This is a genomic window from Actinobacillus porcinus (genome assembly GCF_901764995.1).
GTDB classification, from domain to species: Bacteria; Pseudomonadota; Gammaproteobacteria; order Enterobacterales; family Pasteurellaceae; genus Exercitatus; species Exercitatus porcinus.
In genome coordinates this window covers 1-57,671 of the sequence record NZ_CABFKI010000009.1, presented here as the reverse complement: position 1 = coordinate 57,671, position 57,671 = coordinate 1, and the positions used below count along the sequence as shown (strand labels likewise).

Here is a 57,671-nt window from a genome sequence, read left to right as displayed (position 1 = left end):
TTATGTGCAAATTAGCTACGAAAAACTGCTAAAAACGGCAGAACAATGGCAAATTTCCGATGCAAAAGCCTATGCTGACGCGATGATTGAGAAAGAATGTTATGACGCTTTTCAATCCTTGGAATATGAAGTGAACACCCTACACACTGCCAATGGTCAAACACCCTTTGTGACATTTGGTTTTGGGTTGGGATTGAGTTGGCAAGCGCGGTTAATTCAGCGTTCTATTTTGAAAAATCGTCTTTGTGGTTTAGGTAAAAATCATAAAACACCGGTGTTCCCAAAACTTGTGTTTACTATTAAAAAAGGCGTCAACCAATCCCCGACAGATCCGAATTATGATATTAAAAAATTAGCCTTAGAATGTGCGTCAAAACGAATGTATCCTGATATTTTGAATTATGACCAAGTGGTTAAAGTGACAGGGTCGTTTAAAGCCCCCATGGGCTGTCGTAGTTTCTTAGGAAAATACGAAGAAAATGGGCAGGAAATTCATGATGGGCGCAACAATTTAGGGGTGGTAAGTTTGAATTTACCGCGCATTGCCTTAGAAGCGCATCAAGATGAACAACGTTTCTTTGAAATCTTGGATCAACGCTTACAGATAGCGAAGAAAGCCTTAATGACACGAATTGCCCGCCTTGAAAATACCAAAGCGCGCGTTGCACCAATTCTTTATATGGAAGGGGCTTGTGGTGTGCGTTTGAAAGCCGATGATTATGTGGCGGATATTTTCAAAAACGGACGTGCGTCCATTTCTTTAGGCTATATCGGCATCCATGAAACCATTAACGCCCTTTATCATCAAGGTCATGTGTTTGATAGCGAGATTTTGCGTGAAAAAGCCCTAAAAATTGTGGAACGCTTAAGCCAAGCGACAAAAGCTTGGGCGGCGGAAACAGGCTACGCGTTTAGCCTTTACTCTACCCCAAGCGAAAATCTTTGCGACCGCTTCTGTCGTTTGGATACGAAACAATTTGGCGTGATTGATGGCGTGACAGATAAAGGCTACTACACCAACAGTTATCATTTGGATGTAGAGAAAAAAGTCAATCCATACGATAAATTGGACTTTGAAATGCCTTATCCTGCGTTGGCAAGCGGTGGTTTTATTTGCTATGGCGAATACCCGAATGTGCAACATAATTTAAAAGCCTTAGAAGATGTTTGGGATTATGCCTATGACCGCGTGCCTTATTACGGTACAAATACGCCGATTGACGAATGTTATGAATGTGGCTTTACAGGGGAATTTGAATGTACCAGCAAAGGCTTCACTTGCCCGAAATGCGGCAATCACGATAGCGAAAAAGTATCGGTCACACGCCGAGTTTGCGGTTATCTCGGCAGCCCTGATGCGCGACCGTTTAACCCCGGTAAACAGGAAGAAGTAAAACGCAGAGTGAAGCATATGTGAGGTGTTATGTTACTTTCTTGCTCGTGCAAGAAAGTAACCAAAGAACACGCCCCGATTTGCCTTGTTTTCTAAAAATAACTAATTCAGATATTAAAAATTATAACCGCGCTTTTAATTAAGTGCTCGATAAAAATGGGGTCCCCGTCTTTGGCGCCCTTTTTTACCATTGATTTTTAGCTAAATTCCGTCTGTTTGAGCGAAGCGAGTTTAGGAATTTAGCGTGAAGAAAATCAATGGTAAAAAAGGAAAAAGCGACAAAATCGGGGCGTGTTTCTTTTGCCTACTTTTCTTTACACGAGTAAAGAAAAGTAGGTTTACGATATAACTTAACAAACACTATGAACTACCTCCAATACTACCCGGTCGACATTATCAACGGCGAAGGCACACGTTGTACACTTTTTGTCAGCGGCTGTACCCACGGCTGTAAAGGTTGCTATAACCAAAAAAGCTGGTCATTTTCCGCCGGTGTGAAATTTGATGCTGCAATGGAAGCACAAATTATCAAAGATTTAAAGGATACGCGGATTAAACGTCAAGGTTTAACCCTTTCAGGCGGTGATCCCATGCATCCTAACAATATTGAAACCTTATTGCCTTTGGTGCAACGTGTTAAACGCGAGTGTCCTGATAAAGATATTTGGGTTTGGACAGGCTATAAAATTGATGAATTGAATGCGTTGCAACAGCAAATGTTGCCTTATATTGATGTGATTATTGATGGTAAATTTGAGCAAGAAAAAGCCGATCCGGCCTTAATTTGGCGCGGGTCGGCAAATCAGAAAGTTTATCGAGTAACCAACAATGGTCAATCTATTGCTTTTACACCAATGTTTTAACCAAATAAATCAATGGAATTGTGCCAAATGGTTTCTTGAATTTGTTCAGGACTTTCAGTTCGTAATTCGCATAACGCTTGGAATACATTGGTAATTCGTTCTGGGCGGTTTGGTTGTCCTTGAAAACCAAAAACTGGCATATCCGGGCTGTCGGTTTCAAGCAATAAAGCATCTAAGGGAAGTTTGCTTATCGCTTGTCTTGTTTTATTGGCACGTTCGTAGGTAATTGTGCCACCCACACCGATTTTATAACCTAAATCCACAAAGCGTTTGGCTTGGTCATAACTGCCGGCAAAGCCATGTACCACGCCTTTTTGGGCTACGTCAATGCGCTTTAAAAAAGTAAAAAGTTGGTCGTGGGTTTTGCGGCTATGTAAATTCACCGGCAACTGATATTGTTTTGCCAAATATAATTGCGCTTCAAAAAATTGGCATTGTTTTTTCCAAACTAGCTCTGCTGTTAATTCAGGTATGGCGCGCTCTAAGCCAATTTCTGCTACTGCGGTTAAATTTACGTGACGTTGTGACAGATATTGTTCCAATACATCCAAATCCGTCAATATATGCTCTTTGATATAAAGAGGATGTAAGCCTAATCCATAGCGTAAATGTTCAGGAAAAAGCGCGGTGAGATTTTTTATCGTTTCAAAATCTCGTTGCAATACTGCCACAACAAGCATTTTTTCTACGCCTGCGGAAAGTGCATTTTGCACTAAATTTTCCAAGGGTTCTTGGGTAAATTGATGAAGATAGTCTAAATGGGTATGTGTATCAAAAAATGCCATCGTTTATCTTAGTAAGTCTTGTGTGGAAATAGGCTGAAATTTCTTGTGGTTCGACAGGCTCACCAACCATGGTTCAACAGGCTTACCAACCCTAATTTCAGCACTACGCAGTGGCGACAAAATATTGAAATTAATGGGACTTGTGGGTATTTTTCTCTTTGCGCGCTTTGTAAACTTTCCAGCCAACAAATGCCGCAACTAAGCCGATGATGACATAAATGCCTGACTGCCCTGTTTTGATTTGTTCTGCTAACCATTCACGGTTATTAGCACCATGCTCGCCCAAATAAACCCAAATTGGCACGGAAATAATGGCTGCGAAGAAATCCAATACCAAGAAGCGGATATAACTTACACGGCGCGTAATACCTGAAACCATATAAATTGGCGCACGTAAACCGGGTAAAAAACGTGCTACAAATAATACGCGGTTGCCATATTTATCAAATTTCTCGCGCACCATACGTAAGCGTTGTAAAGTAAGAATTTTACGCATTGGACGGAAACGTAGAATTTTTACGCCATAAATTCGCCCTAACCAATACATTGTGCTATCACCGGCTAAAACACCAAGCATAGACACAGCAAGCATAATATGCACATTGATACTTTCAGGATAAAGCCCAGCAATAATCCCCCCTGAAACGAGCGTAATATCTTCAGGGATAGGAACACCAAAACCACAAATAATAAGCACAAAAAGCACAGCCCAATAGCCGTAATCAGTAAAAAAACTAACTAATAAATCCATAACAACCTCTGAAATGAAATTGTCGCCTATTTTGCCTTTTATCGCCTTAAATTACCAGTTTAAATTTGCATTTAATGTGATAATTCATTATAATCCGCGTCTCTCGATATGTTATCGAGCGAATTATGGGAAATTGCTGGGTCGCCTGCAATTTCTGTCTATCTTAATCTTACTTAAAGAGAAAATTAACATGGCATTTAAATTTAACGCTGAAGTTCGTACAGCGCAAGGTAAGGGTGCGAGCCGCCGCCTGCGTCACAATGGTCAAATCCCTGCTATCGTTTACGGTGGTAAAGAAGCACCGGTTTCAATCGTGTTAAGCCACGATGAATTAAACAACGCACAAGTTCACGATTCTTTCTATTCAGACGTGATCACATTGGTTATCGAAGGCAAAGAAGTTGCAGTTAAAGTTCAAGCAATGCAACGTCACCCATTCAAACCAAAATTAGTTCATATCGACTTTAAACGTGCGTAATCCCTGATTTATAAGGGTTTACAGCCAATAAACGTTCCGAAATTATTATTAAAATTTTGATTATTTAAGTCTTATTTATCAATATTTTAAAAAATAGTTTCGGAACGTTTTTTTAGTATGTAAAAGGGTCAAGTAAACAAAGAAAAAAGACCTCTCATAGAAACTTTTCCCATCATCACACCTGAATCATTCCCATTTCTCTCATATAGTTATAAATAAGCCCAATAATAATATCTTGGAATGATTTGCCGATGTTGTCTTTTGACATTTACACTGGGGTTAAGATTTTATTGAAAGTTGTCATAATGGACTCCTTGTTTTGTCGTTGAAAACAAAAAACACAACAATTATGTTGCAAATACAACAAAAAAGTTGTATTATGATTTCGCTGTTTTGATAAGGAGGTCTTATGAAATACAGCGAGTTCCTGAGATACTTGTTAGCGCAGGGGTGTAAAATTGAACCACATAAGCGCGGAAGTCATCGAAAGGTAACACTAAACGGTAAGCAATCTGTTTTTCCTTATCATGGGAGTAGAGAAATTGGTACCGGTTTAGTGAATAAGATCAAAAAAGACTTAGATCTTAAATAATATTAAGTCCCTCGAAAGAGGGGCTTTTCTAGGAGATTAAATATGTTACGTTATCCTGTTGAGATTGTCCCTGATGATAATGGGACGTTTCTCGTTACTTGTCCTGATATTCCTGAAATGGCAAGTGTTGGCGATGATATTGATGAAGCACTTCTTGAGGCACAAGATGGCTTAGAAGCTGCATTGGAATTTTATTTTGATGATAGACGTGAAATTCCTATGCCAAGCCAACCCAAAGAAGGGCAACATACGGTCGATCTTTCTGTTTTGCAATCAATGAAAATTTTCTTGCTTAATGAAATGATTAAGCAAGGCGTGCGTAAAGCAGAGATGGCAAGACGGTTGGATGTTCATATGCCACAGGTCGATCGGTTATTAGACTTTAATCACTCTACTAAAGTTGAATTTGTTGAGAAAGCCTTTAGCAAGCTGAATAAGCATTTTTACATTTACCCCGCTTAAGACAAAACCGCCACATGGGCGGTTTTTCTATAGCTTAATCCAACGCCAATTTCAGCGGTTTGCCTAGGGCGATAAGAACCTTTTCAATGGCGTCAATTTTCGATCCGTAGCGTGGGTTTAAAATGCGTCCGATTTCAACCGCACTTAATCCGGCTAATTCGCCAAGGGCTTTTTTGGTTAAGCCCTGTTTGACACGCTCGTTATTGAGCAATACTTTTGCTTCAAGTTGGCTCGACATTGCAACTAGTCGTTCCCCTACTTTTGGTTCAGTGGGTTCGGGAAAATATTTGTCTTCGTCAAAATAATCTTTGACGTTACAAATCAGCAAGTCTTCAAGCATTTCATCAAGCTCAGTCAAATCTTCGCCTTGTGTTACGCCTGTGAGTTTTTCTTCATCTGCAAAGGTTGCCCAATACGGGCGGTTTATTAATGGTAAAGTGGGAGGATTTCTCACTCAACACTTGTCCGTCTTTATTCTTGGCGTAAATCACAACGGTATATTCGCCATTGGGTAAATCTTCCAAGGCAAGATTTGAGTTGCTTAATCCGCGGCGATATTCATAGAGTTTGCCGTCTTTCAAGATGCGCACATCAAAACTGACTTCGCCGTCCCCTGAACCAATATCGGCGGTGACATACAATTTGCCGTCATAACCGACTTGAGTATCAATGTCTTGAATTTGTGGGGGGCGTAAAGTCGTTCTATTGCTTGGTACAAAGTGCGCACTTTTATCTACGATAGCCTCTTTTTGCGGTTCGTGTTGGAGTGCGGTAACGGTAAATGTACCGTCATCATTCTCTGTCAGCGTCATGGCTTTATATAAGCCCGAAGTGATTCGCTCTGTGGTTAATGCCCAAACGGTATAGGGTTCAATGTCGGTTGGCGTGCTTGCTAATATGGCAACGTCGCCTTTAACTTCGGTAATTCGGATTGTGCTTTCTTGGGCGGAATTATTGATATAGGTCAAGAAACTGTTGCCAGAAAGTTCAATTTTGCGATCAAGAGTGATTTTATTGCCATTAACAGCCAAGACACGACCGCCAATATTTGTTCCGGCATAATCGTTGTCGTTAACGCGAATAATATCACCCGGTAAGTGCATTAATCCTTCGCGTCCAACAGTAAATGTAATGGTTTCTTTTTCTAATTTTTCCGTCTCGATAAGCCAACGTCCTGTGCGATAGGCTTGTCCGCGCGATGTACAACCAAATGCAGTGACTTCCGTGAGGTTTAGCCCGTTTTTCGCAATGGATTCATCATCCGATACATATTCTACGGCTTTTTGATATTGCCCACGCTAATACGCAAGGTGACATCTGTCGGATTCGTATCCCCTTGGTCATTTTGGCTATAAAGCATTTTAACGCCGACATTGAAGCGTAAACATGACAAAAGAACAAATCCAAGAAAAACTCAACGAGTTTGACACAAAAGAAAAAGAGCTTGAACAAGCCCTAGAGAAGCTACGCGAAATGCGTAGAGAGTTTATCAATCACCACAATTTAAACAAGGAACCACAATGAACACCACAGAATTATTAGCGCAACGCGAAAGCACCCACGGCAATTTTCACCAAGGCGCGTTAATTTTTAACGACATCACAAAACACATCCAAAACGCACCGCACTTAGACAGCTCGCACAAATACGCGCTCACAATGATTGCCACTAAAATTACCCGAATTTTACAAGGCAATCCGCACGAAGTTGACCACTGGCAAGATATTTGCGGTTACGCCACCTTGGGCGGTCGTCTCAATCTCACTGCAGATGAACCCACCGCTACCCCATTAAATGACATGATAGAGGTGCCTGTTGTGCATATTCACAAAGGTTAAATTATGGCAAGTTCAAAGAAACCGCGCAAAAAGCGGAACAACAACGCGGCTATGGTGAAATACAGCGACAGACTCGCCAAAGGCTCAATGATTATCAGCGTTCCTTATCTTGGCGATGACGGCTCTTTAATCATTCATAACTACCGCAAAGCCAGACCACGCAGTATATCACACCGCGATTTCACACTGCTCTACGATGTCAGCCGTACGTGGTCTTTTGTTTTTGGCGTGTATTTTCGGATTTGAGCGGTAATATCAGTGGATAATTGCGCTCGATTTTCAAGGGCCTTTTGTGCAGTGTAGTTACTGAAAACAACTTCTAAGGCTTGACGGCTACGAGGCTCAATTAACTGAGACGCCATATTTTCTGTGGTGCGGAAGTTTTTATACACGGCAATCGGATCGGTTAATTTATAAGAAATCGTTAATGCCGTTGTGACTGTTTGTGTATCTCGCGTGTAAACACGTTAATGAAATCAACCAGCTCATCTGCGGTTATTTCTCATTGCATCAAGCCAGGCTTGGGCATCTTCTTTTGTGTTAAAGTAACAACCTTTTGAGATAAAGGTTTCATCATATATATCTGTGAGTGTACTTTGCGGAGTGTCTAATTGTGAATCAATAGACCATTTTTGACCAGTTGGTTCTTTTATAGGACAAGGTAAAGTAACTGTTATCATGTTTGACACTGGTTCAGGTTTTTTCCACATACCAATTATGTCTATAGGAGTTTCATCATTGATTGTTGAAGTTCGTCCATCTTCTGTCCAATATATGAATTTGAGAGATCCTTTTTCTAAGCCAATTAATGGTAAATCTGGAATATAATTAAAATCCAAATTTTTAGGTAATTTTGAAAGTACACAGGCTTTTGAACCATTTCTTAACATCACTGGCTCGCCAGCTAATGCTTTTTCAAGGTTAAAAGGTTTTGGTTGGTTTTCCCATAGACCTACAACGTCAATTTCATGTTCAGTGTCTTTAATATTGCGAAAATCTTCAGACAATTGATGTATTCTCGCAATTTCATCTGCGTCATTAAAATAAATAAATACATATGGGTAGTTTTCATAATCAGATAACCCTACATATTTACATTTAACACCGTCACGGCTAATTCCATAAGCTCCATTTAGGATTTCTTTTTTGTCTTCTTCTGAAATCATTTTCTCACTCCTTTTTTCTTTTTGGTTGAACGTACTTTTCTTAAATTGAGAATGTCATCTTTTTGATTTTTGATGATGATTTGCAACCCATCAATGCGTTTGTCTTTCTCTTTGAGTTCAAAATGTAAATCATCGATTTGAACTTGCGCTTCTGCCAGTCGATATTCTAACGCGGCGATTTGCCTTGTGGCTTGTTCAAGTTGGGGGTTGTGTGGCGTTTTTTTTAAAAGCGCGGTTAAAGATTTGAACATTTATGCCTCCTTGGGTCTCCAATTTCTTGCCTGTTCAATGGTTTCTTTGTCTTCTCTGCGTTTGGCGTAGATTTCTTCCAATTTGAGATAATTAACCAGTTTGTCTTGTTGCGTGGTGATTAAATCTACGAACGCGTTGAGTAGTTTTTTCGCGCGGATTTCGCCTATGCCTTTGAAATCGAGCAACCGCTGAAAGCCAAGTTCACGAACCTGTTGCCAGTTGGTTAAGCCGTTTTGGCGTAATATTGCCCACGTTTGTTTGTCCCCTTGAATTTCAAGTTGCGCTAACTCTTGGCGCGCATTTTCTCGGATGATGTTTTCTTCGTAATGTGTGACCAATTTTTCAGCGGTCTTAAATGGCTTGAGCATTTCATAAATGATTTCATCGGTGACATCGTTGATTTCGTTTGGTATGGCAATCATAAAAGGCGATAGAATGTGATCGCGGTTCACTTTCTTTTCTGCCGCTTTTAGGCTGTCCGCACAAAAGGTTTCGTGCTGTGAGAGCGCGATTTGGTTTGTGGTGGCCATGAAATCATAACTGAGATAGGTTTCGCCATTGGGCTTACGGCAAAACGAATGACACAGCACTATATTCGCAAAGATAGGCTGTTAAAACCCACTGATGAAATCACCTAATATCCCCGTTTAAAATAAGTGAGTTTCGGAAAAATAATGCCTGTTTCGGAACATCTCTAAAAATAAACACTTTAATCTTTTGATTTTTAACGATTATTTTCTTGAGAACAAGTTTGTTTTACTTTGACTTCAAACGTGCGTAATGAATTAATTTAACGCAAGCTATGGTACGAAGCCCTTTTGTATGTACAAAAGGGTTTTTTCTTGAAGCAAAATCCCCCCCAACTCAAGCATCTTGCCAATTTTTTTTGAAATTTAATGTTCATCAATCACAAACTCAAACCAATCGATCACATCTTTTTCGTGGATTCCGTTAACAATAGGAATATGTGCCAATTTAACAGAATCAGGATTGCCTGAGATTAAGGGATGCCAATCAAATAATGGTTTGCCTTCATAAAGCAAACGATAGGCGCAGGTTTGAGGTAACCAACCAAATTGTGGCAAATTTTTCTTGGTTAGCTTTGTGCATTCAGTGTCTAATTTAAAACGGTTTAAATAATCACCGCACTTTCCTGTGTTTAAATCTAATAAATCGCAAGCAATTCGAGTGTAATAAAGCTTTTCTCGCCGTCCGCGTCCTTCTATAAATTTACGATAACAACATTTACCGCAGCCGTCACAAAGTGCTTCCCATTCATCATCCGTCATCTCACTGAGTGATTTAGTTTCCCAAAATTTTGTCATAGTTAAAGTTGTGTAAAATTAAAAAGAAATGCGGTCAAATTTGACCGCACTTAGTATGGATTTAGACTACAAATTTAGCGATTAACGCCAAAACTACCGCTGGCTTTATCGTATTTTAAGCCTGAATGAGAGCCGTCTGAACCGTTAAAATAAATATCTTTTGGTTGTGAACAAGCGGCGACAAAAGCAGCCGTAATGGCAATCAAGACGAGTTTTTTCATTAATTAAAATCCTTCTTTTAAACTTACAGTTAAGTTAAAAACTAAATGTTCCGGGTGGCTATCTTTGCTGTCTGCGCAATAATAACCTTCACGTTCAAATTGGTAAGCCTGTTCTGCTTTTGCATTGCCAAGGCTTTTTTCCACAACCCCATGTTTGACCACTAAGGAATGCGGGTTAATTGCCGCGATAATGTCTTCTTCCGCACCAGGATTTGCCATATCAAATAAACGTCCGTATTGACGGAATTCCGCGGGGTGGTTATCTGTTGCAGAAACCCATTGAATCACGCCTTTTACTTTGCGTCCATCTGCCGGATTTTTGCCTAAGGTTCCAGGATCGTAAGTACAATACACGCAAATCACTTTACCATCGGCATCTTTTTCCACGCGCTCAGCTTTAATCACATAAGCATTACGCAAACGCACTTCTTTGCCTAATACTAAGCGTTTGTATTGTTTATTGGCTTCTTCGCGGAAGTCTGCTTCGTCAATGTAAAGTTCTTTGGTGAACGGCAATTGACGCGTGCCTAATTCTTCACGATTCGGGTGGTTAGGTGCGGTCAAAATTTCGCTATTTTCTAAGTTCTCAATCACAATTTTTAATGGATTGATGACTGCCATTGCACGTGGCGCATTTACGTTTAAATCGTCACGAATACAACTTTCTAACGCCGAATATTCCACCACGTTATCTTGTTTAGTGACCCCAATACGGCGGCAAAACTCGCGCAAAGACGCCGGCGTATAACCACGGCGGCGTAGACCTGAAATGGTTGGCATACGTGGGTCATTCCAACCATCCACTACCCCCTCTTCAACCAGTTTCAATAATTTACGTTTAGAGGTTAATGTGCCTTCTAAATTTAAACGTGAGAATTCATATTGATGCGGCAATGGACGTTCAATGGAAATATGCTCTAATACCCAGTCGTATAAACGGCGGTTATCTTGGAATTCTAATGTACACAATGAATGAGTAATGCGCTCAAGAGCATCGGAAATACAATGGGTAAAATCGTACATTGGGTAAATGCACCATTTGTCACCGGTTTGATGGTGGCTGGCAAATTTAACGCGATAAAGTACAGGATCGCGCATCACCATAAATGGCGATGCCATATCGATTTTGGCGCGTAAACAAGCTTTTCCTTCTTCAAATTCGCCGTTTTTCATTTTTTCAAATAACGCCAAATTTTCTTCTACACTGCGATCGCGATAAGGGCTGTTTTTACCTGCTTCCGTTAAAGTACCGCGATATTCACGCATTTCTTCAGGGGAAAGTTCATCCACATAGGCTAACCCTTTGTTAATTAATTCAATCGCATAGCCATAAAGTTGGTCGAAATAGTCTGAAGCATAACGCACTTCCCCATTCCATTTAAACCCTAACCATTCCACATCTTGCTTGATAGAGTCAACATATTCTACGTCTTCTTTAACCGGGTTCGTATCGTCAAAACGCAGGTTGCATAAACCTTGATAATCTTTTGCAATACCAAAGTTTAAGCAGATTGATTTAGCGTGCCCAATATGCAAATAGCCGTTGGGTTCAGGCGGGAAACGTGTGTACACATTATTGTGTTTGCCACTGGCAAGATCTTCGTCAATGATTTGACGAATAAAATTCGTTGGGCGATGTTCTTCGCCATTTACGTCAATATGTTCAGTTGTCATAAGTTTTTTTGTATTTTGTTGATAAAATTCGCTGTATTTTACAGGTTTTATTGCAAGATTTAAAGTGCGGTTGTTTTTGATGAATTTTATTTCCCCAATGGCATTCCCTAAAACCTTTTTCGCCATGAAAATATCATCGCACGGTTGTATGTGCTGGTTCGAATGGTTAGAATTCACGGCATTTTGATATGAACCATGATTTAAATATGGGGTCATACATTTCAATCTTAATAAATTCTTAATATTCTCGCTTTATCATGGCGACAAATTATCTTATCGGGAAAAATCATGAAAAAGAAAACTATTACGATACTGTTATTAGCCACGATGGTTGCCGGTGGTAGCTATTTTTTTATGTCTCAAGGCGAACAAACACCGACTTTTTTAACTGAAAACGTGACGCGTGCCGATGTGGAAAAAACGGTCGTGGCATCAGGCTCTATTCAAAGCTCAAATGAAGTGGATGTTGGTGCTCAGGTTTCAGGCAAAATCACCAAACTCTATGTTAAATTAGGTCAATCAGTGAAAAAAGGCGATATGATTGCGGATATTGATTCCACCACACAAATCAACGCACTCAATAAAGCCAAGGCGGCTTTAGCCAGTTATCAAGCACAATTAAAAGCCAAACAAACCGCTTACAACGTAGCGCAATCTAGTTATTCCCGTTTATCTAAGCTTTACAAATTACAATCTACGTCTTTAGACGAGCTGAACAGCGCAAAAAATACCCTTGATGCGGCGAAAGCAGAAATTGATGCCTTGCAAGAATCCATTAAACAGGCTGAAATTGAGGTGAATACCGCTGAAACCAATGTGGGTTATACCAAAATTACTTCGCCTATTGACGGCACAGTGATTTCAACGCCGATTTCTGAAGGGCAAACGGTGAATGCCAATCAAACCACCCCTACTATTGTGACGGTAGCTAACTTACAAAAAATGCTGATTAAACCTGAAATTTCAGAAGGTGACATTACTAAAGTCAAAGCCGGTCAAGAAGTGGAATTTACCATTTTATCGGATAATCAGACCAAATATCATGCTGTGATTGATAGTGTGGATCCTGCAACCACAACAGATACTGATGCCACATCAACCGGTTCAAGTAGTTCATCATCTTCATCATCGACTTCCGCCGTCTATTATTATGCCAATATGGAAGTAGATAACCCTGACGGTGTGTTGCGTATTGGAATGACAACGGAAAATACGATTAAAATCGCTGCTGCCAAAGGGGTGTTAACGGTGTCCAATATGGCGATACAAAAAAAGGGCAATAAGTATATTGTTCATGTACTTAATGCCCAAAATCAATCGGAAGAACGCGAAGTGGAAATTGGGGTGCAAAACGACTTCCAAACTGAAATCAAATCGGGCTTAGCCGAAGGGGAAAAAGTTATTGTGTCGCAAGTGGCGGCAGGCGAGAAAGTCGGCACCACAGGGCGTGGCCCGCGCATGTTCTAAAGTGCGGTTAAAAAACGGTAAATTTTCATGAATATTATTGAAATCAAAAACTTAAATCGTTATTTCGGCGAAGGCGAAAACCGTGTTCATATTTTAAAGGATATTTCTCTTCATATTGAAAAAGGCGATTTTGTGGCCATTATTGGACAATCGGGTTCAGGTAAATCCACGCTGATGAATATTATCGGTTGCTTGGACACGGCAACCAGCGGATCCTATAAAATTGATGGCAAAGAAACGGTGGAATTATCCGCCGATCAACTCTCGGATTTACGTAGCCAAAAATTTGGGTTTATTTTCCAGCGTTATAATCTGCTCTCTTCTTTGACGGCACAAGAAAATGTGGCGTTGCCTGCGATTTATGCAGGAACATCTCAGGCGAAGCGGCTTGCCCATGCTCAAGAGTTGCTCAAAAAATTAGGGCTTGAAGGCAAAGAACAAAATAAACCCAACCAGCTTTCAGGGGGACAACAACAGCGTGTCAGTATCGCGCGCGCGTTAATGAATGGCGGTGAAATTATTCTTGCCGATGAACCCACGGGGGCATTAGACAGTGCAAGCGGGCAAAATGTGATGGAAATTTTGCGCCAACTTCACCACGAAGGGCACACCATTATTATGGTAACTCACGACCGCGATATCGCGGCACAAGCCAACCGTGTCATTGAAATTAAAGATGGTGAGATTATTGGCGATAGCCACAAAGCAGCGGTGAAAAGTGCGGTTAAAAATGAAAAAGTTTCAACGCCCTGCTTTGGTTTGAGTAAAGATCAGTTGGTGGAAGCCTTTCGTATGTCTGTGGGCGCGATTCTTGCCCATAAAATGCGCTCGCTACTTACCATGCTCGGGATTATTATTGGGATTACGTCTGTGGTTTCCGTGGTAGCGTTAGGTAATGGTTCTCAACAAAAAATCCTGTCGAATATTAATGGCTTAGGTACTAACACCATGACGATTTTTAATGGGACGGGATTTGGTGATCGCCGTGCAGAACAAATGCAAAATTTAACGGTAAATGACGCCAATGCGTTGACAAAACAAAGTTATGTGCAAAATGTTACGCCCAATAGTTCCTCAAGCGGTTTGCTGATTTACGGCAATCAATCTTTTACATCGACTAATCTCAAAGGGGTTGGAGAACAATATTTTGATGTGGAAGGGATGAAGCTGAAATCAGGGCGTTTGATTACCGCGCAAGAAGTGGCAGAAAATGCACCTGTGGCATTATTAGATGAAAGTGCGAAAAAGGCCATTTTTCCGAATGAAGATCCCATTGGTAAAGTCGTTATTTTTGCCAAAAGACCTTTCCGAATTATTGGTGTTGTGACAGATAGACAAATGGGGGCGGCGAGCAGTTCTTTAAATATTTATGCGCCTTATACTACAGTAATGAATAAAGTGACAGGGGGCGTAAAAATTGGTTCGATAACCGTCAAAATTAAGGATAATATCAACACTACGGTGGCAGAAAAAAGCTTAACGGAATTTTTGACCTTGCGCCACGGCAAAAAAGATTTCTTTATTATGAACAGCGACACCATTAAACAGACCATTGAAAGCACTACGGGCACAATGAAGCTGTTAATTTCGTCTATTGCCTTTATTTCGCTCATTGTTGGGGGAATTGGTGTGATGAATATTATGCTCGTTTCCGTCACTGAACGCACAAAAGAAATTGGGGTTCGTATGGCAATTGGCGCACGCCGTAGCAATATTTTGCAACAATTCCTTATTGAAGCGGTATTAATTTGTATCATCGGCGGCGTTTCGGGCATTTTACTGTCCTTAATTATTGGCACTTTATTTAATGCCTTTATTACGGATTTTATGATGTCATTCTCGGCCTTTTCCATTGTGGCAGCGGTATTGTTCTCTACCCTAATTGGTGTGGTATTTGGTTATATGCCCGCGAAAAAAGCCGCCCAACTTGATCCTATTACTGCCTTAGCAAGGGAATAAGTAGCATTATTTTATTTTTTTGATAGAATATGCCGAAATAAAAATGAACGAACGTTCAGTAACAAATTAACCCCCAAAGTGCGGTTAAAAAAACACAATTTTTTGACCGCGCTTTTTCATCATTTAAAGGAAACTTTTATGTTAAAACTGAGCAAAATCGCCTTAGCTATGGCGTTTTCAACAGCGTTAGTGGGCTGTGCCAATATCAGCGACAGCTACCAAGCCAGCCAAGATGACTATAAACAATACGCAGAAATCACCAATCAATATAACGTGAAAGAAAATTGGTGGTCGTTATACAATGATCCGCAATTAAATCGCGTAGTTGAACAAGCTTTACTCAATAACAAAGATTTAGCCAAAGCCGCGATTTCTGTGAACTCAGCGCTCTATCAAGCCAATTTATTAGGGGCAGATTTAGTACCAAGTTTTAATGGCTCAACCGGTTCATCTGCAAGCCGTGCAACAGATACCCATGCCAACTCAACTATCAAACATGAAGGGTCATTAAGCGTAAGCTATACTCTTGATTTATGGCGCCGTTTAGCTGATGCCGCCAATGCGGGGGAATGGACTTATAAAGCCACCCAACAAGATTTGGAAGCAACACGTCTTTCTTTAATTAATTCGGTGGTATCAACCTATTATCAAATTGCCTATTTAAATGACGCCATTGCAGCGACCAACGATACAATTGATTACTACAGCCGTATTAATACGATTATGCAAAACCGTTTAAATGTCGGTGTGGGTGATCGTGCAAGCACGGATCAAGCGACACAAGCAGTATTAATGGCGCGTAATAATTTAATCTCATACGAAACGCAACGTAAAACGGCGGAACAGACTTTACGTAATTTATTAAATTTAAAACCAAACGACCCATTAAATATCACTTTCCCACATATTCTTAATGTGAAAAATACCGGCGTGAATTTAAATGTACCGGTGGCAACCATTGCCAACCGTCCTGATGTCAAAGGCAATTTGTTCCGTTTAAGTAGCGCTTTCAACGATGCCAAAGCAATGCAAAAAGCGTGGTTCCCTACGATTTCACTCGGGGCGTCTATGTCATCAAGTAATAATAAAGTGAGCAATGCTTTTGAAAACCCAACCGCAAAGGGGACATTGGGCATTAGCTTGCCGTTCTTAGATTGGAACCATGTAAAATGGAATGTGAAAATTTCGGAAGCGGCGTATGAAACAGCACGTCTCAATTACGAAAAAGGTATTACCACTGCCCTAAATGAAGTGGATACCAATTATTTTGCCTATAGCCAATCTTTGCAAAATTACCGTAATTTAGCGCAAAAATATGATTACGATAAGCGTATTACCCAATACTACAAAAATCGTTATGATGCGGGTGTATCTGAATTACGCGAATGGCTAAACGCGGCGAATACTGAAAAAACATCACAGGTCGCCATTTTGAATGCGAAATATAGCGTTATTCAAAATGAAAATGCTATTTATAGTGCAATGGGTGGTTACTATTCGGCAAAACCTTAAGATTTTGACCGCACTTTAAAGACGAAAAAGGCAACGATTAAGTTGCCTCAGACCGCTGACAAACCTCTAGACATCTCGCTAGAGGTTTGATCTAATAGGCATATCAAAAAAAGGAAATGCCTATGCTTAAAAATCCCCCTTCTCCCCAATATGAACTCGAGATGATAAGTCTTGAGCAACTTGTTCCTAAAGACCATCTTGTTCGCAAAGTTGCCAAAGCCATTGATTTTGAATTTATCCGTGATGAGGTTGCCCATCTTTATTGCCACGATAACGGTCGTCCTGCCGTTGACCCTGTGCGTTTGTTTAAAATTATGCTGCTGGGCTATCTCTTTGGCATTAAGCACGAGAAGAAAAAGGAAAAAAGCCGAAAGACTGATAACCCGGCATATCTATCAAGCAGCGATGGACAACGCCAATGCCGTTAGACTATCGGAGCAAGGAAAAAAACTCTACAAACGCCGAGCCGAAACCGTCGAGCGTAGCTTTGCGGACGCCAAACAACACCACGGACACCGCTACGCCCGTTACAGAGGGTTGTCAAAAGTGCAGATGCAATGCTTCCTTGCCGCAATGGCACAAAATATCAAGAAGATAGCCCTTGTGCTATGGGCTTTTTTACATTTTTTATGGCTTATTCTTCGCCAATATGCGGTAATGGCAAAAAAATCCACAAAACTGACCGCTTGAGTAGCTATTTAAGGTGAAATGCAAGAAAAAGAGATAAAACGGCAAAAAATAAACCCACCTTGGGCAGGAAGCCTGAAAGGGTGGGTTTGTCAGTGGTCTGGAATCCACGCAAATGCGTGGATTTTTTTATGTATTCAACAAACCAATACCTGTGTCTTCTCGATTTAGTCTAACGAATTTCACCTACCGAAACTTTAGCATCGGTATGTTTATTGCCGATAATTCGATCTTCACATTTATTGTTTTCATCACAAATAGAGACAACAACGCTCTTCTCATCTTCTAGTGTTTCAGATTGTAGAGATTTAACTCCGGACTTATTATTTTCAACTAAATTACTCTGTTCGCGAGATAGATAAGTTGGCTTAATCCCGTTAAGTTTATCTAATATCGTATTTAATTGACGCTCATTAAGTCTTTTGATATTTCCTTCTCCGGCTAGCTCATCATCACCGTAGTTTGTTTCTCTCGGTTGCTCATAAAATGTAAAGTCAGTATTTTTCAGCACGATAGGCATATCTTTATGGCTATAATAGGCTTTAGCTCCATTTGGGGCTAGTGCGATAACCGTGGCATTCTCAATCGTTGTCTTTGTCGCATCACCTAGTGCTAAAGCAAAGTTAGCTGCATTTGCATCATTATCTGCGGAACCTGTAATGCCAATTTCAGGTGAAGGTTTAGGACCAGTATTTAACAAGGTAATAGTTAAATCATTTTTTGATTTCTCACCACGTAATGTTGCATTCTTATCTGTCATCAATGTATAACCTTGATGGCTTTTCAGATTAATTGAACTGTTATTTCGCCCTTCTAAATCACCAACAACATACATTGTAGCTGCTTTCATTTTTGCACTTGGTGAAACATTCAGTTTTTCAGCCCCCTGAATATTCAATGATGTGTGATCTAAAATTGTTTTATCTGCACTTAGTCCAATTTTATGGATACGATCGTAATCAGATTCAAAAGACATATTTCGGTCAAACGTAACATTAAATTGACTGTCGATTAAATTAATCTTTTTAGCCATAAGATTAATGAAACCATCATTCGTTTTTATATTACTATTACGAATATTAATCGTCGTTTCTAAATGGCTCTTAGGTGTTTTAATGACTTCTTGTTTGATTTTGTCGTAACTATTATTTGTGGCTGTCCACCAATCAAATGCATATAAGAACTCATTATTAATCCATTGACGTAAATTATTATCAAATTTCCATCGTCTCTGAGTATGATTTCGTTCTGTACGTAATGCTCTGTCCTTAGTATTGAAAATCGCATAGTCATAGCTTGGCTTTTCTTTATTATAGGAATATCCCCCGTAAATATAGAAATTACCTCTTCCTATATGAGTAAGGCGATCAATATCAACATTATTAAAGCCGCCAACAATGACAAAATCATCTACTTTATCAAGTTGCAAATTACTAATATTTACGCTAAAAGGCGATCTTTGAGTATCTTCTAAACAATAGGCAAGATTGATACAAGTTCTAGAATCTTCTAAATTTCTTCTTAAACCATTTCTGCCTAAAACAATAGCGCCATTATTAAAATTAAATTTACTATCTATAATCTGAACATCTGAGATTCCTTTATCCGCAAAATGTTTATCCATTAAATCTGTCGCAATAAATAAACGCCCATTTTTAGTATCTATATTCGCTTTATTAAAACGAATATGGCTAGGATTAGTATAATTTAACTGTGTATTTAATAATAAAACTGAGTCGGTATCCCTATACGAATCTATATTTATATCGCCTGAAATATCAAAATTATACGCATTCAGATTTACTTCTCCTGAAACTCCAAGTAAAGAGCCTAAAAAATCACTGCTAATAAAAGAATTCTCACCTACTTTTTTATTCCCAATATCAAGATTATCTGCTAGTTTTAGATTAACTTTTGTTTTTAATTTTTTAGAGCCATCATCATAATAGTTTTTATCTTCTCGAGTTAAATCACCGTTCAGATTAACTTTCTTTATAGCTGGTTCAAAATAACTACTGGTTGAAAAATCAATACTATCTTTAACTGTGAGTTTTGCACCTTTTTCAGCATTTAAGTTAATCTCATTTTTACCTGCTTTTATTTCCAAATTTTCGGCTTGAACATCACTGTTTTTTCCAAATTGAATATCATCAGAAAATAAGGTTATTTTTCCAGAGCGAGACATTACGATATTATCCGCCTGTAATAAACCATTATTATTAACTAGATTATTAATTAACTCACTTTTTCCCTTAGCAGTTAGCTCAATATAGCCATCTTCAGTAATAATAGAACCTGAATTTTTCACAATACTATTTACTGTATTTTCTTCAATATCTAGATCAATAGATGTCGTATCTAATTCTAAGCTAAATTTTCCACCAGCTCCCAAGACAACTTGTCCTGGACTTTCAATAGTTTCATCACGTTCAAAATCAATCCACTTAAATCCCCAAGGATTACCTTCATAACAATCATTTGGATCGCTCCAAATACTATTACAATAGCGACCTTTAACTTTTTTCTCTTGTTTAAAGTATTTAGCTTCAATTATTCCTTTATTTTCAACGTCATTTCCAACTAAAGCGACAAAAGCATTTTCACCATTTGCGATAATTTTACCTTCATTAATAATTTTTCCTTCAGCGGTTTTATGATTTTTACGTGGAGTAAAGTTGAAACTATTACTATTGCTGATTTTTTCAAGATCTTTAGTTGTAGCAAGTAAGCTACCTACATTTACTTGAGCATCTTTTGTAATAATAATGCCGTTAGGATTAGCGAGAAATACACGCCCATTTGCCTGCAATTTACCTTGTATTTGACTTGCATTTCCGCCCATAACACGATTATAAGCAATAGCGGTTGAATCAGGCTGTTTAAATTCAACACTATTTTGTTTTCCAATATCAAAACTTTCCCATTCAATACTTACTCTAGGCGATTCTTGGGTAATGGTCATTGCCTTATTTAAGGTATTAATTTTTGCATTACCTTCTGTAATGTTATGGTTTTGAGGTAAATCAGCAGCATAAAGATTTGTTGTGCTAAGTGCCGTTGAAATAGCTACGGAAAGTAAAGTTTGTTTACGCATTTATGTTCTCCTTAATTAAAATGTTTTAATTGCAGATAACCAAAATTGATTTTTATCTACATTGTTATATTTCTTACCGATAGGTTTTGCATAAGCTAAATTGATAGAGTAATTATTAGGTTCAATTAAATTCAAACCAACCCCGACACTTTTTAAACGGACTTTATTTTCAACAGACTCTGATAATTTCTCTGTATTTTTATATTGTTTTCCAACCCCCGTATCATAAAACAGTGAGCTTACTAACATACTTTTTGAGAAAACAGGCAAGTAATGTTTTAGTTCTGCTTGGATAATATGCCCTTCATCAACAGAAACAGTACCTGCTTGATATCCTTTTACCCCGGATAATCCGCCTAATAGGAATTTATTTCCACTATCCAGATTTTTATCGGCTAACTGCCCACTAACGGCAAACGTAATACTGAAGGATTTAGGTAAAAATTGTTCGTGAGATAGTGAATAATTAAATGTCGTAAATGTACGTTTAGGTTGGTAACTCTCTGATAAATAGTGTTTTTTCTCGTTGGTCAAATGACTTTCTTTCCCCAAAGTAGTATTGAAAGAAAAATAAGTCACTCCTTCTTTTATACTATTCCAAGAACCACTCAGCCCTATGCTGACCGTATTTACTTTCCGTTTTTGTTGTAAATCAACAGATTTTTGTTCATCTGACAATTTCTGATGATTAAATGCTAATTTACTATCTAATCTTAAACTTGCAGTTCGAATAGTAGGGTGAGTAATATAACCACCTAAATTATAAGTACTTCCTTGAGCATTAAGATCTTTAAAATTTGCACCTAATTTATATTTTAAATAGTTTGAATTTACTCCAACTCTTGTTCCATACCCATCAATAATAAAAGAATAGTCCGCTCTTAGGTTATATAAATCGAAGGTGTTAGAAGCAAGCACATCAAAATGTAATTCATCGCCAAGCCCAACTAAATTGTAAATTTTAGTTCCTAATGTTGTTCTATATTTGCCAGTGTTATCATTTCCTTGATTATCAAGGGAAATATATCCAGTCCAACGTTTATTATCTTTAAGATTAATAGTAAGATCTGTTGTTCCGGTATTTTTTCCTGCTTTTAAAGATAACGCCGATGTAACACCTTTAATATCATTAAGCAATAAAGCCAATTTTTCTAGTTCATTTTTAACTAGATTTGGATGGTTTTTTACAGTGGTGTTCGTCATTCGCATAACCAAATCATCCTTTAAACGGCTTCCATTTCTGACCAACACCTGATCCAGTGATCCTTTTATCACTAAAATTTGCAATTCACCATTATTGATTTCTTGAGGAGGAATAAAGGCCTTAGCGACAAGATAGTTATTGTCACGATAGTAGTTAGTAATTTGTTGCGATAACCGATTTAAGTCATCTAAGGTAATATCTTGATGAAGATAAGGAGAGGTAATAGATGTCAGATTATCTTGAATTTCGTTTCCGTCCAACTCCAGTAATTTGATTGAATCTAAACGGAATTTAAGACTTTCTTTGTTGGTGGGAAGATTCTCTTCCTGTGTTGGTGTTTTGAACAGTTCTCCAGATGGTTTTACTTTTGCTGCTTGCATTTGACGAGCCTGTTCCAACTGCTTGTTCAATGTTCCCGAGTCAGTTACTAAGTTTGCATAAGTAAAGCCAGCTACACACGAAAGAATGATTCCAGTAATTACGTTTTTTCTATGAAAATGTTTCATTTTGATAGGTCTCCTTTATTAATAATCTGTTAAAACTCTTTTTATCGCTTATTTTTGATCAAATGATAATAATTTTCAATATCATTATTGATAATTTACATTATCTTTTGTAGGATATTTATTATTCAAACTAAAAGGAGCAACTAAAATGAGACTATCAAAAATTTATACAGCATTCTTTCTCTCTTTGCCTACCGTATCCCTTGCAGATAACAATGTTTCAGCTGAACTTGCTGAAATCTCTGTGATTGCAAGTAAGGACGCATTTCACTGGGCAAACCACACAAGTGAGAAAGCGACTTTAAACAAAAATCAATTATTAACTCAGCAGCCAACAAGTACAGCGGATGCGATTAAACGGATTACAAACGTGGATATTGCTGGCAGCTCAAGGAGTATTGCACAAAAGCCGATTATTCGGGGCTTAAGTGGTAATCGTGTTGTTCAAGTGATTGATGGCGTTCGCCAGAATTTTGACTTATCTCACCGTGGTTCATATTTTTTACCTATGGCACTAACCCAAGAAATAGAAGTGATTAAAGGTCCTACAAGTACTTTATGGGGTAACGGTGCATTAGGGGGAATTGTTGCGATCAGAACGCCAAATGCCCTTGATTTATTGAAAGATAATCAGCAAATTGGAGCAAAAATTCATCAAGGATACCAATCTGCCAATTCTCTCTCTGAAACAGATGTCAGTGTCTTTGCCGCAAATGACAAGTTTGATGGATTAGTGAGTGGCTTTTATAACCACGCTGATGATTTACGCTTAGCGGACAGTAAAAAATTAGTAGACAGTCGCTATACTCAAAAAGGCGGACTTTTTAAATTTGGTTGGCAAATTAATGATGAAAATCGCCTTGAGCTTTCTCATCGTTTAAGTCATTTTGAACAAATTGCCCCAACCAACAATGAAGTTGCTGAAGAATTTACCGACCAAGATGTGAGAAACCTTATTGGAAACTGGCATAGAAATAATCCAACAGCTTCTTTTGCTGAGATGACTCGTTTCTATGAAGGACTCACATCAGTACTAGGAAGTGTAAGTTATCGAGCTAAACAAAAAATCACAGACCAAAGTAGTGCCTTACACTATTACTTTACCCCTAAAGACAATGATTATATCAATAGTCAATTGACGCTATACCGTAACAGTACAAAAGAAAAAGAACAGCGTATTGCAAGCGGTTTGCAAGATCAAACTAAACTCAGCACTATGGGTTTAAGCATACGAAATTCGACGGATCTAAATTGGTTAGCCCTAAACTATGGTATGGATTTTATTTCAGACCGAGTAGTAACACAGCGTGAGAAAAATGCCACAACACCATTCCGCCCAAATAATTATGACGCTAAATCTAAAAACAGTGCATTTTATCTTTTAACACATATTCCATTATGGAATGAACGCATTATTGTTTCGCCAAGTGTTCGCTACGATCACTTTAAAACACAAAGTGACGAAGCTAAATATAGTGCGAGTCGTTGGTCTCCATCCATCGCTGTAACTTGGAAAGCAACAAATTGGCTAGATCTTAGTACTCGTTATAATGAAGCATTCCGTACGCCATCAATGCAAGAACGCTTTGTCAGCGGGTCTCACTTTGGTACAAATTTAATGGGGCGCTCATTTAATAATACCTTTGTAAGTAATCCAAACTTACGCCCAGAAACCGCGAAAAATAAAGAAATTGCAGCGAAAGTTCATTTTGATAATCTCTTTGTGCATCAAGATAAATTCATATTCAATGCGACTTATTTCCAAAATGATGTAAAAGATTTTATTCATCTTGATATTTTCCGAGCTTCACAAAGAGATATGATTCCATCTCTCTCGCAGTATCGAAATGTAGAAAATGCTCGCTTAACCGGATTTGAGCTGGAATTCGCTTATCAGCAAGAACGTTTCGCATTAGGATTGAATTATGCTCAAACAAAAGGTAAAAACCGCCAAACACAGGAAGCCTTATCCAATATTCCAGCGAATAAATTAGGCTTTACTATTGATTATGCGCTAGTGCCTCAAACATTTATGGTTGGAGCAAATATCACCCATTATGCAAGTCAAAAACGTGTACCTAAAACACACGCAATGACTTACCCAAGTTATACTCTCACAGATTTAAAAGCAAGTTACACGCCTTCTAGCGAATGGCGTAATTTACGTTTAGATATGATGATCGAGAATGTCTTTGACAAAAAGTTTCAACCTGCATTTAGTTTAATGGAAGGGGCTGGGCGCAATATTAAATTGAACGCTTCTTATCAGTTCTGATTTTTAACAAATATTGTCTTAAAAAATCCACGCAAATGCGTGGATTTCAGACCGCTGACAAACCCACCTTTACAGCCCATCTATCAAAGGTGGGTTTGTCAGTGGTCTGAAGGCAACGATTAAGTTGCCTTTTTTAGTCATAACATTATTTTGCGGCTTGCTCTAACTTTAAGCCTGCTGCAGCATTGGCTTCTGCTAAAACCGTTTGTAAATCATCACCACCTGATGCGGATACTGCAGCAGCAAAAGCACCTTCCACTAATGCCGCATAGCTAATCACCACATTTTGCGCCATATCAGGATCCAGTAGGTCAATGGCAGTTTCTGCACTCAGAATAGCGCTGCCTAAATCCACAAAAATAACAACACCATCAGCTGAATAAACTTCTTCGACCGCAGCCATAATTTTTGTGGCATCCGTGCCAATGGGATTATCAGGATCATCTATACCTGCGGCTACTGCAATTTTGCAACCATTTCCAGCCATTTGACGTGTAATTTCGGCAACGCCTTCTGCTAATTTTTCACTATGAGAAACGAGTACTAAATTAACCATACAACTCTCCTACTTTACTGCCTCATACAAAGCTTTTAACATTAAGGTTGTTGAGGTTGCACCTGGGTCCTGATGCCCTGCGCTACGCTCACCAAGATAACTCGCACGCCCTTTCTTCGCAATCATAGGAATAGTTGCGGCCAAACTTGTCTCCGCGGTTTTCACCGCAGTTTCAAGCAATACAGTCAAAGATTGAGATTTGTCTGCTGCCTCTAGTTCCGCTAACACAGGTAGCCAAACATCACACATGGTTTTATCGCCCAATTCAGCGCGCCCACGGGCAATAATGCCTTCTACACCATTTTTTAATACAGCAATTAATTCTTCCGCAGAAATCTCTTCTTTTCCCACCGCACTTTGCGACCCTTTAATGAATAAGGTGCCATACAATGGACCGCTTGCGCCACCTACTTGTGAAAGTAACGTCATACCCACGGTTTTTAAAATCGTCCCAATGTCTTTATCCGCAACCGTAGCGACTTTTTCCATCGCCTTACTAAAACCACGCTGCATATTTAATCCATGATCGCCATCACCAATATCCGTATCTAATTGGGTTAAATAGTCACGTTGTTCGTTCATTGCATGATTACAATTTTCAAGCCATTGCAACACTTGCGATTTTGTCATACTCATTACAACTTCTCCTGTTTGACAGATCTCTGAGTTAAAAAAACGATTTTTTATTCGCCCCAACGTAATGCAGGGGTATTTACTGGGGCATCCCATAATTCCAAAATAGCATCATTCACTTTAAGTAACGTAATAGAAATACCTTGCATATCTAATGAGGTACAGAATGAACCAATAAGATTACGCTCGATTTTTAAGCCAAATTCTGTGGCGACTTGCTCAAGTTTATTGTACACCCCATAAAGTTCAGACAATGGCACCGCACCAAGATTATTCACCAAGGCAATTACGCGATCGCCTTTTTGTAAGGCATTTTTGCTGTCTTGCACTTCATTCCACTGATTATTTTCATGATCCCAACGGCGAACCGTACGCGTATAATCCCCATGGGCAATTAAGGTTTCAAACATTTGTGAAACGGTCTTATCTAAATCGACAAACTCACGGCGTTCAATGCCCGGTTCACCATGAATACCCACGCCAAATTCCATTTCATTTTCAGCTAACGTAAATGACGGTTTGCCTGCAGCAGGCACGGTACAAGCGCCCAAGGCAATACCAATAGAATGGCCTGCATTATTCAGTTGATAACCTAATTCCGCCAGTTTATCCAATGAATAGCCTTTTTCTGCCGCTGCGCCTAATAATTTTTCTAAAATAACGGTATTTGCTACGCCACGGCGACCTGCGGTATAAAGACTGTCTTTTACCGCCACATCATCATCCACTAAAACGGTCGCCACTTTTACACCGCTATCCGCTAATAATTCTGCGGCAGTTTCAAAATTTAACACATCGCCGGTGTAGTTTTTGATAAGCAATAAAACCCCTTCACCACTATCTACGTTTAAACCACATTCAAACATTTGATCCGGCGTTGGAGAGGTAAAAATTGCGCCCGGGCACGCACCATCCAACATACCTTTTCCAACAAAACCTGCATGCATAGGCTCATGACCACTGCCGCCGCCTGAAATTAAAGCGACTTTACCGCTTACAGGTGCATCGGCACGGCGAACATAAACAGGCTCTGTATTTAACACTAAATCAGGATGGGCTTTAGCCAAACCTTGTAATTGTTCATCTAATACGGTTTCCACAGAATTAATTAATTTTTTCATCGTCTTGTCCTTGTTTCAATCATTGAAAAATAGATGTCGCTCAATTTAGCAAAATCGAATCTGCGTTTCTGTTAACTAGGTCACAAAATAAAAAATTAATGCTAAAATTTTTCCAATTTCAACCGCACTTTATGGAAAGCTAATGAACTATCAAATTTCAACCATTACAGACCAAGATTTTGATTCCCTATTTGCCATTGAACAAGCGGCGCATTTAGTCCCTTGGTCAATGGGAACGTTAAAAAATAATATGGGTGAACGTTATTTAAATTTAAAAATAGAATGGGAAAATCGTCTTGTGGGCTTTGTTATTTGCCAAACTGTACTTGATGAAGCAACCGTTTTTAATATTGCTATTCATCCCGATTTTCAGGGAAAGCAACTCGGTTTTGCCTTGCTTAATGAGTTAATCTCCCAATTGCGCTTAAAAGGCATACAAACCCTATGGTTAGAAGTGCGGGAAAGTAATAAAAAAGCCATTAAACTTTATGAAAAGTTAAATTTTAATGAAGTGGATATTCGTAAAAATTATTATCCTACGCCTGAAGGGAAACGTGAACATGCGGTGATTATGGCGGCGTATTTATGAAATATGTTGGGGCTGAAAAAAGAGCCGCTGAGCGGCTCGTATAGGATTCTGTTTTAATGCTTTAGAAACTTGATGTATCCTGGAACAGACCGACTTTTAGATCAGTTGCGGTGTAAATAACACGACCATCTACTTCCACTTCGCCATCTGCCACACCCATAATTAATTTACGGTTAATCACACGTTTTAAGTGAATACGGTAAGTAACTTTTTTCGCGGTTGGCAATACTTGACCGGTAAATTTCACTTCACCCACGCCTAATGCTCGCCCTTTACCTTCGCCGCCAATCCAGCCAAGGTAAAAACCGACAAGTTGCCACATTGCATCTAAGCCTAAACAACCCGGCATAACAGGGTCGCCAATAAAATGACAGCCAAAGAAAAATAAATCAGGTTTGATATCTAATTCTGCTTCAACATAGCCTTTGCCAAAATGACCGCCTGTTTCATTCATCTCAATCACACGATCCATCATCAACATGGTTGGTGCCGGAAGTTGCGGACCTTTTGGACCAAAAAGCTCACCTCGACCGGATGCAAGCAAATCTTCATAAGTATATGAGCTTTTTTTATTCAGTGTACAAGTGTTTGTCATTTTTACTTTCCTACCTTTTTTAGCAGGTTAAACCTGCTTTGAGAATGTTGATTTACTCACATTCTAGCAAAGTTAAGGAAAAATAAAAACAGCTAACACTTGTTAGCTGAAAGTGGTCAAACCAACTTTACTTTTTAGAGAATAGCCCACGCAAGAACGGAAAGCGCGGTGGTTCTGCCCGTAATTCTATACGCTGTTGAATTAAGCGTGAAAGCGGTAAATTATCATCGCTATAGGCTTTTTCATCTTCTAATAAATCTCGTTGGAATAGGATTTCACAGGCTTGAAAAACATCTTCCACCGCCCAAATGAAAAACTGCTGATTTTTAACCGCACTAACCACCGCTTCACTTAAACTCAATTGATGAATAACCGCCGTTGGGATAATAACCCCTTGTTTTCCTGTTAAACCACGGCGTTCGCAAATCGTAAAAAAGCCTTCGATTTTATCGTTTACACCGCCCACAGAATGGACTAAACCAAACTGATCAATGGCACCTGTGATCGCAATAGATTGCGGAATCGGTAAATCCGCCAGCGCGCTGGTTAACACACAAAATGCCGCTAATGATGCGCTATCGCCGTCAATTTCACTGTAAGATTGCTCAAAAACAAGCGAAGCCGAGAAAGGCAATTGCGATGGCAAATTGAGTAAGCTGGCTAAACAACTTTCTGCAATCATCATGCCTTTGCCGTGAATATTGCCCGCTAATTCACTTTTACGTTCAACATCAATAATTTCCCCTTCACCAAATTGCACAATACAACTAATCCGTGACGGTTCCCCAAAAGATAAGGGTGTACCGGCATAATCAATGACTGATAGACCATTAATTTGCCCAATTTCCTCACCATCTGTGGGAACATAAATTTGTTCATGCAAAATATCCGCGTAAGCTTGTTCACGCAAAAAACTTTGCTGATATTGGCGTTGTTCAAAAATACGCTCAAAATCCTCCGCACTTACCGCCGTTTTATGCTGTAACTCAGAATGAGAAAACCAATTTTTGAGCGTTAATGGCGAAATATTAATTAGGCTGCGATCTTCACTTTCACGTACCAATAATTGATAAAATTTATTGAGTGTCGCCGGATCTAATGTTTTATGGCTTGTGGTTTGAACATAGTTCGCCCACTGCATTTGAGCTTCTGGGCTATCCATTAAAAAATAACTTTCAACTTCGGAATAATCCGCCAATTGAAATAAATCAGGTTCAAGCTCATGAAATGTAGCTAAATCGGCTCTTGAGCCTAATAACACCACTTTAAGTTCGAGCGGATAGCTCGGAATATCGCACGGCAAAGGTTTAAAAGGGTGTGCGGAATACCAATCGAAGGTTTGGGTCAATAGAATGTGTTTTAAACGTGGCCACAAGTCAAATTGTTCCAATAAGCGAGCCACAGATAAAATCAATACGCCGCCATTGACTTGATGTACTAAACCTGCATTGAGCTGAATATCTTTTGATGTCGGATGGATTTGCAAAGAACCAAATAATTTTGCTTGATCAAAATATAACGCGCTCGCCACGTTTTTTTTCGCTGCAAAGTTATCATGCCGAGACTGCGCCGGCGCCATGCTGATATGAGCAAAAGAAAAACTATCCGCTTGTTCAATATGATATTGCACGCCTTTAACCGCAGAATCAGCAGGTTGTTGCTTAGCAATAAAATCTTCTAATAAGGACACATATTCACTTTGATCATCGGCTTTTAGCACAAGCAAAGTGCGGTGTGTATTTTGTAAAAAATGTTTAATTGCCGAACTTGCACGCGGCTGTAAATCAAAAAAAGTGACGCTGTCATTGCTCACTTTTTCAATTTCTAAGGTGGGAATTAAATGTTGCCAGTTTAATGCTTGTTCAGTTACATTCACACTAAGGTTCTCATTTTTAAAATTGGGATGGAAAGATAATTTCTTTCTTACTAAGTCGGTTTTAATTATCGCATAATTTCATATTTTCAGTAGAAATTTTTATTCAAAAAGCGTATATTAATTCCAGTTACCACGTCACAGAAGAAGCATTGCGATGAAATACCAAAAATTAGAAAATCAAGAAGCTCAATGGAAATGGCTCTATTTAATTAAGAAAAGTCGTGAAGGTGAAAATATTACTCGCTATACCGAGCGTAGTTTGCAAGAAGAAAAAGTGAAACAGCTAAATGAAAGCCGTAATCACCCTGAACTTGTGGAAAAATGGATTAAGGAAGATATGGCTGAAAATCTGGTTGTAAAACTGGATCAGGCTATTCGAGCGCGCCGTAAACGTTTTTTTAATGCCGAAAAACAACATACCAAGAAAAAATCTATTGATTTGGAATATGCAGTTTGGAATCGACTCTCAAAATATTCACGTAAAATGAATATGACCTTATCTGAAACGATTTCTTATATGATTGATGAGCGTGAAAGTAAGGCCTTGTTTGAGAGCAAAATGTCCACCATGAAAGCGGGCTTAAAAGACTTGTTGAAATAAAAAAATCCCCTAATTCAAGCACTATCAGAATGATATGTGTTCAAATTAGGGGAAATTAATACGACTCATGCTCCTATTCAACGACAGGAACAATTTTGGTAGCGTGAGAACCTTTTTCCCCATGGACTGCTTCAAAATTTACCTTTTGACCAGCTTTTAGTGAACGATAACCTTCCATTTCGATCACTGAAAAATGCGCAAAAATATCTTCGTCACTACCTTCTGCATTAATAAAACCAAATCCTTTGGCATTATTAAACCATTTTACAACACCTGCTTCCATTTATTTCTCCTTCTAGGCAACTTAACTACATAATAAGACCGCAGCCTTATCTCCTGTATCGCTATGAATCATCAAGGATTTTCCCCTTTTACGCAACGAAAAAAACTAAAATTTGCTACCGAGATCACAAAAATTTTTATTTTTTTGCGGAATATACAATTCAAGTTATAAAAAAACGGTGATTAAAATATGATTTTTAATCACCGCACTTTCCTATTCTAAGCGAGGCTACTTCTCTACCCACTTACCATCAATATAATTCAGTATCCATTTCGTTTGCTTTCCACCTTTTTCTGAGGTGATATATTGACGTTTTTCTTTACGGCTAAAGCGAATAATCGCTTCGTTACCATCCGGATCTTGCGTTGGTGCATCTGCCAAATATTGGAATTTCTCCGGTAAACGTTCGCGATATTGGGCTAATTCTGACACTTTAGCCGCGCGACTTTCTCGTACTTTCGGGAAATTATGGGCTGACATAAACACCCCAACGGCACTGTCTCGCAACACAAAATAAGCATCTGCTTTTTCACATTTCAGCTCAGGAAACGCAATCGGCTCTTCTTTGGGTGGTGCCACTTCGCCGTTTTTCAAAATCTTGCGGGTATTATCACAGCTTGTACAAGCCATATATTTGCCAAAACGCCCTAGTTTGAGATGCATATCCGCACCGCATTTATCACATTCCACGATTGGGCCGTCATAGCCCTTAATTTTAAATGTACCTTGCTCCACAAGATAACCATCGCAATTCGGGTTATTACCACAAATATGTAATTTACGTGTTGGATCAATAATATAGCTATCCATCGCCGATTCACATTTAGGGCAGCGTTTACGCGCCATCAAGGCTTTGGTTTCCGTTTCGCTATCTAACACATTCAATAATTCCGCTTCCGGAATCAAATTCATAGTGGTTTTACAGCGTTCTTTTGGGGGTAAAGCATAGCCTGTACAGCCTAAGAAAACCCCGGTGCTTGCAGTACGAATCGCCATTTTTCGTCCACAAGTTGGACAATCAATATCTGTAGGGACAAGGCTATTTGGCTTCATCCCCCCTTCAATCTCATCTAATTCCGCTTTGCTTAATTGGCTTGAAAAATCTTTAAAGAATTGATTAAGTTCTGTTTTCCAATTTTTTGACCCATTGGCAATTTTATCCAGCGTATCTTCCATATTGGCAGTGAAATCATAACTCATTAATTCGCCAAAAGACTCATTTAGGCGATCGGTCACAATTTCCCCCATTTTTTCTGCATAAAAACGGCGATTTTCCGTACGAACATAACCGCGTTCTTGAATGGTTGAAATAATTGCTGCATAGGTTGATGGACGACCAATACCGCGTTTTTCCAATTCTTTCACTAACGCCGCTTCCGTATAACGTGCCGGCGGCTTGGTAAAATGCTGTGTCGGTAAAACGGCTTTCAATACCAGTTTGCTCTGGACTGAAACCGGTGGCAATTCTTGATCTTCAGGGGATTTTGACGTTTGTGGCAACACTTTTGTCCAACCGTCAAAACGTAAAATTCGTCCTTTTGCTTTTAATTCATAATCACCGGCCATTACCGTTAACGTTGAGCTGTCATATTGTGCTGCCGGCATTTGGCAAGCCACAAATTGTCGCCAAATTAAATCATATAAACGCACCGCATCTTTTTCCATACCCACTAAATCATTCATGGAAATATTCACATCAGAGGGACGAATCGCTTCATGGGCTTCTTGCGCGTTTTCTTTGCTTGAATAGAAATTCGGTTTAGCCGGTAAGTAATCATGACCAAAGTGCTGTTCAATATAACCGCGCACCATATTTAAGGCATCTTGGCTTAAATTTGTGCTGTCTGTACGCATATAGGTAATATAACCTGCTTCATACAAACGCTGCGCCATCATCATGGTTTTCTTCACGCTAAAACCTAAACGTGTACTAGCTGCCTGTTGTAGCGTTGAGGTGATAAACGGCGGGCGTGGACGAGAGCTGGTTGGCTTCGTGTCTAAATCCGAAATCACATATTCTGATTTCGCTAAAAAATCCACCGCACTTTGTGCCTGTTGTTCATTTTTAGGCTCAAATTTACTGCCTTTAAAGGCAGTTACATCCAATTGAATTTTGTCTTTATTGGCAGTCGTAGTATCAACGGCCACTTGCCAATATTCTTCAGGCTGGAAAGCTTTAATTTCGTGTTCGCGCTCTACTAATAATTTAACTGCAACCGATTGAACGCGTCCCGCAGATAAACCGCGCGCCACTTTTTTCCACAATAAAGGCGACACCATAAAACCTACCACGCGATCTAAAAAACGGCGTGTTTGCTGAGCATTAACCCGATCTAAATTTAATTGCTCAGGTTTTTCAAAGGCTTGTTTAATGGCATTTTTCGTGATTTCATTAAACACAACACGACTAAAGCGGCTCTCATCGCCACCAATCACTTCGCGCAAATGCCAAGCAATGGCTTCCCCTTCTCTATCCAAGTCGGTTGCCAGATAAATATGATCCGCTTTTTTTGCCAACGCTTTAAGTTCAGAAACCACCTTTTCTTTGCCGGGCAAAATTTGATAATTCGCTTTCCAATCGTGATAAGGATCGATTCCCATGCGCTTGACTAAAGCGGCTTGTTCTTTTTCAGCCTTAATTTTCGCTTTTTCATCCGCACTCAACCCTTTCGTTGAAATAGGTTTGGCTTTCTCACCTGTGGTAGCCCCTGCGGTTGGCAAATCTCGAATATGCCCAACGCTTGACTTCACAACATAGTTGCTACCAAGATATTTATTAATGGTTTTCGCTTTTGCCGGCGATTCCACAATAACCAAGGATTTGCTCATAATTATTACCTATTCCCTAAAATTTGTTATCTTTTTATATTGCCTAATCCCGCTAGGTTCAGCAAGTATTTTTTTCACCCTACCTGATTAAATGAACAACATACAAACTAATCATTACGAAGTGCGGTCGGATTTTTGCGCGTTTTTAAATTGTTCCAATAAATTTTCTTCTTGCTTTGGCATTTGTAAATAAAAACCTTGCGTGTTCAAACTAGTGATTACATCTTGATTTTTTGCCTGCACAAGTGGCTTTGAACCCGCTAAATTAAATAGCATCACAAAAATCGGTTTTCCAAAGGCGGTTAGCAATGCGTCAGGGACTTTATCAAATTGATCACGTTTTTCAACATAAAGATACATCCCCTCTTTTTTCGTACTTTTATAAATTGCACAAAGCATCTTGTTCTCTCTTATATTTATTACCTAACAATAACAAAAAATCCCCCTAGGGTCGGAGGATTTTTTTTCATTTTTGAATCGTTTAATTATTCATCAATCGTACGGAGTAATTCGTTGATACCCACTTTACCCAAGGTTTTCGCATCTACTTTTTTCACGATAACCGCACAGTATAAGCTGTATTTACCACATTTTGACGGAAGACTACCTGATACCACCACAGAACCGGCAGGAACGCGACCATAGAACACTTCGCCTGTTTCACGGTCATAAATTTTTGTGGATTGACCAATGAATACGCCCATTGAAATCACACAACCGTCTTCAACGATCACACCTTCAACCACTTCAGAACGCGCACCGATAAAACAGTTATCACCAATGATAGTCGGGTTAGCTTGTAATGGTTCTAACACCCCACCGATACCCACGCCACCTGATAAGTGAACATTTTTACCGATTTGTGCACAAGAACCTACCGTTGCCCAAGTATCCACCATCGTGCCTTCGCCCACATGCGCACCAATATTGACATAAGATGGCATTAACACACAGTTTTTAGAAATATAAGCCCCTTTACGCACTGTTGCTGACGGCACCACACGGAAACCTTCTTGTTGGAAACGTTCTGCCGTATAATCCGCAAATTTTAAAGGCACTTTATCGTAATATTTTGTTTCTGCACCATCAATCATCTCGTTATCATTGATACGGAAAGATAATAACACGGCTTTTTTCAACCATTGGTGAGTAACCCAATCGCCATCAATTTTTTCAGCTACGCGATATTTACCGCTATCCAAGCCCTCGATCACTTCTTCAATGGCTGCACGTGTTGCTGCATCAACAGTTTTAGGCGTAATTTCTGCACGGCGTTCAAACGCTTCTTCAATGATTGTTTGTAAGTTTGACATTGCTTTTCCTATATAAAAGTTAAAAAATTCGCCAGTAGTTTTACCATATTTCCAAAAAGAATTCACGGTTTTTCTCTCAACTTCAGCAAAAGTGCGGTTATCTTTCTTTCATTTTTGTTATAATTCCACCAAATTTTCTCACTGATTAATCTTATGCTTTCCCCATCACATTCAGAACAAAAAGCCAATACCGTTGCTTTTGCTTTTTTGCTTATTGCCTTTTTAACCGGTATTGCCTCGTCTTTTCAACTGCCGACACTGAGTCTGTTTTTATCTCAGGAAATTCAGGTTTCGCCTTTTATGGTGGGCTTGTTTTATGCTTTTAACGCGCTAATGGGGATTGTGTTAAGTCAAATTTTAGCGCGTTATTCGGATAAGCTTGATGATCGCCGTAAAATCATCATTATTTGTTGCATAATTGCAATGATGGGGTGTTTGGTTTTTGCTTATAGCCGCAATTACTATGTACTGGCTTTTCTCGGGACATTTTTATTAGGTATTGGTGCGGCATCAAATCCCCAATCTTTTGCGTTAGCGCGTGAATATGCGGAAAACTCAGGGCGTGAAGCGGTGATGTTTACTACAATTATGCGTACGCAAATTTCGCTTGCTTGGATTGTTGGACCGCCATTGTCTTTTAGTATTGCACTGGGTTGGGGCTTTGACTATATGTATCTTGTTGCTGCCTTGGCATTTTTGTTATGTGCTTTGATTTCAGCTGTACTTTTGCCTAAAACAAAGATGCGTCATATCGCCCCCAAAAAACATCACATTGAAGATTCGCAAACAGACAAGAAAAGCGTATTTTACTTATTTATGATGTGCTTTTTAGTGATGGGAAGTAATGGTATGTATTTGATAAATATGCCTTTATATGTTATTCACGAGCTCAATTTACCCGAACGTTTAGCGGGTATATTAATGGGAACTGCCGCAGGAATAGAAATTCCGATTATGTTGATTGCCGGCTATTTAACTAAATATTACAGCAAAAAAGCACTGATTTTTACCGCACTTTTGGCGGGATTATTATTCTATATCGGTTTACCTTGGGCAACACAAACGTGGCAATTGATCAGTTTACAATTACTCAATGCCATTATTATCGGTATTGTTGCCACCATTGGTATGGTGTATTTTCAAGATCTTATGCCAACGCAAATGGGAACGGCGACCACATTATTTTCCAATGCGGCTAAAAGCAGCTGGATTGCCAGCGGCCCTGTGGCTGGAATTATTGCGCAGCATTGGCATTATAGTTCGGTATTTTATGTTTCTATTGTGGTGCTTATTATTGCAACACTCTGTTTTACAAAAGTAAAATCCGCCTAATCTCTAGAATTAAGGATCAAAATGAACTGGATTATTTTTGCTGTCGGTTCAGCATTTTTCGCAGGTTTAACCGCTATCTTTGGTAAGTTAGGTGTCGAAGGGATGAATAGCAATCTCGCCACCTTTATTCGTACGATTGTGATCTTTTTTGTCACCGCTGGCATTATTACCGCGCGAAATGAATGGCAATTACCCCAACATATTGCCGCTAAACCCTTCGCTTTTTTGATTCTATCCGGTGTGGCAACAGGTTTATCTTGGCTGTTGTACTATCGCGCACTACAACTTGCCCCCGCCTCTTGGGTCGCCCCTATTGATAAATTGAGTGTTGTTATTGCTATCGTGCTTGGAGTGGTTGTACTGGGCGAACCTCTTAGTATGAAGTTGATTTTAGGTGCAAGTTTAATCATTGCAGGTGTATTAGTTTTGACGCTTTAAATAAAAACAGTTGAAAATTATTTATATCTTGATGACCAAAATAAGAATGGTTACCATTAAAATTATGAATAAAATTAATTACTTATAAAATATAATGGTTGAAAATTGTAAAAAAAAGGTTAAAATGAACACCGATTAATGGCTTATATCATTACTTTATTAGAAAGAAGGATACTATCATGTTAAATAAAGCAATCACTGATAAATTGAATGAACAAATTAATTTAGAGTTTCATTCATCAAATATTTATTTACAAATGAGCGCGTGGTGTGAAAAGCGCGGTTATGCAGGTGCTGCCGCATTTTTACGCCGTCATGCGGATGAAGAAATGCAACATATGCAAAAATTATTCCAATACATCAGCGAAACAGGCGGCTTGCCAATTTTAGGTAAAATCGAAGCCCCACGTGCTGAATATGCCTCATTAAGAGAAGTATTTGAAACCACGTTAGAACATGAAAAATTCATTACGTCAAAAATCAATGAATTAGTTGAAGTGACTTACGAAAGCAAAGATTATTCAACCTTTAACTTCTTGCAATGGTATGTTGCGGAACAACACGAAGAAGAAACGCTCTTCTCAGGTATTATTGATAAATTTGATATTCTTGGTGAAGACGGCCGTTCTTTATATTTTATCGACAGAGATTTAGCGACTTTATAATTTAGGAGAGAAATACCATGTTACCATCTAACATCATTAAATTATTAAATGAACAAATGAACCTTGAGTTCTACTCTTCTAACTTATATTTGCAAATGAGTGCGTGGTGCGAACATAAAGGCTATGTAGGTGCAGCACAGTTTTTAAGTGCACACGCAGCAGAAGAAATGCAACATATGCGTAAGATCTTCACCTATTTAATTGAAACCGGTGCAGAAGCTAAAATTGAAGCGATTGAAGCACCGGCACACGAATATCAATCCTTACGTCAAGTGATTGAATTAACCTTTGAACACGAAAAATTGATCACGCGTAAAATCAATGAATTAGTAACCGCAACATTAGAAGCAAAAGATTGGTCTGCATTCAATCATTTACAATGGTTCGTAGGCGAACAACACGAAGAAGAAAAATTATTCGGTAGTATCTTGGATAAATTCAATCTTGTGGGCGAAGATGGCAAGTCATTATTCTTTATTGATAAAGATTTAGCACGTTTAGCCACAGCAAACTAATACATTAAATACCCAATGACCGTACTAAGTGCGGTCATTTTTTTTCTTATTTATCTTGTGACATCGTCACGCTATATTGTTAGCTAATTTCCTTTGTACTCATTCCTTTGCACTCATTATTGATAAGTTCGATACAAAAATGCCCCAATAAGAATAAGCAACATCACAATAATTTGAAGAAGTCTTGTCTTTGTTAATTTTTCAACAGCCATAATTTTCCCTTTTCATTTATTTATTACTTCTTAATTTGCTAATTTAATGTTAAAATCCTTTCACTTTCTTGAGCTAGATCAATTTTAACCAAAAATTTCGTAGTTTATCCAGTTTTTTCAAATGGATTAGGGAATTCATGACATCTACAACAACCAATGACGCGAATCGCCGAATTCAATCTGGTGGCTGTGCTATTCACTGTCAAGATTGCAGTATTAGCCAACTATGCATTCCTTTTACACTCAATGAACAAGAATTAGATCAACTTGACAATATCATTGAGCGTAAAAAACCTATCCACAAATCACAAGTGCTTTTTAAAGCCGGTGATAACCTTAACTCTATCTATGCAATTCGTTCGGGTACGATCAAATCCTACACGATTAGCGAAACAGGGGAAGAGCAAATCACCTCATTCCATTTACCGGGTGATTTAATTGGCTTTGATGCCATTATGAATATGAAACACCCAAGCTTTGCTCAAGCGCTTGAAACCGCCATGGTTTGTGAAATTCCCTTTGATATTTTAGACGATTTAACAGGCAAAATGCCTAAATTGCGCCAACAAATGATGCGTTTAATGAGTAACGAAATTCAAGCGGATCAAGAAATGATTTTGTTGCTCTCAAAAATGAATGCAGAAGAACGTCTCGCCGCCTTTATTTATAATCTTTCAAAACGTTATGGCGCAAGAGGTTTCTCTTCTAAAGAATTCCGTCTCACAATGACACGTGGGGATATTGGTAATTACCTTGGCTTAACCGTTGAAACCATTAGCCGTTTACTTGGACGCTTCCAAAAAATGGGCATTTTAAATGTGCAAGGCAAATATCTCACCATTAATGATTTAGAAAAACTTTATGAATTGTCGGGTTCACACCGAACCAAAATCCAGTTTATCTAAATTTATCTCAATCCTTATTTATAAGGCATACTGTCTGTGTGCCTTATAATAAACGTCTCTCTTATCACTCTTAAAAAAGACGCTAAGTCATCTGACTTGTGCTCTTTTTTCATTAAAAAGTTGTTCTATATCACACTTTGCTATTCTTATCCTTGTCATACCCGCTATTCTGCTCTATCCTAATAAAAACTTACGCATGGAGGTCATTATGAAGTTTAATAATATTCTCGTTGTTTTAAATCCTGAAAATGAAAAACAATATGCGCTTGCGCGTGCAGTTCGTTTAGCCAAAGAACAAAAAAGTGATACCAAAGTTAAAATCACACTTTTCCTTGCCGCCTACGATTTATCTTACGAAATGTCCGCTTTACTTTCATCAGAAGAGCGCGAAGATATGCATCGTAGTGTAATTGAGCAACGCCGCCAAGAAATTGCCCCTTATCTGGATAAATATGCGGATCCTAATATCGAATTTACCTCTGTGGTCGTTTGGAATAGCAATGAAGCAGAAGCCATTGTAGAAGAATTCGTTAAACAAGATTATGATTTGGTAGTGAAATACACCAAGGAAGAAGAAACCTTAAGCTCATTATTTTTCACCCCAATGGACTGGCAATTGTTACGTAAATGCCCTGTGCCAATGTTAATGGTGCGTGATGCAGACTGGAAACACCAACGCCGTATTCTTGTGGCGGTGAATGTTTCCGGTGATGAAGAATACCATGATGAATTTAACCAATATTTGGTGGAACTCAGCACAAATCTTGCAGACTCATTTGAACGTGGCAATATTCATTTAGTTGGTGCTTATCCGCCAACCCCAATCAATATGGCTATTGATTTACCTGAATTCCACACCAAAGAATATGTTAACAGTATTCGTGGGCAACACTTGCTTAATATGAAAGCCTTACGTCAAAAATTTGGCATTGATGAAGATCACACTCACGTTCGTGAAGGCTTCCCTGAAGATGTGATTCCTGAAGTAGCGGAAGAATTAGGGGCAGAATTGGTAGTACTTGGCACAGTCGGCCGAACAGGTTTATCGGCTGCACTACTTGGTAACACCGCAGAACATGTTATCAGTCGATTAAAATGTAATCTTTTGGCAATTAAACCACCAAAAACAGAAGAATAACAATTAGACTATAAAAAAGTGCGGTTAAAACTTGTTAGTTTTGACCGCACTTTAGTTTATTATTTTAATGCTGGATCGCTTGATAATTGCTCATAATTAATTAAATTATGCCAATCAAAGACTTCAATATTATCAGGCGTTTCTGAAAAAAATTGGTAGCCATTATCTAAAGACATCTCTTTAATCCCTAGCCATTGAGCAAAACCAAAAATAAAATTAAACGCTGAGCGCGGTGCCGAAATAGTGATCTTATCTTGGTCATCACTTGAAATTTTAATAAATGGCACTTGATAATTTTCTTTATATTGATTACCTACACGTAAATTTACATCATTAGACTCTTTATCCGTATGAGATAAACCATGGTCTGAAAAATAAATTAAACTATACCGATGATGAGTGAGATTTAATTCTTCAATTATATTCTTTATAAGCGAATCTGTTTGCTTAATACTTTCTAAATAACAAGCCATATCCTTATTAACTAGTTCAAAACTTGGTAAATTATCAATGCGTTGACAAAACTCAGGATGAGATCCCATTAAATGTAAAATAAATAACCTTGGTTTATTGCTTATTTGCTTTAAATATGTACTAAAAATAGGCAATAATTTTCTGTCATTAATATTAATCGCACTATCTGATAATTGTTTAGTAAAATAGGTAATATCTGCTCTTGAACCAACTCGAGCCGCAACAGTATCAAAGCCTCCTGTCATTCCTTGATTAGAAAGCCAATAGGTTTCAAATCCCGCCTGTTTTGCCAAGGTAACAATATTATTTTGATATTGCGTATTATCACCTTGGTAATGATAAAGGCTACGTAATAAAGACGGCTGAGTATTAGGTGCTGCTGAAATATAATTTGCCAATACAACTCCTTTTGTCTGATCTAAAAATGGTGTGGTATTTTTAGGATAGCCATAGAGAGATAGATAATCACGTCTCATACTTTCACCAATAACCAAAATATAATCTTGGTATTTTGGATTTACCGATAAAATATTCCACGTGGGTGAAATGTTTTTTAACTTCTCAAGGTTAGTTTTCTCTACTTGATATGCATTGATTAATTGGTAATTCACAAAATAAAAGCCAAGCAATGATACTCGGGTATCTGAAAAATAAAATCCTTTTCCTTTTTTCGCATTGCTGTATGGTTTATATAGAGTTGCGATAACAGAAAATACCAAAAAAAGGACTAAATAACGTTTTTTGAATAAAGTGCGGTTAATTTTTAACGAAAAATAAGCAAATCCTAATGAAAATAGAAAAAATGATAACGAAATTAAATATGTATATGCAGGTAATGATTGCAAATATTCAAAACTTTCTTGTACATTGGTTTCAAACAATGAAGCAATTATTCCAATTGAAGGTTTCCCATAGAAAATAGCTTCTGGAATATAAATTGCACAGACAATACTATGAAAAATGACTGCGCTTAAAAATAAAATTTTTGACAATCTAAAGAAGATTAACAAGATAAGAAAATTACCCGCCAAAGCATAAATATTAGGTGGATAACCTAGAGCGGAATTAGATATAGCAGAATAGATAAATAGAAGACAATAAAATACTATTGTTTGTTTGTTTGTTTGTTTGTTTGTTTGTTTGTTTGTTTGTTTGTTTGTTTGTTTGTTTGTTTAGCATAGTGTCTCTCGTACAAAAGGGGATTTCAACAATCCCCTCTATATTATCATTAAAATCAATTACAACATATTCTTCTCGCCGCGCGATAAGCTAATCAAGCCTGAACGAACAATTTCAAGAATACTTGTTTCTTCTTTGACCGCGCCAATAAAGGCATCTAATTTGTCTTTCGCACCGGTTAATTGAATGGTGTAAGATTTTGGGGTGACGTCCACTATTTGACCACGATAAATATCCGCCAAACGCTTGATTTCATCACGCCCCGTTCCTGTTGCACGAACTTTTAATAACATTACTTCGCGTTCAACATGGTCACAATCGCTTAAACTGATAACTTTGAATACATCAACCAACTTATGCAATTGTTTTTCAATTTGCTCTAACACTTGTTCATCACCGGATGCTTCGATGGTCATACGTGAAAGTGTCGGGTCGTCTGTTGGTGCAACCGTTAAGCTTTCAATGTTAAACGCACGTTGTGAGAATAAAGCAACCACACGTGATAATGCACCTGATTCATTTTCTAATAAGACAGATAAAATTCTACGCATTTTGTTGCTCCTTATTCTGGTTTACCTAATAACATTTCATTCATTGCACCGCCGCGAATTTGCATTGGATAGACATTTTCTGTAGCGTCAATGCGAACATCCACAAAGACCAATTTATCTTTAATGGCAAAGGCTTGTGCTAATTTTTCTTCAAGTTCATCCGCAGTATCAATTTGAATACCCACATGTCCATAAGCTTCCGCTAATTTCGCAAAGTTTGGCAAGGAATTCATATAAACTTGCGAATGGCGACCTGAATAAATCAAATCTTGCCATTGTTTCACCATACCTAAGAAACGGTTATTTAAGCTGACAATCACAATTGGCGTATTATATTGGGTTGCGGTAGAAAGCTCTTGAATGTTCATTTGAATCGAACCATCACCGGTTACACAGACAACCGTGCTATCTGGATGCGCAAATTTTGTACCAATCGCAGCCGGCAATCCAAAGCCCATTGTTCCTGCGCCCCCTGAGTTAATCCAACGGCGTGGTTTATCAAATGGATGATGTAACGCGGCGAACATTTGGTGTTGGCCTACGTCAGAAGCAATATAGGCATCGCCTTGGGTTAAACGATAAATGGCTTCGATAACTGCTTGTGGTTTGATTTCTTTTGAAGTGCGGTCAAATTCCAAGCATTTTTTCGCTTTCCACTCATCAATTTGCTTCCACCACTCTGTTAAATCCGATTGAGATTTCGCTAAGTTTTCGTCTTCTAATAAAGATAAAAACTCCGTTAAAACATTATCTACGCTGCCTACAATTGGAATATCCGCTTTCACATTTTTTGAAATTGAGGTTGGGTCAATATCCACATGAATCACTTTGGCGTGTGGACAATATTTTGCCAAATTATTGGTTGTACGATCATCAAAACGTACGCCAATCCCTAAAATCAAATCCGCATTATGCATCGCTGTATTGGCTTCATAAGTGCCGTGCATACCAAGCATGCCAAGGAATTGTCGGTCTGTGCCAGGGTAACCGCCCAAGCCCATAAGTGATGACGTCACAGGAAGGTTGAGCTGTTTTGCAAGCTGCGTTAATTTTTCGCTACTATTGCCAATCACAACGCCCCCACCAATAAACAACATGGGTTTTTTCGCCACAAGTAAGGCTTTTAAGGCTTTCTTAATTTGTCCTTTATGTCCTTGTACCGTTGGGTTGTAAGAACGCATAGAAACGTCTGCCGGATATTCATAAGGGAATTTATTGGCCGGATTAACCATATCTTTTGGAATATCAATTACAACAGGGCCGGGGCGACCTGTTGAAGCAATATAAAAGGCTTTTTTGATAATTGCCGGAATATCTTCTGTGCGTTGAACAATAAAACTATGTTTTACGATAGGGCGTGTTAAACCAATGGTGTCACATTCTTGGAACGCGTCTGTACCAATTAAATGCGACATCACTTGTCCTGTTAAAACCACTAAAGGCACAGAATCCGCATAAGCGGTAAAAATTCCCGTTAAGGCATTGGTTGCGCCAGGGCCTGAGGTTACCAACGCACAACCGACTTCACCCGTTGAACGCGCATAACCATCCGCCATATGAATTGCCGCTTGCTCATGACGGACTAAAACGTGTTCAATACCACCTAAGGTATGAATCGCGTCATAAATATCCAATACGGAACCGCCCGGATAGCCGAATAAATATTTTACCCCTTGGTCACGCAAGGACTGCACAACCATTTCTGCACCTGATAGTTTTTTCATACTGTTCTCCGTTAAATCTAACTCATCTAACGCAAAGTAAGCAAACCGCCTTAGCCACTTTTGCTGAATCTGCGTATTGAGATGTAGTTTACTTCATTCAAATCGATTGTCCATTGCTTTTTTTGACTGAAAAATGCAATTTTAAAGAGATAAATGCTAAAAATGATTTAATTTATAGTTTTATATAAAAATAAAAGCATCAAAAATAAAAAAAATGCGACTTTATGCCGCATTTTATAAATTTCACAAAATAAAATTTTTTATTAGAAAATATGATCTAAATCACATTATTGACGCTTTTTGGTGATAAAAATAGCACCAACCATCACAATCGCCGTGACCACAAAACCTAACAGCCCCGAATGGCTAAAACCTACCGCTAAATAGCCTAGGGTCGTTGCTGTTGCAACAACTAAAGCATAAGGTAATTGCGTTGTAACATGATCCATGTGATTACATTTTGCACCTGTGGATGACAAAATAGTTGTATCCGATACCGGCGAGCAATGGTCACCACATACTGCCCCAGCCATCACGGCAGATAAACATGGAATTAACAAATCAGGTGCGGCATTGACCGCAATAGACGCGGCAATCGGCAACATAATCCCGAATGTTCCCCAGCTGGTGCCTGTTGAGAACGCCATTGCAGCGCCTAACATGAATAATAAGGCAGGTAAAAATGCCGCATTGAGATTGCCTGAGATTAATGTTGAAAGGTACTTCCCTGTTTGCATGTCGCCGACCACTTTATTAATGGTCCACGCAAAGAATAAAATTGCAATGGCACCAAACATGGATTTCATGCCTACACCATAAGATTTAACGTATTCAGAGACAGAAACATTACCCGCTAACAGGATTAAAATCGTTGAAACAACGACCGCACTTAATCCCCCAACCACTAAAGAAATCCCTACTGTGGTATTTTCAAACGCACCTAACACGCTAAATGCTTTACCGTCTGCCACTAAAGCTTGATTCCCGGTGTGCATCATCATTGCCACAGTCGCCACAATTAACGCAATAATCGGTAAAATTAAGTTACGCACATGACCTTTACCTGCATCTACATGTTCACTATGCTCTGCTTGCTCTAAGGCTAATCTTTCATGGCGTGCCATTGGACCAATATCAATAGTGAAATAGGCAACGGCAAATACCATGATCATAGAGAAAATCGCATAAAAGTTTAGCGCGCTCATGGTCATAAAAGCGGTAAATGGGGAGTAACCTTCGATAGCATGCTCTGCTAATAAAGACGCTACGAGCGTCATAATGTACGCCCCCCAGCTTGAAACCGGCATCATCACACACATCGGTGCTGCCGTAGAATCAAGAATGTAAGCTAATTTAGCCCGTGAGACTTTAAACTTATCGGTAACCGGACGCGCAATCGCGCCTACCGCTAAACTATGAAAATAGTCATCAATAAAGGTCACAAATACAAGGCAAGCTGCCATTAATTTTGCACCACGGCGACCTTTAATGTGCTTTTGCGCCCATTCTGCAAAGGCCTGATTACTGCCTGAAACACTTAAAAGTGCGGTTAAAATACCGAGCAATAATAAGAAAATAATAATATTGACGTTACTGTCATTAATCGCCTGATCTTCCACGCTATAAACGAGAGAAACAATACGATCGCTTAAATACGTCAATGCCGTACCAATGCTACCGTCACCCAACATTAACGCGCCGACGACAATACCAACGCTTAATGACAACAACACTTTACGCGTAATAATCGCCAACCCAAGTGCTAATAAGGGTGGCAAAATCGACCAAACTGAGGTCGAGAAATCAACTAATTCCATTGGTTCACCTATATAAAATTGAATAGATTGAGAAGCTTACAATAAGAATGGTGTTTTTCCAACTAAAAAATGCATGATTTTCTTGAAAAATCAACTCACACCACCGTCTAATTTATTATTTTATAAATTATTAATTTACATTAATTCTTATTTCTTCTATTATTACACCGTTATTATTTTAATAACCTATTTAAATTACAGGAGAACAATATGTCTTTAGCTAAAAATTTAAATAACCTTCGCTCTTTACGTGCAGCCGTAAATGAATTAGGTTTAGAACTTGCTGAACAAGCATTAGAAAAATTACAACAAGCCATTGCTGAAAAACGTGAAGCGGACGCAGCGGCTATCGCAGAAGAAAAAGCGCGCCAAGAATTAATTGCGAAATATAAAGAAGAATTAAAAGCAAACGGTATCTCTTTAACGGATTTAGGTGCAGAAACAGCGGCAAAAGTACGTAAACCACGTCAACCTTTAGCGCCTAAATATAAATATACTGATGAAAATGGTGAAACCAAAACATGGACCGGGCAAGGCCGTACACCGCGTGCAATCCAAGCGGCATTAAACGCAGGTAAATCACTCGATTCATTTGCTATCTAATCTTGTATTTTCATTGAACCCATAATTTTAATTATGGGTTTTTATTTTCAATTTTTCTCGGTTAATATTATGTTACAAAATAAAATTCTACTTACCGACTGCCCTGATGATAAAGGTTTGATCGCCAAAGTCACCAATATTTGTTATAAGCATCAATTAAATATTTTGCATAATAATGAATTCGTTGATTTTGAAACAAAACATTTCTTCATGCGTACCGAATTACAAGGCATTTTTAACGAAGAAACCCTCTTGGAAGATTTAAAATTCAGCTTACCTGAAGGGGCAAATTATCGTTTAATTGATGCCGACCGTAAAAAACGTATCGTAATTTTAGTGACAAAAGAAGCCCATTGTTTAGGTGATATTTTAATGAAAACCTATTACGGTGGTTTAGATGTTGAAATTGCGGCGGTCATTGGCAACCATGATAATTTACGTTCTTTGGTTGAACGTTTTGATTTGCCTTATCACCATGTTAGCCACGAAGGCTTAACCCGTGTAGAACATGATGCCTTATTGGCACAAGCGATTGATCAATATGCGCCGGATTTCATCGTCTTAGCCAAATATATGCGTGTGCTAAACCCTGAGTTCGTAGCGCGTTATCCTAATCGTGTAATCAATATTCACCATTCATTCTTACCTGCCTTTATCGGCGCAAACCCTTACAAACGCGCTTATGAACGTGGCGTAAAAATTATCGGTGCAACCGCCCATTTTATTAATAATGAGCTAGACGAAGGCCCGATTATTATGCAAAAGGTGATTGATGTGGATCATACCTATTCAGCAGAAATGATGATGAAAGCCGGACGAGATGTAGAAAAAACCGTATTAAGCCGCGCGCTTGATCTTGCCTTACATGATCGTTTATTTGTTTATCAAAACAAAACGATTGTGCTTTAATCGCGCAATAGAACAACAATCCTGCTCTAACACAATAGGGCGAATCTTATTTCGCCCTAATTTATTACTCACTTAACCCGGCAAAAATCCCGCTCATTCGTTGAATCGGATTTCTCACCGCGCTTTCCCATATGCTCTGACGAGTGAATACCATCAAATTCGGCTTTGATCTTGTCACAGCGGTATAAAGCAATTCTTTGGTTAAAATAGGGGACGGTTCAGGCGGTAAAACCACCACTGTTAAACCAAATTCCGAGCCTTGCGACTTATGAATTGTCATCACAAAACTCATTTCGTGGGCAGGAATACGGCTGATAGAGAAGCTTTTATATCCCCCTTTTTCATCTTCAAAATAAACTCGATTGCCCAAATAAAGTCCTACATCCCCATTCAACAAATCAACATTCACATCATTTTGTGTCACCATAATCGGTTTACCCACAAACCAATCACGGCTATGTTTAAATTGTACATAGCCTTTCGCGCGCAAGGCTTCTGCGATTTTCTCATTTAAACTTTCCACCCCAAAATCGCCTGCGCGAAGTGCGGCTAAATAGCGCACCGATTTAAAGGCGGTAAAGATTTTATGTAGCTGTTGTTCGGTAGGCGCAGTATTTGGGATTTCCACTAAATATTTCGCATAATGTTCCACCGCACTTTGCCGGATTTTTTGCAAATAATGCTGACGATAGGAGAGCTCATCTGAAGCCGTTGGCGCATATTCCACCAAAGGTATTTCCTTGGATAAAATCTTCCAACTTTCCGCGCCCTTCATGTTATTAATGGCTTTGGCAACACGTCCCACCGGGGAATTGTCATCAAAACGCGTGCTGAGGGTTAACTCAACAAAATACTGACGCATCGCAGATGCTTGTTTGGAAACAGGAACCTGTTCCCCCGTCATCAAGGCTAATTTTTCCGCAAAATCCGGTGGATAATCCTGTTCTAAAAAACGGCTCAATTCAGACAAAATCGCCCCCGCTTCCACCGCCGCTAACTGATCTTTATCGCCCAGTAAAATTAAGCGTGCCTGTTTTGGCAATGCACGTAACAGTTTTGCCATTAAGGATAAATCGATCATAGAAGCTTCATCCACAATCAATAAATCCAACGGCAACGGATTTTTTTCATGATAAGTGACCGCGTCTTCAAAAGGTTTTACCCCTAATACGCGATGTAATGTATCACTTTGCGTGACCATGGTTTGGCGCACCTTTTCCGCTAAATTCATCTGAGCCAAACTATCTTGAATACTCTCTTTCAAACGCGCAGACGCTTTGCCTGTTGGTGCCGCAAGGCGAATACGTAACGGCGGTAAATTTTGTTCTAACTGCAATTCTTGCAATGCCGCCAGTAACCGCGCCACCGTATAGGTTTTACCTGTGCCAGGGCCGCCTGCAATGAGGGTAAACGGCTGAACTAAGGCGGTGGCTACAGCAATTTCCTGCCAATCAGGTTCGCTATTCCGTTTTTTGTGTTGGGGAAAATAACGTTCTAAAATCGCTTTTGCTTTCTCCGTTGGCACAGAAAATGACGCTTTTTTTACCGCACTTTTCAGATAATTCACCACGGTTTGTTCATCTTGCCAAGCGCGATAAAGATAAATCCCATTCCCTTGAACCACAAAAGGCGTTTCTTTTTGACCGGGTTGATCGGTAAAAGCAATATGATCCAGTAAAAAAGACTGCCCCTGCGCCAAAGTTAAACCGGCGAATTTTTCTTGAATTTCTACCAAAATAGCACGTAATTCATCGGAATAACGCTCCGCCAAATCAAAGGGATTTCGCCATAATTTTTCACTTAAACGAATACAAGTATCGCCTTGTAAATAAGCATGATGACACTGTGCGGCCACCAATAACACAAAATCCTGTTGCGCTACTGTATTGACTTGTTGCAACGACTTATTGTGAATAAACTGCGCAAAATAATAATCCGCGGCACTTATCACATTTTGCTCACGTAATTTCCATAAAATATTAAGCATGGAACAATGCCCCCAACGCCTGAATTAAACGTACATCCGGACGGTCAAAATAAACACCATTTTCTGCCTGACCGTTCATCCCGCGAATAAAGGTATAAATTACCCCGCCAAAATGGGTTTCATAATCATAATCAGGATCCCGTAATTGCAAATAATGATGTAACGCCAAGGTGTAAAACAAAGATTGCAAATCATAATGTTGTTGTTTCATGGTGTTCACCAAGGCATTTTGCTGATAATTTTCAGTCTGTTCGCCAAGGTGATTCGTTTTGTAATCCAGCACATAATATTTGCCCTGATGACGAAAGACCAAATCCACAAAACCCCGTAACATCCCTTGGATTTCATCAAACAGATAAGGTTGTTCAAATAAAGGATGATAGTCTCGCAAGGCTTGGTTAAAGGCTTTTACATCAAAAGTGCGGTGGAATTTCAAGAAGAATTGCCATTCTTTTAAACAATCCTGTGGCGGTAAATCCCCTAAGCAAAATCCTAATCCTAAAGGTGCGTCTAACACTTGCTGCAACCAATTTTTCAACGGTTCTAGCCAACTTTCGTCTAACTGTAAAGCATGGCACATTTGCACCGCACTTTCATCGGAAACCCCTTGGCGGAAATCATTTTTCTCAAAAAAACTATGCATTATCACGCCAAATTTCGCCCCGGCCGGGAAATGGAAAGGGCTTCGTTCTGCAGGAAAGCCTTGCCAATGGGAAGATGGGCATAATTCCGTCTCCCTCATCACAACATCATCACGATCATAATCTCGGGCATCGTCAATCAATCCTGTGTTAGCACTAGCCTGTTCTCGTAAACGATAAAGCTGACGTTCGTGCATTTGAGTGAGCCCTGAAAAGCTGGTCATCCCCCAATTTTGTTCAATCCGCCCTGAAAATTCAGCGACAGAATAAATTGGTTGTTGCGTTGAAGCATCCCATTTATTTTTGCGATGTTCCACGTTGAACTCGGCAATTTGACAATAGGCATCGCCCAAACGCGCCTTGAGTTCATCCACTAAAACGCCGCCTTTGGGTTTGCCCCCAATTTTTTTCAAGGTACCAATTTGCCCTTGAGTTAAGCTATAAAGCAAGGGATTCCAACGATCATCAAATTCCGTTGGCACCACAAAAGAAAGCTGATATTTCGCCCGCGTTAATGCCACATAAAGCAAGCGCATCGCTTCCGCAAATTCTTCTTGATCCGCTTCAACGCCATGCTCGTCCTCTAAATCCCAATATTTTTCCCCCTGCTCATTATGGTAAGTGGTCACATCTCGCGCATAATCTTTGCCGTTATAACCTAAAAAAGGCAACCACACTAACCCATATTCCAACCCTTTGGATTTATGAATGGTGACAATCTTCACTAATTTCTGTTCCGATTCCAACCGCACTTGCGTGCCGTCAATTTCATCATCAACATTCGCCCCTTGAATTTGACGCTCAAACCAACGCAATAACGCACTTTCACTTTCTTGTAACGCTGCCGCTTGTTGCAACAATTCCGCCAAATGCAGCACATCGGTTAAACGGCGTTCCCCTTTCGGCAAAGCCAGCATTTTTTCAGGCAGATTTTGTTTTTCGAGTTCACCATCTTGCGCCAATAAACATTGATAAATCATCGGCAACACGCCTTGACGCTGCCATAATTGATGATAATGTTCAAAACGACTGACCCATTGTTCTAATAAGGCTTCAGACTGCTTGACTTGGTAAATTTCTGCCGCCGTAAAAGCAAATAAACCGGTTGAAATGGCGTTTAAAATATAACGTTCATTGGTCGGATATAAACAAGCCTTTAATACAATGGCTAATTCTCGGGCTTCAGCACTATCAAACACATTGCTTCTATCGGATAAATAAACCGAAGCAATCCCTTTGCTACGCAAGGCGTTTTGTATTTTTTCTGCTTGCGCCCGGCCACGCACTAACACCGCAATATCATCACTTTGTACCGCACGAACCTCATCCCCTTTCACAAAAACCGCCTGATTTTTCTCCGCACTTTGTAACCAATGCAAAATACTCTCCGCACAACATTCCGCCATATCATCATCCGTTAACTTCGCCTCGCGATTGAGATAAAACTGTAATGGGGCTTGCACCTTGCCATTTAACGCAAAGTGCGGTTGTTTCCTGCCTGATTCCACCGGTTCAAATTGAATTTTGTCATTGAGAAAGGCGCGGTCAAAATCCAGTAACTGATTCACCGCATAAATTAATTCAGGGCCGGAACGATAATTCTTATTTAAAGTAAAGCGTTGCTCTTTGGCATCTTCAGCGGCTTTTAAGTAGGTAAAAATATCCGCCCCACGGAATTGATAAATCGCCTGTTTTGGATCCCCGATCATCATAAAACCGCAGTCAGGTTGGTTGACATAAATCTTTGAGAAAATCTGATATTGTTCTTCGTCTGTATCTTGGAACTCATCAATCATAGCAAAAGGATATTGCTGACGAATAAATCCGGCTAATCGCTCCCCTTGCTCTGAATGTAATGCCACATTCAACAAACGTAATAAATCATTAAATCCCTTTTCCGGATGGTTTTGTTTATAAGTAACTAATCGCGCGTTCAATTCCTTAGCACAATGGTATAACAAGGCATTTTTGAACAAATTGTCCTGCGCTAAGGCGTCTAATAAAATAACCTTTTTTTCGTCTAACCATTGAAAGAACGTATGTTTAAAAGGCTCATTGCCTGCTTTAAAAGCACCATTAATATATTCTTGTGTAAAAAACCATAGCGCGGCAGGTGGTGTTAAAGCTTGCGGATCGGCAACCCATTGCTTAATTTGCGCCACTCGGCTTTCGTAAAAATCTTTCCTAAATTTACCGCCATTTAAGCCCATATTTGACTTTTTGTACTCTGCCAAAAACAATTGGGAAAAATCAGGAAAATGGCTTTGCCATTGCGTTTTAATCTCTTGCACCAAGGGTAAAATGCGTTCTTGGTTTGGCGCGATGTAGGTGGTTAAAAATTCATTTAACGAAATTTCCAACAAGTGCGGTTGATTTTCCCCCACTTTGAGCATTTTGCCGGTTAAATAGGATTGAACGCGCTGTAATAAACGCGCCGGCGAACCGAGATATTGAGCAATAAACTGCGTCACAGGCAAAGATTGCCCATAAAACTGTTCGCGCCAAAATTCATTCGTGAGCTTAATCAATAAAGCATTTTCATCTTTCACTAGCTCAAGATTAAAGTGAATCCCCGAGTTTACGGCATATTGCATCAACATGCGGCGGCAAAAACCGTGAATGGTATAAATGGCCGCCAAATCCATATTTTGCTCCGCAAATTGTAGGCGTTGGATGGTTTCTTTTAAATCTAACCGCTCTAAATAGTCTGCGCTTTCTTGTTCATCTTGTTGGATCAAAAACCCATTTTCGCTGTCACGAAAAACCGCTAAATCCCGATTTTCTTGATAAGCGATAAACTGTGCTTTGGCTTGTTGAATACGTTGACGAATACGTGCTTTCAATTCTTGCGTTGACGCTTCAGTAAAGGTCACCACCAAAATTTCGTCCACCGTTAACGGTCGGGTAAAATTATTTTCCCCGACACCGATCAACAGACGAAGATACAAGGATGCCATTGTAAAGGTTTTCCCCGTCCCTGCCGATGCTTCAATCAGCGTAGTCGCGGTTAAAGGGGTAGAAATGGCCGAAAGTGCGGTAGTTTTTAAAGGTGTTTTTGACATAATTCAATTAAAACAAGATGCTCAAAAAGAGACGTTAGAAATTAATCACTTTATCTGCCCATAATGTCCAAGCAGAGACATCATCTAAGGTGCCGACCGTCACGCCTTGCGCTAAAGGCAAATGGGTAATGCCACGCGCTTTGGTGCAGCTGGTGCAAAGTTTAGCTTCTGCGCCTAACCCTGTGAGAATTTCTAAGGTTTGTTGAACGTTATAACCATCGTTAGGGTGTTGACCCGCGAGTCCGGCTAACACAGCGTCTGAGAAAAAGAAGGCTTTTATTTCCACTTCCTTGCCGTGTTCTTCTAAAAGATTGACCGCATAACGTAAACCGTTAAAGGTTTTTTCTGTGCCGTATGGTGATTCATTAAAAATAAACAGTAATTTTTGCATGTTGTCCTCCTAACATAACAAAATAGGGACAAATCTGTCCCTATCTTTTTTGAATTAACCGACCCAAATAAATTTGATTAAGAATAGGATTGAAACCACCCAAACCGGGGCGTTCACTTCGCGAATTCGACCGGTACAAGCTTTCATTACACAGTAGCTGATAAAGCCAAAGGCAATCCCTTCTGTAATAGAATAGGTAAATGGCATCATTGCTGCGGTAATAAAGGCCGGCGTTGCTTCCGTTAAATCATCCCATTGCACTTTGATTAAACTTGATGCCATAAGAATGCCTACATACACCAAGGCACCTGCTGTTGCATAAGCGGGCACTAAACCGGCTAATGGCGAGAAGAAAATGGTTAACAAGAATAATAAACCAACCACCACAGCCACTAACCCTGTACGACCGCCCACGGACACGCCTGAGCCGCTTTCTACGTAAGTAGAAATAGCAGAAGTCCCGATATAAGAACCGACCACTGCACTGGTACTGTCCACAAATAACGCCTGACGCATATTCGGGAAGCGACCTTTTTCATCGGTGATGCCTGCTTTTTCGGTAACGCCCAATAACGTACCTGATGAGTCAAATAGGTTGACTAATAAGAATGAGAAAATAATGCCCAATAATGCCGTATCTAACGCACCTGCAATATCCACTTTCCCCACAACCGCATCAAGGCTGGGCGGCATAGAAACAAAGCCATTAAATTGCACCGCCGGATCGAAGATTAAAGCTAACCCGGTGACCACCACAATAGACACTAAAACACCTGAATAAATATTGCGTGCGGCTAAAATGGTTATGATAAAAAAGCCTAAAATCCCTAATAGCACTTTCGGATCATGTAAATCCCCTAATGCGACTAAAGTGGCAGGATTCGCGACAACTACGCCCATATTTTTAAACCCAATAAGCGCAATAAAAAAGCCAATCCCTGCCCCAATCCCTACGCGTAAACCTAAAGGAATAGAGGCCATTAACCAATAGCGAATTTGGAATAAGGTTAATAGGAATAACCCCACTGAACCCCAAAAAATCGCGCCCATTCCCACTTGCCAAGAATAGCCTAGTTTATTCACTACAACATAAGCAAAAAACGCATTCAGCCCCATGGCAGGAGCTAAAGCAATCGGCAGGTTGCTAAACAACCCCATCGCCATAGTGCCAAAACCGGCAATTAAGCAAGTCGTCACAAAAACCACTTGTTTATCCATTCCCGCATCACCAAGAATAGATGGGTTAACAAACACAATATAAACCATGGTAAAGAAAGTCGTAATCCCCGCCACGATTTCAGTTTTCGTGGTTGTCCGATTTTCTGCCAGTTTAAAAAAACGAGATAAGAATGATTGAGATGTCATGCAAAAGTTCCTCTGATTAAAACCTTAAGAATTCTATCAAATCGAAGAAAGAACTGCTAATTTTTTACATCAAAATACGACACAATTCTGTGTTATTTTCTGACTGCATGACAAAGTGAAAAGGTCAATTTGGGACAAATGTGATTTGTTCCTACGATTCGCCCCAAAACTCCACGCCGTATTTGCATTTTCGGCCAGGGGGAGTAAACCTTGCCCACAGACTTGGATAAGCCACGCTGAGACTATTCTTCTCAGTCTCAACGGGGCTGAGTTTAACTACCCCCGCACGGCGCGAGCTAGATTATTCCCGCACTATTTCGCCATTGAGAAAAAATGCGCTTTCAAGTACAATACGCGCCTATTTCATACCGGAAAAATAAAAATGTCTGAAATTAAATTGATTGTCGGTCTGGGGAACCCTGGGGCAAAATATGAAGGCACGCGTCATAACGCCGGTGAATGGCTGGTGAATGAATTGGCGCGGATGTATAACGTTAGCCTTAAGGATGATGCGAAATATTTTGGGAAAACCGCCAAAATTGCCACGGCTGGGGGGGATGTGTGGTTGTTGGTTCCGACCACTTTTATGAATTTAAGCGGTAAAGCCGTGGGGGCGTTGGCGAATTTCTTCCGTATTAAGCCGGAGCAAATTGTGGTTGCCCACGATGAATTAGATTTACCTTGTGGCGTGGCGAAAATCAAACAAGGTGGCGGTCATGGCGGTCATAACGGTTTGAAGGATATTGTGGCAGCATTAGGCAATAACAATAATTTCTATCGTATTCGTCTCGGCATTGACCACCCCGGTAGCAAAGAGCTTGTGGCGGGTTACGTATTAAGCAAAGCCGCACCGCAGGATCAGGAGAAAATCAACGCCGCGGTTGACGAAGCCGGCCGTTGTTTAGAGATTTGGTTTAAAGACGGTGTGACCAAAGCTACTAATCGGTTGAATAGCTTTAAAGCATAGCGTAGGGTGCGTGTAAACGTCCTACAGAGCGATGACAAACCCTATACGAGCCGTATAGGGTTACATAATCTGAGCCGCTCTGCGGCTCTTCTGTTCAGCCCCGGCGGGGCTGGGTTTAACGAACCCGGCACGGCTCGTGCCGGGTGATTTCCCAAAGATGAACGTTGTCAATAATCTAGGGTGTGTAATAAACGCACCAATTTATTTTAATTTTTAAACGGTGCGTTTACCACGCACCCTACATAACAGGAAAATAACATGGGATTTAAATGTGGCATTGTCGGTTTACCAAACGTAGGTAAATCCACTCTTTTTAATGCATTAACCAAAGCGGGTATTGAAGCGGCAAACTATCCGTTCTGTACTATTGAACCAAACACAGGCGTTGTGCCTATGCCAGATCCACGTTTAGATGCGTTAGCAGAAATCGTGAAACCTGAGCGTGTATTACCAACTACGATGGAATTTGTGGATATTGCAGGCTTAGTGGCTGGGGCGAGCAAAGGCGAAGGCTTGGGCAATAAATTCTTAGCGAATATCCGTGAAACCGATGCCATTGGTCACGTTGTTCGCTGTTTTGAGAATGATGATATTGTTCACGTTGCAGGCAAAATCAGTCCTCTTGATGATATTGAAGTGATCAATACGGAATTAGCTCTAGCGGATTTAGATAGCTGTGAACGTGCTATCCAACGTTTACAAAAACGTGCCAAAGGCGGCGACAAAGACGCGAAATTTGAGCTGTCCATTATGGAAAAAATCCTACCGACCTTAGAAAATGGCGGTATGATCCGTTCTGTTGAGTTGGATAAAGATGAATTACACGCTATCAAAGGCTATAACTTCTTAACCTTAAAGCCAACCATGTACATTGCCAACGTGAATGAAGACGGCTTTGAAAATAACCCTTATTTAGATCAAGTACGTGAAATTGCGGCAAAAGAAAATGCGGTCGTTGTGCCGGTTTGTGCAGCGATTGAAGCGGAAATTGCTGAGCTTGACGATGATGAAAAAATCGAGTTCTTACAAGATTTAGGCATTGAAGAACCAGGTCTAAACCGTGTAATCCGTGCCGGCTATAAATTGTTGAACCTACAAACTTACTTCACTGCCGGCGTGAAAGAAGTGCGTGCGTGGACAGTGTCTATTGGTGCAACGGCACCAAAAGCCGCTGCGGTTATTCATACCGACTTTGAGCGTGGCTTTATCCGTGCGGAAGTGATTGCCTATGAAGATTTTATTCAATTCAAAGGTGAGAACGGCGCCAAAGAAGCAGGCAAATGGCGTTTAGAAGGTAAAGAGTATATCGTTCAAGATGGCGATGTGATGCATTTCCGCTTTAACGTGTAATAACTTATACAATAAAGTTCTAACAAAATAGAAAAAAACTCACCGCACTTTTGACAAAATTTGTTAAAGTGCGGTTTCTTTTAGGAAAAATCATGAAATTGAAAATTCCACCACCAGTTTTATTTTTGCTCTGTATTGTCATTATTAAACTTCTACCGACAACAGAATTGTTAAACTTTACATTTTTGGTATTAGCAAGTGTATTGTTCTTCGTTGGATTGGTCATTGCTTTAGCTAGTTTATTAACATTTTGGCAAGCAAAAACCACTGTAAGCCCTAAAAAAATTGAACAAGCATCAACATTAATTACAACGGGTGTTTTTCGCTTAAGTCGTAATCCAATGTATTTGAGCCTTGCTCTTTGGCTATTGACGTGGACAATATTTTGCGAAACTTTATGGGGCATGCTGGTAGTTATCGGTTTTATTGCCTATCTCACCGAATTTCAAATTAAACCTGAAGAAAAATTTTTAGTCTTGAATTGTCAAACCAAGTGCAACGATTTTTTGAAGTAAACTTCATAAGGTGTTTTCCAACCTAAACATT

55 protein-coding genes and 2 pseudogenes (1 of these 57 running past the window's edge) are annotated in these 57,671 nt (G+C 39.4%); 27 read left to right on the top strand and 30 right to left on the bottom strand.

What is annotated here, in order from left to right:
- A protein-coding gene (gene nrdD, locus E7T07_RS07765) for an anaerobic ribonucleoside-triphosphate reductase (RefSeq protein ID WP_135710542.1) crosses the window boundary here: on the top strand, window positions 1–1,417 show its 3' portion. Its footprint begins 710 nt before the window's first position; the window shows 1,417 of its 2,127 coding nt (coding positions 711–2,127); its start codon lies beyond the left edge, outside the window; its stop codon occupies window positions 1,415–1,417.
- A 338-nt stretch (window positions 1,418–1,755) separates the two neighbouring features.
- Window positions 1,756–2,256, top strand: a complete 501-nt coding sequence (nrdG, locus tag E7T07_RS07760) for an anaerobic ribonucleoside-triphosphate reductase-activating protein (RefSeq protein WP_135710540.1) — start codon at window positions 1,756–1,758, stop codon at window positions 2,254–2,256.
- Here the strand turns inward: nrdG and E7T07_RS07755 are convergent.
- Together E7T07_RS07755 and E7T07_RS07750 are read right to left on the bottom strand one after the other, a co-directional pair.
- The gene (locus tag E7T07_RS07755) at window positions 2,253–3,041 is read right to left on the bottom strand and encodes a TatD family hydrolase (protein ID WP_135710538.1); all 789 of its coding nucleotides are present in this window, start codon (window positions 3,039–3,041) and stop codon (window positions 2,253–2,255) included. The genes nrdG and E7T07_RS07755 overlap by 4 nt on opposite strands.
- Window positions 3,042–3,171: 130 nt before the next feature.
- The gene (locus E7T07_RS07750; protein WP_135710536.1) at window positions 3,172–3,792 is read right to left on the bottom strand and encodes a DedA family protein; all 621 of its coding nucleotides are present in this window, start codon (window positions 3,790–3,792) and stop codon (window positions 3,172–3,174) included.
- 190 nt (window positions 3,793–3,982) lie between these two features.
- Here E7T07_RS07750 and rplY point away from each other — a divergent pair, with 190 nt between their 5' ends.
- The 3 genes from rplY to E7T07_RS07735 all read left to right on the top strand — a co-directional run bounded on the left by rplY (window position 3,983) and on the right by E7T07_RS07735 (window position 5,324).
- Complete coding sequence (gene rplY / locus E7T07_RS07745) at window positions 3,983–4,270, top strand: 50S ribosomal protein L25 (RefSeq protein WP_135710534.1); 288 nt, start codon at window positions 3,983–3,985, stop codon at window positions 4,268–4,270.
- A 409-nt stretch (window positions 4,271–4,679) separates the two neighbouring features.
- Entirely contained in the window at window positions 4,680–4,862 is a 183-nt protein-coding gene (locus E7T07_RS07740; protein WP_135710532.1) for a type II toxin-antitoxin system HicA family toxin, read from the top strand.
- 42 nt (window positions 4,863–4,904) lie between these two features.
- Complete coding sequence (locus tag E7T07_RS07735) at window positions 4,905–5,324, top strand: type II toxin-antitoxin system HicB family antitoxin (protein WP_135710530.1); 420 nt, start codon at window positions 4,905–4,907, stop codon at window positions 5,322–5,324.
- Between the two features lie 34 nt (window positions 5,325–5,358).
- On the opposite strand, the gene E7T07_RS07730 is transcribed toward E7T07_RS07735, so the two are convergent.
- Entirely contained in the window at window positions 5,359–5,778 is a 420-nt protein-coding gene (locus E7T07_RS07730; RefSeq protein WP_135710528.1) for a helix-turn-helix domain-containing protein, read from the bottom strand.
- Window positions 5,717–6,574 carry a phage tail protein gene (locus E7T07_RS07725; protein WP_135710526.1) on the bottom strand — a complete coding sequence of 286 codons (858 nt, stop codon included), beginning with the start codon at window positions 6,572–6,574 and terminating at the stop codon, window positions 5,717–5,719. The genes E7T07_RS07730 and E7T07_RS07725 overlap by 62 nt, the downstream gene beginning before the upstream one ends.
- 136 nt (window positions 6,575–6,710) lie before the next feature.
- Here E7T07_RS07725 and E7T07_RS07720 point away from each other — a divergent pair, with 136 nt between their 5' ends.
- From E7T07_RS07720 to E7T07_RS07710, 3 genes are read left to right on the top strand one after another with little or no spacing between them, the layout of a single operon-like run.
- Window positions 6,711–6,848, top strand: a complete 138-nt coding sequence (locus tag E7T07_RS07720; protein WP_139712592.1) for a restriction endonuclease subunit S — start codon at window positions 6,711–6,713, stop codon at window positions 6,846–6,848.
- A complete protein-coding gene (locus E7T07_RS07715; protein WP_135710524.1) occupies window positions 6,845–7,162 on the top strand; it encodes a DUF6378 domain-containing protein in 318 nt (105 codons plus the stop codon). Before E7T07_RS07720 ends, E7T07_RS07715 begins: the two co-directional genes overlap by 4 nt.
- Before the next feature lie 3 nt (window positions 7,163–7,165).
- Window positions 7,166–7,408 (top strand): hypothetical protein, encoded by a 243-nt coding sequence (locus E7T07_RS07710; protein ID WP_135710522.1) that lies wholly within the window; start codon window positions 7,166–7,168, stop codon window positions 7,406–7,408.
- Here the strand turns inward: E7T07_RS07710 and E7T07_RS07705 are convergent.
- The 7 genes from E7T07_RS07705 to glnS form a co-directional block, all read right to left on the bottom strand.
- The gene (locus E7T07_RS07705; RefSeq protein ID WP_246046181.1) at window positions 7,354–7,584 is read right to left on the bottom strand and encodes an SPFH domain-containing protein; all 231 of its coding nucleotides are present in this window, start codon (window positions 7,582–7,584) and stop codon (window positions 7,354–7,356) included. The two genes, E7T07_RS07710 and E7T07_RS07705, sit on opposite strands and share 55 nt — an antisense overlap.
- 63 nt (window positions 7,585–7,647) lie before the next feature.
- Complete coding sequence (locus E7T07_RS07700) at window positions 7,648–8,328, bottom strand: HP1-YO09 family phage-derived protein (RefSeq protein ID WP_135710520.1); 681 nt, start codon at window positions 8,326–8,328, stop codon at window positions 7,648–7,650.
- Window positions 8,325–8,579 (bottom strand): hypothetical protein, encoded by a 255-nt coding sequence (locus E7T07_RS07695; RefSeq protein WP_135710518.1) that lies wholly within the window; start codon window positions 8,577–8,579, stop codon window positions 8,325–8,327. The genes E7T07_RS07700 and E7T07_RS07695 overlap by 4 nt, the downstream gene beginning before the upstream one ends.
- Window positions 8,580–9,170 (bottom strand): hypothetical protein, encoded by a 591-nt coding sequence (locus E7T07_RS07690; protein WP_167874945.1) that lies wholly within the window; start codon window positions 9,168–9,170, stop codon window positions 8,580–8,582.
- A 303-nt stretch (window positions 9,171–9,473) separates the two neighbouring features.
- The gene (locus tag E7T07_RS07685; protein ID WP_135710514.1) at window positions 9,474–9,905 is read right to left on the bottom strand and encodes a YcgN family cysteine cluster protein; all 432 of its coding nucleotides are present in this window, start codon (window positions 9,903–9,905) and stop codon (window positions 9,474–9,476) included.
- Between the two features lie 74 nt (window positions 9,906–9,979).
- Window positions 9,980–10,126, bottom strand: coding sequence for a hypothetical protein (locus tag E7T07_RS10975; protein WP_167874946.1), 147 nt, complete (start codon window positions 10,124–10,126; stop codon window positions 9,980–9,982).
- A 3-nt stretch (window positions 10,127–10,129) separates the two neighbouring features.
- Entirely contained in the window at window positions 10,130–11,800 is a 1,671-nt protein-coding gene (glnS, locus tag E7T07_RS07680) for a glutamine--tRNA ligase (RefSeq protein WP_135710512.1), read from the bottom strand.
- A gap of 288 nt (window positions 11,801–12,088) precedes the next feature.
- Here glnS and E7T07_RS07675 point away from each other — a divergent pair, with 288 nt between their 5' ends.
- The 5 genes and pseudogenes from E7T07_RS07675 to E7T07_RS11270 form a co-directional block, all read left to right on the top strand.
- Complete coding sequence (locus E7T07_RS07675; protein WP_135710510.1) at window positions 12,089–13,267, top strand: efflux RND transporter periplasmic adaptor subunit; 1,179 nt, start codon at window positions 12,089–12,091, stop codon at window positions 13,265–13,267.
- 27 nt (window positions 13,268–13,294) lie between these two features.
- Entirely contained in the window at window positions 13,295–15,226 is a 1,932-nt protein-coding gene (locus tag E7T07_RS07670; protein WP_135710508.1) for a MacB family efflux pump subunit, read from the top strand.
- A gap of 138 nt (window positions 15,227–15,364) precedes the next feature.
- The gene (gene tdeA, locus E7T07_RS07665) at window positions 15,365–16,738 is read left to right on the top strand and encodes a toxin/drug exporter TdeA (protein ID WP_135710505.1); all 1,374 of its coding nucleotides are present in this window, start codon (window positions 15,365–15,367) and stop codon (window positions 16,736–16,738) included.
- Between the two features lie 122 nt (window positions 16,739–16,860).
- Window positions 16,861–17,094: pseudogene (locus E7T07_RS11275) on the top strand (transposase); the annotation flags it as partial.
- A gap of 7 nt (window positions 17,095–17,101) precedes the next feature.
- Window positions 17,102–17,428, top strand: a pseudogene (locus tag E7T07_RS11270) (transposase); the annotation flags it as partial.
- A 169-nt stretch (window positions 17,429–17,597) separates the two neighbouring features.
- Here the strand turns inward: E7T07_RS11270 and E7T07_RS07655 are convergent.
- Together E7T07_RS07655 and E7T07_RS07650 are read right to left on the bottom strand one after the other, a co-directional pair.
- Window positions 17,598–20,519 carry a two-partner secretion domain-containing protein gene (locus E7T07_RS07655; RefSeq protein ID WP_135710500.1) on the bottom strand — a complete coding sequence of 974 codons (2,922 nt, stop codon included), beginning with the start codon at window positions 20,517–20,519 and terminating at the stop codon, window positions 17,598–17,600.
- Window positions 20,520–20,534: 15 nt separating this feature from the next.
- Window positions 20,535–22,229, bottom strand: a complete 1,695-nt coding sequence (locus E7T07_RS07650; RefSeq protein ID WP_135710497.1) for a ShlB/FhaC/HecB family hemolysin secretion/activation protein — start codon at window positions 22,227–22,229, stop codon at window positions 20,535–20,537.
- A gap of 148 nt (window positions 22,230–22,377) precedes the next feature.
- On the opposite strand from E7T07_RS07650, the gene E7T07_RS07645 reads away from it, so the two are divergent.
- A complete protein-coding gene (locus E7T07_RS07645) occupies window positions 22,378–24,504 on the top strand; it encodes a TonB-dependent hemoglobin/transferrin/lactoferrin family receptor (protein WP_135710494.1) in 2,127 nt (708 codons plus the stop codon).
- Window positions 24,505–24,649: 145 nt separating this feature from the next.
- Here the strand turns inward: E7T07_RS07645 and dhaM are convergent, their stop codons facing one another.
- Genes dhaM through dhaK form a run of 3 tightly spaced genes read right to left on the bottom strand, consistent with a single transcriptional unit; the run spans window position 24,650 to window position 26,814 of the window.
- The gene (gene dhaM / locus E7T07_RS07640; protein WP_135710490.1) at window positions 24,650–25,060 is read right to left on the bottom strand and encodes a dihydroxyacetone kinase phosphoryl donor subunit DhaM; all 411 of its coding nucleotides are present in this window, start codon (window positions 25,058–25,060) and stop codon (window positions 24,650–24,652) included.
- Between the two features lie 9 nt (window positions 25,061–25,069).
- Window positions 25,070–25,696, bottom strand: a complete 627-nt coding sequence (gene dhaL / locus E7T07_RS07635) for a dihydroxyacetone kinase subunit DhaL (RefSeq protein WP_135710487.1) — start codon at window positions 25,694–25,696, stop codon at window positions 25,070–25,072.
- Between the two features lie 47 nt (window positions 25,697–25,743).
- Window positions 25,744–26,814 (bottom strand): dihydroxyacetone kinase subunit DhaK, encoded by a 1,071-nt coding sequence (gene dhaK, locus E7T07_RS07630; protein ID WP_135710485.1) that lies wholly within the window; start codon window positions 26,812–26,814, stop codon window positions 25,744–25,746.
- A 142-nt stretch (window positions 26,815–26,956) separates the two neighbouring features.
- On the opposite strand from dhaK, the gene rimI reads away from it, so the two are divergent.
- On the top strand, window positions 26,957–27,403 hold the full coding sequence (gene rimI / locus E7T07_RS07625; RefSeq protein WP_135710482.1) for a ribosomal protein S18-alanine N-acetyltransferase: 447 nt from the start codon (window positions 26,957–26,959) through the stop codon (window positions 27,401–27,403).
- A gap of 61 nt (window positions 27,404–27,464) precedes the next feature.
- On the opposite strand, the gene fabA is transcribed toward rimI, so the two are convergent.
- On the bottom strand, window positions 27,465–27,998 hold the full coding sequence (gene fabA / locus E7T07_RS07620) for a 3-hydroxyacyl-[acyl-carrier-protein] dehydratase FabA (RefSeq protein ID WP_135710480.1): 534 nt from the start codon (window positions 27,996–27,998) through the stop codon (window positions 27,465–27,467).
- 127 nt (window positions 27,999–28,125) lie between these two features.
- Window positions 28,126–29,874, bottom strand: coding sequence for an AAA family ATPase (locus E7T07_RS07615; RefSeq protein WP_135710477.1), 1,749 nt, complete (start codon window positions 29,872–29,874; stop codon window positions 28,126–28,128).
- Window positions 29,875–30,028: 154 nt separating this feature from the next.
- Here E7T07_RS07615 and matP point away from each other — a divergent pair, with 154 nt between their 5' ends.
- Window positions 30,029–30,475, top strand: coding sequence for a macrodomain Ter protein MatP (gene matP, locus E7T07_RS07610; RefSeq protein WP_135710475.1), 447 nt, complete (start codon window positions 30,029–30,031; stop codon window positions 30,473–30,475).
- 73 nt (window positions 30,476–30,548) lie between these two features.
- Here matP and cspD read toward each other — a convergent pair whose 3' ends face one another.
- From cspD to dapD, 4 genes are all read right to left on the bottom strand, one after another.
- Window positions 30,549–30,758 carry a cold shock domain-containing protein CspD gene (gene cspD / locus E7T07_RS07605; protein WP_135710472.1) on the bottom strand — a complete coding sequence of 70 codons (210 nt, stop codon included), beginning with the start codon at window positions 30,756–30,758 and terminating at the stop codon, window positions 30,549–30,551.
- Window positions 30,759–30,986: 228 nt separating this feature from the next.
- Window positions 30,987–33,587 carry a type I DNA topoisomerase gene (gene topA, locus E7T07_RS07600; RefSeq protein WP_135710469.1) on the bottom strand — a complete coding sequence of 867 codons (2,601 nt, stop codon included), beginning with the start codon at window positions 33,585–33,587 and terminating at the stop codon, window positions 30,987–30,989.
- A gap of 114 nt (window positions 33,588–33,701) precedes the next feature.
- Window positions 33,702–33,986, bottom strand: coding sequence for a YcgL domain-containing protein (locus tag E7T07_RS07595; protein ID WP_135710467.1), 285 nt, complete (start codon window positions 33,984–33,986; stop codon window positions 33,702–33,704).
- Window positions 33,987–34,072: 86 nt separating this feature from the next.
- Window positions 34,073–34,900 (bottom strand): 2,3,4,5-tetrahydropyridine-2,6-dicarboxylate N-succinyltransferase, encoded by an 828-nt coding sequence (gene dapD / locus E7T07_RS07590; protein WP_135710464.1) that lies wholly within the window; start codon window positions 34,898–34,900, stop codon window positions 34,073–34,075.
- 153 nt (window positions 34,901–35,053) lie between these two features.
- Here dapD and E7T07_RS07585 point away from each other — a divergent pair, with 153 nt between their 5' ends.
- The 6 genes from E7T07_RS07585 to uspE all read left to right on the top strand — a co-directional run bounded on the left by E7T07_RS07585 (window position 35,054) and on the right by uspE (window position 40,105).
- Window positions 35,054–36,232, top strand: a complete 1,179-nt coding sequence (locus E7T07_RS07585) for an MFS transporter (RefSeq protein WP_135710461.1) — start codon at window positions 35,054–35,056, stop codon at window positions 36,230–36,232.
- A 21-nt stretch (window positions 36,233–36,253) separates the two neighbouring features.
- Window positions 36,254–36,670, top strand: a complete 417-nt coding sequence (locus tag E7T07_RS07580) for an EamA family transporter (protein ID WP_135710459.1) — start codon at window positions 36,254–36,256, stop codon at window positions 36,668–36,670.
- Between the two features lie 179 nt (window positions 36,671–36,849).
- Window positions 36,850–37,335, top strand: a complete 486-nt coding sequence (ftnA, locus tag E7T07_RS07575; RefSeq protein ID WP_135710457.1) for a non-heme ferritin — start codon at window positions 36,850–36,852, stop codon at window positions 37,333–37,335.
- Between the two features lie 17 nt (window positions 37,336–37,352).
- Complete coding sequence (gene ftnA / locus E7T07_RS07570; protein ID WP_135710454.1) at window positions 37,353–37,850, top strand: non-heme ferritin; 498 nt, start codon at window positions 37,353–37,355, stop codon at window positions 37,848–37,850.
- A 349-nt stretch (window positions 37,851–38,199) separates the two neighbouring features.
- Window positions 38,200–38,967 (top strand): fumarate/nitrate reduction transcriptional regulator Fnr, encoded by a 768-nt coding sequence (fnr, locus tag E7T07_RS07565; RefSeq protein ID WP_135710451.1) that lies wholly within the window; start codon window positions 38,200–38,202, stop codon window positions 38,965–38,967.
- A 208-nt stretch (window positions 38,968–39,175) separates the two neighbouring features.
- The gene (gene uspE, locus E7T07_RS07560) at window positions 39,176–40,105 is read left to right on the top strand and encodes a universal stress protein UspE (RefSeq protein WP_135710447.1); all 930 of its coding nucleotides are present in this window, start codon (window positions 39,176–39,178) and stop codon (window positions 40,103–40,105) included.
- 59 nt (window positions 40,106–40,164) lie between these two features.
- Here the strand turns inward: uspE and E7T07_RS07555 are convergent, their stop codons facing one another.
- From E7T07_RS07555 to E7T07_RS07540, 4 genes are all read right to left on the bottom strand, one after another.
- Window positions 40,165–41,571, bottom strand: a complete 1,407-nt coding sequence (locus E7T07_RS07555; protein ID WP_135710444.1) for a phosphoethanolamine transferase — start codon at window positions 41,569–41,571, stop codon at window positions 40,165–40,167.
- Window positions 41,572–41,817: 246 nt separating this feature from the next.
- Window positions 41,818–42,309: an acetolactate synthase small subunit gene (gene ilvN, locus E7T07_RS07550; RefSeq protein ID WP_135710441.1), complete on the bottom strand. Its 492-nt coding sequence runs from the start codon at window positions 42,307–42,309 to the stop codon at window positions 41,818–41,820.
- An 11-nt stretch (window positions 42,310–42,320) separates the two neighbouring features.
- Entirely contained in the window at window positions 42,321–44,033 is a 1,713-nt protein-coding gene (locus E7T07_RS07545; RefSeq protein WP_135710439.1) for an acetolactate synthase 3 large subunit, read from the bottom strand.
- Between the two features lie 287 nt (window positions 44,034–44,320).
- The gene (locus E7T07_RS07540; protein WP_135710436.1) at window positions 44,321–45,850 is read right to left on the bottom strand and encodes a Na+/H+ antiporter NhaC family protein; all 1,530 of its coding nucleotides are present in this window, start codon (window positions 45,848–45,850) and stop codon (window positions 44,321–44,323) included.
- Window positions 45,851–46,060: 210 nt separating this feature from the next.
- Here E7T07_RS07540 and E7T07_RS07535 point away from each other — a divergent pair, with 210 nt between their 5' ends.
- A complete protein-coding gene (locus E7T07_RS07535; protein ID WP_135710433.1) occupies window positions 46,061–46,453 on the top strand; it encodes an H-NS family histone-like protein in 393 nt (130 codons plus the stop codon).
- A gap of 69 nt (window positions 46,454–46,522) precedes the next feature.
- On the top strand, window positions 46,523–47,362 hold the full coding sequence (gene purU / locus E7T07_RS07530) for a formyltetrahydrofolate deformylase (protein WP_135710430.1): 840 nt from the start codon (window positions 46,523–46,525) through the stop codon (window positions 47,360–47,362).
- 64 nt (window positions 47,363–47,426) lie between these two features.
- Here purU and recD read toward each other — a convergent pair whose 3' ends face one another.
- The 4 genes from recD to E7T07_RS07510 are packed head-to-tail and all read right to left on the bottom strand — an operon-like array spanning window position 47,427 to window position 54,808.
- Window positions 47,427–49,349, bottom strand: coding sequence for an exodeoxyribonuclease V subunit alpha (recD, locus tag E7T07_RS07525; RefSeq protein ID WP_135710427.1), 1,923 nt, complete (start codon window positions 49,347–49,349; stop codon window positions 47,427–47,429).
- Window positions 49,342–53,052 (bottom strand): exodeoxyribonuclease V subunit beta, encoded by a 3,711-nt coding sequence (gene recB / locus E7T07_RS07520; protein WP_135710425.1) that lies wholly within the window; start codon window positions 53,050–53,052, stop codon window positions 49,342–49,344. Before recB ends, recD begins: the two co-directional genes overlap by 8 nt.
- Window positions 53,053–53,086: 34 nt before the next feature.
- Window positions 53,087–53,443 (bottom strand): DsrE/DsrF/TusD sulfur relay family protein, encoded by a 357-nt coding sequence (locus E7T07_RS07515; protein WP_135710422.1) that lies wholly within the window; start codon window positions 53,441–53,443, stop codon window positions 53,087–53,089.
- Between the two features lie 54 nt (window positions 53,444–53,497).
- Window positions 53,498–54,808: an NCS2 family permease gene (locus E7T07_RS07510; protein WP_135710419.1), complete on the bottom strand. Its 1,311-nt coding sequence runs from the start codon at window positions 54,806–54,808 to the stop codon at window positions 53,498–53,500.
- 382 nt (window positions 54,809–55,190) lie between these two features.
- Between E7T07_RS07510 and pth the strand changes: the two genes are divergently transcribed.
- From pth to E7T07_RS07495, 3 genes are all read left to right on the top strand, one after another.
- Window positions 55,191–55,775, top strand: a complete 585-nt coding sequence (pth, locus tag E7T07_RS07505) for an aminoacyl-tRNA hydrolase (RefSeq protein ID WP_135710416.1) — start codon at window positions 55,191–55,193, stop codon at window positions 55,773–55,775.
- Window positions 55,776–56,033: 258 nt separating this feature from the next.
- On the top strand, window positions 56,034–57,125 hold the full coding sequence (ychF, locus tag E7T07_RS07500) for a redox-regulated ATPase YchF (RefSeq protein ID WP_021113949.1): 1,092 nt from the start codon (window positions 56,034–56,036) through the stop codon (window positions 57,123–57,125).
- 92 nt (window positions 57,126–57,217) lie between these two features.
- On the top strand, window positions 57,218–57,640 hold the full coding sequence (locus E7T07_RS07495) for a methyltransferase family protein (protein WP_135710414.1): 423 nt from the start codon (window positions 57,218–57,220) through the stop codon (window positions 57,638–57,640).
- Window positions 57,641–57,671 lie beyond the last annotated feature (31 nt).

Coding starts and splice junctions, on each gene's coding strand:
- nrdG (WP_135710540.1), top strand. CDS start 1,756: ATGAACTACCTCCAATACTACCCGGTCGACATTATCAACGGCGAAGGC.
- E7T07_RS07755 (WP_135710538.1), bottom strand. CDS start 3,041: ATGGCATTTTTTGATACACATACCCATTTAGACTATCTTCATCAATTT.
- E7T07_RS07750 (WP_135710536.1), bottom strand. CDS start 3,792: ATGGATTTATTAGTTAGTTTTTTTACTGATTACGGCTATTGGGCTGTG.
- rplY (WP_135710534.1), top strand. CDS start 3,983: ATGGCATTTAAATTTAACGCTGAAGTTCGTACAGCGCAAGGTAAGGGT.
- E7T07_RS07740 (WP_135710532.1), top strand. CDS start 4,680: ATGAAATACAGCGAGTTCCTGAGATACTTGTTAGCGCAGGGGTGTAAA.
- E7T07_RS07735 (WP_135710530.1), top strand. CDS start 4,905: ATGTTACGTTATCCTGTTGAGATTGTCCCTGATGATAATGGGACGTTT.
- E7T07_RS07720 (WP_139712592.1), top strand. CDS start 6,711: ATGACAAAAGAACAAATCCAAGAAAAACTCAACGAGTTTGACACAAAA.
- E7T07_RS07715 (WP_135710524.1), top strand. CDS start 6,845: ATGAACACCACAGAATTATTAGCGCAACGCGAAAGCACCCACGGCAAT.
- E7T07_RS07710 (WP_135710522.1), top strand. CDS start 7,166: ATGGCAAGTTCAAAGAAACCGCGCAAAAAGCGGAACAACAACGCGGCT.
- E7T07_RS07700 (WP_135710520.1), bottom strand. CDS start 8,328: ATGATTTCAGAAGAAGACAAAAAAGAAATCCTAAATGGAGCTTATGGA.
- E7T07_RS07695 (WP_135710518.1), bottom strand. CDS start 8,579: ATGTTCAAATCTTTAACCGCGCTTTTAAAAAAAACGCCACACAACCCC.
- E7T07_RS07685 (WP_135710514.1), bottom strand. CDS start 9,905: ATGACAAAATTTTGGGAAACTAAATCACTCAGTGAGATGACGGATGAT.
- E7T07_RS10975 (WP_167874946.1), bottom strand. CDS start 10,126: ATGAAAAAACTCGTCTTGATTGCCATTACGGCTGCTTTTGTCGCCGCT.
- glnS (WP_135710512.1), bottom strand. CDS start 11,800: ATGACAACTGAACATATTGACGTAAATGGCGAAGAACATCGCCCAACG.
- E7T07_RS07675 (WP_135710510.1), top strand. CDS start 12,089: ATGAAAAAGAAAACTATTACGATACTGTTATTAGCCACGATGGTTGCC.
- E7T07_RS07670 (WP_135710508.1), top strand. CDS start 13,295: ATGAATATTATTGAAATCAAAAACTTAAATCGTTATTTCGGCGAAGGC.
- tdeA (WP_135710505.1), top strand. CDS start 15,365: ATGTTAAAACTGAGCAAAATCGCCTTAGCTATGGCGTTTTCAACAGCG.
- E7T07_RS07655 (WP_135710500.1), bottom strand. CDS start 20,519: ATGCGTAAACAAACTTTACTTTCCGTAGCTATTTCAACGGCACTTAGC.
- E7T07_RS07650 (WP_135710497.1), bottom strand. CDS start 22,229: ATGAAACATTTTCATAGAAAAAACGTAATTACTGGAATCATTCTTTCG.
- E7T07_RS07645 (WP_135710494.1), top strand. CDS start 22,378: ATGAGACTATCAAAAATTTATACAGCATTCTTTCTCTCTTTGCCTACC.
- dhaM (WP_135710490.1), bottom strand. CDS start 25,060: ATGGTTAATTTAGTACTCGTTTCTCATAGTGAAAAATTAGCAGAAGGC.
- dhaL (WP_135710487.1), bottom strand. CDS start 25,696: ATGAGTATGACAAAATCGCAAGTGTTGCAATGGCTTGAAAATTGTAAT.
- dhaK (WP_135710485.1), bottom strand. CDS start 26,814: ATGAAAAAATTAATTAATTCTGTGGAAACCGTATTAGATGAACAATTA.
- rimI (WP_135710482.1), top strand. CDS start 26,957: ATGAACTATCAAATTTCAACCATTACAGACCAAGATTTTGATTCCCTA.
- fabA (WP_135710480.1), bottom strand. CDS start 27,998: ATGACAAACACTTGTACACTGAATAAAAAAAGCTCATATACTTATGAA.
- matP (WP_135710475.1), top strand. CDS start 30,029: ATGAAATACCAAAAATTAGAAAATCAAGAAGCTCAATGGAAATGGCTC.
- cspD (WP_135710472.1), bottom strand. CDS start 30,758: ATGGAAGCAGGTGTTGTAAAATGGTTTAATAATGCCAAAGGATTTGGT.
- topA (WP_135710469.1), bottom strand. CDS start 33,587: ATGAGCAAATCCTTGGTTATTGTGGAATCGCCGGCAAAAGCGAAAACC.
- E7T07_RS07595 (WP_135710467.1), bottom strand. CDS start 33,986: ATGCTTTGTGCAATTTATAAAAGTACGAAAAAAGAGGGGATGTATCTT.
- dapD (WP_135710464.1), bottom strand. CDS start 34,900: ATGTCAAACTTACAAACAATCATTGAAGAAGCGTTTGAACGCCGTGCA.
- E7T07_RS07585 (WP_135710461.1), top strand. CDS start 35,054: ATGCTTTCCCCATCACATTCAGAACAAAAAGCCAATACCGTTGCTTTT.
- E7T07_RS07580 (WP_135710459.1), top strand. CDS start 36,254: ATGAACTGGATTATTTTTGCTGTCGGTTCAGCATTTTTCGCAGGTTTA.
- ftnA (WP_135710457.1), top strand. CDS start 36,850: ATGTTAAATAAAGCAATCACTGATAAATTGAATGAACAAATTAATTTA.
- ftnA (WP_135710454.1), top strand. CDS start 37,353: ATGTTACCATCTAACATCATTAAATTATTAAATGAACAAATGAACCTT.
- fnr (WP_135710451.1), top strand. CDS start 38,200: ATGACATCTACAACAACCAATGACGCGAATCGCCGAATTCAATCTGGT.
- uspE (WP_135710447.1), top strand. CDS start 39,176: ATGAAGTTTAATAATATTCTCGTTGTTTTAAATCCTGAAAATGAAAAA.
- ilvN (WP_135710441.1), bottom strand. CDS start 42,309: ATGCGTAGAATTTTATCTGTCTTATTAGAAAATGAATCAGGTGCATTA.
- E7T07_RS07545 (WP_135710439.1), bottom strand. CDS start 44,033: ATGAAAAAACTATCAGGTGCAGAAATGGTTGTGCAGTCCTTGCGTGAC.
- E7T07_RS07540 (WP_135710436.1), bottom strand. CDS start 45,850: ATGGAATTAGTTGATTTCTCGACCTCAGTTTGGTCGATTTTGCCACCC.
- E7T07_RS07535 (WP_135710433.1), top strand. CDS start 46,061: ATGTCTTTAGCTAAAAATTTAAATAACCTTCGCTCTTTACGTGCAGCC.
- purU (WP_135710430.1), top strand. CDS start 46,523: ATGTTACAAAATAAAATTCTACTTACCGACTGCCCTGATGATAAAGGT.
- recD (WP_135710427.1), bottom strand. CDS start 49,349: ATGCTTAATATTTTATGGAAATTACGTGAGCAAAATGTGATAAGTGCC.
- recB (WP_135710425.1), bottom strand. CDS start 53,052: ATGTCAAAAACACCTTTAAAAACTACCGCACTTTCGGCCATTTCTACC.
- E7T07_RS07515 (WP_135710422.1), bottom strand. CDS start 53,443: ATGCAAAAATTACTGTTTATTTTTAATGAATCACCATACGGCACAGAA.
- E7T07_RS07510 (WP_135710419.1), bottom strand. CDS start 54,808: ATGACATCTCAATCATTCTTATCTCGTTTTTTTAAACTGGCAGAAAAT.
- pth (WP_135710416.1), top strand. CDS start 55,191: ATGTCTGAAATTAAATTGATTGTCGGTCTGGGGAACCCTGGGGCAAAA.
- ychF (WP_021113949.1), top strand. CDS start 56,034: ATGGGATTTAAATGTGGCATTGTCGGTTTACCAAACGTAGGTAAATCC.
- E7T07_RS07495 (WP_135710414.1), top strand. CDS start 57,218: ATGAAATTGAAAATTCCACCACCAGTTTTATTTTTGCTCTGTATTGTC.